Annotated in this window: 61 protein-coding genes; 15 read left to right on the top strand and 46 right to left on the bottom strand. The window is 52.0% G+C overall.

Going from position 1 to position 51,910, the window contains the following annotated elements:
- The 8 genes from tolA to AC3DKE_RS01645 all read left to right on the top strand — a co-directional run.
- The coding region (tolA, locus tag AC3DKE_RS01680) for a cell envelope integrity protein TolA (RefSeq protein ID WP_487989871.1) at positions 1-601 on the top strand (601 nt) is incomplete at its 5' end.
- 3 nt (positions 602-604) lie between these two features.
- Positions 605-1,891 (top strand): Tol-Pal system beta propeller repeat protein TolB, encoded by a 1,287-nt coding sequence (gene tolB / locus AC3DKE_RS01675; protein ID WP_487989870.1) that lies wholly within the window; start codon positions 605-607, stop codon positions 1,889-1,891.
- A gap of 137 nt (positions 1,892-2,028) precedes the next feature.
- Positions 2,029-2,664, top strand: a complete 636-nt coding sequence (pal, locus tag AC3DKE_RS01670; protein WP_340674619.1) for a peptidoglycan-associated lipoprotein Pal — start codon at positions 2,029-2,031, stop codon at positions 2,662-2,664.
- Between the two features lie 188 nt (positions 2,665-2,852).
- On the top strand, positions 2,853-3,626 hold the full coding sequence (locus AC3DKE_RS01665) for a YbgF trimerization domain-containing protein (protein ID WP_411730233.1): 774 nt from the start codon (positions 2,853-2,855) through the stop codon (positions 3,624-3,626).
- A 1-nt stretch (position 3,627) separates the two neighbouring features.
- Positions 3,628-4,269: a 7-carboxy-7-deazaguanine synthase QueE gene (gene queE / locus AC3DKE_RS01660; protein WP_340674617.1), complete on the top strand. Its 642-nt coding sequence runs from the start codon at positions 3,628-3,630 to the stop codon at positions 4,267-4,269.
- 3 nt (positions 4,270-4,272) lie between these two features.
- On the top strand, positions 4,273-4,944 hold the full coding sequence (gene queC, locus AC3DKE_RS01655) for a 7-cyano-7-deazaguanine synthase QueC (protein ID WP_487989867.1): 672 nt from the start codon (positions 4,273-4,275) through the stop codon (positions 4,942-4,944).
- Positions 4,945-4,969: 25 nt separating this feature from the next.
- Positions 4,970-5,512 carry a glycine cleavage system transcriptional repressor gene (locus AC3DKE_RS01650; RefSeq protein ID WP_340674615.1) on the top strand — a complete coding sequence of 181 codons (543 nt, stop codon included), beginning with the start codon at positions 4,970-4,972 and terminating at the stop codon, positions 5,510-5,512.
- 56 nt (positions 5,513-5,568) lie between these two features.
- A complete protein-coding gene (locus AC3DKE_RS01645; protein WP_340674614.1) occupies positions 5,569-6,033 on the top strand; it encodes a peroxiredoxin in 465 nt (154 codons plus the stop codon).
- Here the strand turns inward: AC3DKE_RS01645 and AC3DKE_RS01640 are convergent, their stop codons facing one another.
- Complete coding sequence (locus AC3DKE_RS01640; protein WP_340674613.1) at positions 6,034-6,267, bottom strand: sulfurtransferase TusA family protein; 234 nt, start codon at positions 6,265-6,267, stop codon at positions 6,034-6,036.
- A 141-nt stretch (positions 6,268-6,408) separates the two neighbouring features.
- Between AC3DKE_RS01640 and AC3DKE_RS01635 the strand changes: the two genes are divergently transcribed.
- Positions 6,409-7,836: a M48 family metalloprotease gene (locus AC3DKE_RS01635; protein WP_487989865.1), complete on the top strand. Its 1,428-nt coding sequence runs from the start codon at positions 6,409-6,411 to the stop codon at positions 7,834-7,836.
- A 60-nt stretch (positions 7,837-7,896) separates the two neighbouring features.
- Here the strand turns inward: AC3DKE_RS01635 and nadA are convergent, their stop codons facing one another.
- The 28 genes from nadA to flgB form a co-directional block, all read right to left on the bottom strand.
- On the bottom strand, positions 7,897-8,970 hold the full coding sequence (gene nadA, locus AC3DKE_RS01630; RefSeq protein ID WP_340674611.1) for a quinolinate synthase NadA: 1,074 nt from the start codon (positions 8,968-8,970) through the stop codon (positions 7,897-7,899).
- Between the two features lie 61 nt (positions 8,971-9,031).
- Positions 9,032-9,958 (bottom strand): sterol desaturase family protein, encoded by a 927-nt coding sequence (locus tag AC3DKE_RS01625; protein ID WP_487989863.1) that lies wholly within the window; start codon positions 9,956-9,958, stop codon positions 9,032-9,034.
- Between the two features lie 10 nt (positions 9,959-9,968).
- A complete protein-coding gene (locus tag AC3DKE_RS01620; protein WP_340674609.1) occupies positions 9,969-10,667 on the bottom strand; it encodes an NAD(P)H-dependent oxidoreductase in 699 nt (232 codons plus the stop codon).
- A gap of 101 nt (positions 10,668-10,768) precedes the next feature.
- The gene (locus AC3DKE_RS01615) at positions 10,769-12,118 is read right to left on the bottom strand and encodes a flagellar hook-length control protein FliK (protein WP_411730236.1); all 1,350 of its coding nucleotides are present in this window, start codon (positions 12,116-12,118) and stop codon (positions 10,769-10,771) included.
- Positions 12,119-12,139: 21 nt separating this feature from the next.
- Complete coding sequence (gene fliJ, locus AC3DKE_RS01610; RefSeq protein ID WP_340674607.1) at positions 12,140-12,595, bottom strand: flagellar export protein FliJ; 456 nt, start codon at positions 12,593-12,595, stop codon at positions 12,140-12,142.
- A complete protein-coding gene (gene fliI / locus AC3DKE_RS01605; protein WP_340674606.1) occupies positions 12,592-13,947 on the bottom strand; it encodes a flagellar protein export ATPase FliI in 1,356 nt (451 codons plus the stop codon). Before fliI ends, fliJ begins: the two co-directional genes overlap by 4 nt.
- Positions 13,944-14,573, bottom strand: a complete 630-nt coding sequence (locus AC3DKE_RS01600; RefSeq protein ID WP_487989861.1) for a FliH/SctL family protein — start codon at positions 14,571-14,573, stop codon at positions 13,944-13,946. The genes fliI and AC3DKE_RS01600 overlap by 4 nt, the downstream gene beginning before the upstream one ends.
- Positions 14,563-15,558: a flagellar motor switch protein FliG gene (gene fliG / locus AC3DKE_RS01595; protein WP_340674604.1), complete on the bottom strand. Its 996-nt coding sequence runs from the start codon at positions 15,556-15,558 to the stop codon at positions 14,563-14,565. The genes AC3DKE_RS01600 and fliG overlap by 11 nt, the downstream gene beginning before the upstream one ends.
- Before the next feature lie 17 nt (positions 15,559-15,575).
- On the bottom strand, positions 15,576-17,204 hold the full coding sequence (gene fliF / locus AC3DKE_RS01590) for a flagellar basal-body MS-ring/collar protein FliF (protein WP_340674603.1): 1,629 nt from the start codon (positions 17,202-17,204) through the stop codon (positions 15,576-15,578).
- The gene (gene fliE, locus AC3DKE_RS01585) at positions 17,201-17,554 is read right to left on the bottom strand and encodes a flagellar hook-basal body complex protein FliE (RefSeq protein ID WP_340674602.1); all 354 of its coding nucleotides are present in this window, start codon (positions 17,552-17,554) and stop codon (positions 17,201-17,203) included. The genes fliF and fliE overlap by 4 nt, the downstream gene beginning before the upstream one ends.
- A gap of 82 nt (positions 17,555-17,636) precedes the next feature.
- A complete protein-coding gene (locus AC3DKE_RS01580; RefSeq protein ID WP_411730237.1) occupies positions 17,637-18,830 on the bottom strand; it encodes a sigma-54 interaction domain-containing protein in 1,194 nt (397 codons plus the stop codon).
- Positions 18,831-18,943: 113 nt separating this feature from the next.
- Complete coding sequence (locus tag AC3DKE_RS01575) at positions 18,944-19,501, bottom strand: PilZ domain-containing protein (protein ID WP_340674600.1); 558 nt, start codon at positions 19,499-19,501, stop codon at positions 18,944-18,946.
- Positions 19,502-19,515: 14 nt separating this feature from the next.
- Positions 19,516-19,863: a flagellar protein FliT gene (locus AC3DKE_RS01570; RefSeq protein WP_487989858.1), complete on the bottom strand. Its 348-nt coding sequence runs from the start codon at positions 19,861-19,863 to the stop codon at positions 19,516-19,518.
- A 2-nt stretch (positions 19,864-19,865) separates the two neighbouring features.
- Positions 19,866-20,315, bottom strand: a complete 450-nt coding sequence (fliS, locus tag AC3DKE_RS01565; RefSeq protein WP_379069245.1) for a flagellar export chaperone FliS — start codon at positions 20,313-20,315, stop codon at positions 19,866-19,868.
- 92 nt (positions 20,316-20,407) lie between these two features.
- Complete coding sequence (gene fliD, locus AC3DKE_RS01560) at positions 20,408-21,826, bottom strand: flagellar filament capping protein FliD (protein WP_379069242.1); 1,419 nt, start codon at positions 21,824-21,826, stop codon at positions 20,408-20,410.
- A 110-nt stretch (positions 21,827-21,936) separates the two neighbouring features.
- Positions 21,937-22,296 (bottom strand): flagellar protein FlaG, encoded by a 360-nt coding sequence (locus AC3DKE_RS01555; RefSeq protein WP_484216658.1) that lies wholly within the window; start codon positions 22,294-22,296, stop codon positions 21,937-21,939.
- Between the two features lie 117 nt (positions 22,297-22,413).
- Positions 22,414-23,562, bottom strand: a complete 1,149-nt coding sequence (locus tag AC3DKE_RS01550; protein ID WP_487989855.1) for a flagellin — start codon at positions 23,560-23,562, stop codon at positions 22,414-22,416.
- Positions 23,563-23,699: 137 nt separating this feature from the next.
- Positions 23,700-24,719, bottom strand: a complete 1,020-nt coding sequence (gene flgL, locus AC3DKE_RS01545; RefSeq protein ID WP_487989854.1) for a flagellar hook-associated protein FlgL — start codon at positions 24,717-24,719, stop codon at positions 23,700-23,702.
- Positions 24,720-24,741: 22 nt separating this feature from the next.
- Positions 24,742-26,376, bottom strand: a complete 1,635-nt coding sequence (gene flgK, locus AC3DKE_RS01540) for a flagellar hook-associated protein FlgK (protein ID WP_411730240.1) — start codon at positions 26,374-26,376, stop codon at positions 24,742-24,744.
- Positions 26,373-26,744, bottom strand: a complete 372-nt coding sequence (locus tag AC3DKE_RS01535; protein WP_340674592.1) for a rod-binding protein — start codon at positions 26,742-26,744, stop codon at positions 26,373-26,375. Before AC3DKE_RS01535 ends, flgK begins: the two co-directional genes overlap by 4 nt.
- Positions 26,745-26,771: 27 nt before the next feature.
- Complete coding sequence (locus AC3DKE_RS01530; protein WP_340674591.1) at positions 26,772-27,875, bottom strand: flagellar basal body P-ring protein FlgI; 1,104 nt, start codon at positions 27,873-27,875, stop codon at positions 26,772-26,774.
- Between the two features lie 10 nt (positions 27,876-27,885).
- Complete coding sequence (flgH, locus tag AC3DKE_RS01525) at positions 27,886-28,569, bottom strand: flagellar basal body L-ring protein FlgH (protein ID WP_379069225.1); 684 nt, start codon at positions 28,567-28,569, stop codon at positions 27,886-27,888.
- A gap of 20 nt (positions 28,570-28,589) precedes the next feature.
- The gene (gene flgG / locus AC3DKE_RS01520) at positions 28,590-29,375 is read right to left on the bottom strand and encodes a flagellar basal-body rod protein FlgG (protein WP_340674589.1); all 786 of its coding nucleotides are present in this window, start codon (positions 29,373-29,375) and stop codon (positions 28,590-28,592) included.
- A 24-nt stretch (positions 29,376-29,399) separates the two neighbouring features.
- Entirely contained in the window at positions 29,400-30,143 is a 744-nt protein-coding gene (locus AC3DKE_RS01515; protein WP_487989851.1) for a flagellar basal body rod protein FlgF, read from the bottom strand.
- A gap of 25 nt (positions 30,144-30,168) precedes the next feature.
- Positions 30,169-31,398, bottom strand: a complete 1,230-nt coding sequence (gene flgE, locus AC3DKE_RS01510) for a flagellar hook protein FlgE (protein WP_487989850.1) — start codon at positions 31,396-31,398, stop codon at positions 30,169-30,171.
- A gap of 29 nt (positions 31,399-31,427) precedes the next feature.
- Positions 31,428-32,111: a flagellar hook assembly protein FlgD gene (locus AC3DKE_RS01505; protein WP_340674586.1), complete on the bottom strand. Its 684-nt coding sequence runs from the start codon at positions 32,109-32,111 to the stop codon at positions 31,428-31,430.
- 14 nt (positions 32,112-32,125) lie between these two features.
- On the bottom strand, positions 32,126-32,548 hold the full coding sequence (gene flgC / locus AC3DKE_RS01500; protein ID WP_487989847.1) for a flagellar basal body rod protein FlgC: 423 nt from the start codon (positions 32,546-32,548) through the stop codon (positions 32,126-32,128).
- A 2-nt stretch (positions 32,549-32,550) separates the two neighbouring features.
- The gene (gene flgB, locus AC3DKE_RS01495; protein WP_340674584.1) at positions 32,551-33,030 is read right to left on the bottom strand and encodes a flagellar basal body rod protein FlgB; all 480 of its coding nucleotides are present in this window, start codon (positions 33,028-33,030) and stop codon (positions 32,551-32,553) included.
- A 166-nt stretch (positions 33,031-33,196) separates the two neighbouring features.
- Between flgB and AC3DKE_RS01490 the strand changes: the two genes are divergently transcribed.
- The 6 genes from AC3DKE_RS01490 (at position 33,197) to AC3DKE_RS01465 (ending at position 37,186) form a co-directional block, all read left to right on the top strand.
- Positions 33,197-33,931 (top strand): sulfite exporter TauE/SafE family protein, encoded by a 735-nt coding sequence (locus tag AC3DKE_RS01490; RefSeq protein WP_487989845.1) that lies wholly within the window; start codon positions 33,197-33,199, stop codon positions 33,929-33,931.
- A 116-nt stretch (positions 33,932-34,047) separates the two neighbouring features.
- Positions 34,048-34,770 carry a flagellar basal body P-ring formation chaperone FlgA gene (flgA, locus tag AC3DKE_RS01485; protein WP_487989843.1) on the top strand — a complete coding sequence of 241 codons (723 nt, stop codon included), beginning with the start codon at positions 34,048-34,050 and terminating at the stop codon, positions 34,768-34,770.
- An 85-nt stretch (positions 34,771-34,855) separates the two neighbouring features.
- Complete coding sequence (flgM, locus tag AC3DKE_RS01480; RefSeq protein ID WP_487989841.1) at positions 34,856-35,200, top strand: flagellar biosynthesis anti-sigma factor FlgM; 345 nt, start codon at positions 34,856-34,858, stop codon at positions 35,198-35,200.
- Between the two features lie 26 nt (positions 35,201-35,226).
- Positions 35,227-35,700 carry a flagella synthesis protein FlgN gene (locus tag AC3DKE_RS01475; RefSeq protein ID WP_487989840.1) on the top strand — a complete coding sequence of 158 codons (474 nt, stop codon included), beginning with the start codon at positions 35,227-35,229 and terminating at the stop codon, positions 35,698-35,700.
- A 23-nt stretch (positions 35,701-35,723) separates the two neighbouring features.
- Positions 35,724-36,875: a flagellar hook-length control protein FliK gene (gene fliK, locus AC3DKE_RS01470; RefSeq protein WP_487989838.1), complete on the top strand. Its 1,152-nt coding sequence runs from the start codon at positions 35,724-35,726 to the stop codon at positions 36,873-36,875.
- Positions 36,872-37,186: an EscU/YscU/HrcU family type III secretion system export apparatus switch protein gene (locus AC3DKE_RS01465; RefSeq protein ID WP_379069202.1), complete on the top strand. Its 315-nt coding sequence runs from the start codon at positions 36,872-36,874 to the stop codon at positions 37,184-37,186. The genes fliK and AC3DKE_RS01465 overlap by 4 nt, the downstream gene beginning before the upstream one ends.
- A gap of 7 nt (positions 37,187-37,193) precedes the next feature.
- On the opposite strand, the gene motD is transcribed toward AC3DKE_RS01465, so the two are convergent.
- The 17 genes from motD to AC3DKE_RS01380 all read right to left on the bottom strand — a co-directional run.
- Positions 37,194-38,048: a flagellar motor protein MotD gene (gene motD / locus AC3DKE_RS01460; protein WP_379069200.1), complete on the bottom strand. Its 855-nt coding sequence runs from the start codon at positions 38,046-38,048 to the stop codon at positions 37,194-37,196.
- Positions 38,032-38,817, bottom strand: coding sequence for a flagellar motor protein (locus tag AC3DKE_RS01455; protein WP_340674576.1), 786 nt, complete (start codon positions 38,815-38,817; stop codon positions 38,032-38,034). The genes motD and AC3DKE_RS01455 overlap by 17 nt, the downstream gene beginning before the upstream one ends.
- A gap of 27 nt (positions 38,818-38,844) precedes the next feature.
- Positions 38,845-39,576: an RNA polymerase sigma factor FliA gene (locus AC3DKE_RS01450; RefSeq protein ID WP_340674575.1), complete on the bottom strand. Its 732-nt coding sequence runs from the start codon at positions 39,574-39,576 to the stop codon at positions 38,845-38,847.
- Entirely contained in the window at positions 39,576-40,400 is an 825-nt protein-coding gene (locus AC3DKE_RS01445) for a MinD/ParA family protein (RefSeq protein ID WP_340674574.1), read from the bottom strand. Before AC3DKE_RS01445 ends, AC3DKE_RS01450 begins: the two co-directional genes overlap by 1 nt.
- A 64-nt stretch (positions 40,401-40,464) precedes the next feature.
- Positions 40,465-41,991, bottom strand: a complete 1,527-nt coding sequence (locus tag AC3DKE_RS01440) for a flagellar biosynthesis protein FlhF (RefSeq protein WP_487989835.1) — start codon at positions 41,989-41,991, stop codon at positions 40,465-40,467.
- 67 nt (positions 41,992-42,058) lie between these two features.
- Positions 42,059-44,164, bottom strand: a complete 2,106-nt coding sequence (flhA, locus tag AC3DKE_RS01435; protein WP_379069195.1) for a flagellar biosynthesis protein FlhA — start codon at positions 44,162-44,164, stop codon at positions 42,059-42,061.
- Positions 44,127-45,287, bottom strand: a complete 1,161-nt coding sequence (flhB, locus tag AC3DKE_RS01430) for a flagellar biosynthesis protein FlhB (RefSeq protein ID WP_340674571.1) — start codon at positions 45,285-45,287, stop codon at positions 44,127-44,129. Before flhB ends, flhA begins: the two co-directional genes overlap by 38 nt.
- Entirely contained in the window at positions 45,277-46,083 is an 807-nt protein-coding gene (fliR, locus tag AC3DKE_RS01425; protein WP_340674570.1) for a flagellar biosynthetic protein FliR, read from the bottom strand. Before fliR ends, flhB begins: the two co-directional genes overlap by 11 nt.
- 4 nt (positions 46,084-46,087) lie before the next feature.
- Positions 46,088-46,357 (bottom strand): flagellar biosynthesis protein FliQ, encoded by a 270-nt coding sequence (gene fliQ, locus AC3DKE_RS01420; protein WP_340674569.1) that lies wholly within the window; start codon positions 46,355-46,357, stop codon positions 46,088-46,090.
- The gene (gene fliP, locus AC3DKE_RS01415) at positions 46,354-47,133 is read right to left on the bottom strand and encodes a flagellar type III secretion system pore protein FliP (RefSeq protein WP_340674568.1); all 780 of its coding nucleotides are present in this window, start codon (positions 47,131-47,133) and stop codon (positions 46,354-46,356) included. The genes fliQ and fliP overlap by 4 nt, the downstream gene beginning before the upstream one ends.
- On the bottom strand, positions 47,130-47,597 hold the full coding sequence (gene fliO / locus AC3DKE_RS01410) for a flagellar biosynthetic protein FliO (RefSeq protein WP_340674567.1): 468 nt from the start codon (positions 47,595-47,597) through the stop codon (positions 47,130-47,132). The genes fliP and fliO overlap by 4 nt, the downstream gene beginning before the upstream one ends.
- A gap of 20 nt (positions 47,598-47,617) precedes the next feature.
- Positions 47,618-47,971, bottom strand: a complete 354-nt coding sequence (gene fliN, locus AC3DKE_RS01405; protein WP_340674566.1) for a flagellar motor switch protein FliN — start codon at positions 47,969-47,971, stop codon at positions 47,618-47,620.
- Positions 47,972-47,996: 25 nt separating this feature from the next.
- Entirely contained in the window at positions 47,997-48,971 is a 975-nt protein-coding gene (locus tag AC3DKE_RS01400) for a flagellar motor switch protein FliM (protein ID WP_340674565.1), read from the bottom strand.
- 10 nt (positions 48,972-48,981) lie between these two features.
- Positions 48,982-49,440: a flagellar basal body-associated FliL family protein gene (locus tag AC3DKE_RS01395; RefSeq protein WP_340674564.1), complete on the bottom strand. Its 459-nt coding sequence runs from the start codon at positions 49,438-49,440 to the stop codon at positions 48,982-48,984.
- 152 nt (positions 49,441-49,592) lie between these two features.
- Entirely contained in the window at positions 49,593-50,684 is a 1,092-nt protein-coding gene (locus AC3DKE_RS01390; RefSeq protein WP_487989832.1) for a protein-glutamate methylesterase/protein-glutamine glutaminase, read from the bottom strand.
- 10 nt (positions 50,685-50,694) lie between these two features.
- Complete coding sequence (gene cheD, locus AC3DKE_RS01385; RefSeq protein ID WP_487989830.1) at positions 50,695-51,300, bottom strand: chemoreceptor glutamine deamidase CheD; 606 nt, start codon at positions 51,298-51,300, stop codon at positions 50,695-50,697.
- A gap of 6 nt (positions 51,301-51,306) precedes the next feature.
- On the bottom strand, positions 51,307-51,910 hold a 604-nt coding region (locus AC3DKE_RS01380), incomplete at its 5' end, for a CheR family methyltransferase (protein ID WP_487989828.1).

Raw genomic sequence — 51,910 nt, 5'->3', positions numbered from 1 at the left:
AGAGCCTAAAAAAGAGCCTGTGCCTGAGCCAAAGACTGAAACTAAACCTGCGCAGAAGCCAGACGCAACGCCAAAAGCTAAAACTGATCCAGAGCCTAAGCCCGCGCCTGATAAAAAGCTTGAGAAAAGTCCAGACCCCGCCGCTGAAACAAAACGCGTCATGGATGAGGCCAAACGAATTGCCGATGCCGCGCAAGCCAAGCAAGAGGCAGACATACGTCGTAAGCAGCAGGAAGTGCTTGCCCAGCAAATGCAGTCCGAAATTGATGACCTAGCCAACTCAGCGACCAATGCCGCCCTAGCTAAACAACAAGCGGCGCAGTTGCGAGAGTTCACACTAGCCATTAACCGTAAAATTAAAAGTCAGTGGCGCCGCCCACCGCAAGTAAGCGGACAGCTCAGCACACTGATGCGCATCACGCTAATTCCGGGCGGCGAAGTCACGTCGGTTATCGTCACCAAAAGCAGCGGCAATGAAGCCTTCGACGCCAGCGTTAAAGATGCTGTTTTACGCGCCAGTCCGCTTCCGGTTCCTGCCGATGCAGCTGTGTTTCGTGATAACTTCCGTATATTCTCGCTGAACTATACTACTGAGGAGTAACTTATGGTGTTGCGTCACACTTGGCTCGGTCTATGCTTGCTGCTGGTCTCAAGCTTAGTCCAAGCGGCTCTGACCATTGAAATCACTCAGCGCTTAGATGACGCATTGCCCATCGCCGTCGTACCTTTTGGCGGCATATCCGCAGGCGATAACACCGGAAACATCATTCGAGCCGACTTAGATCGTAGCGGTCGTTTTCGCTCGCTCGACACCGCGGCCCTGCCCGATCGGCCCAGTAGCAGCGCTGAAATGCTACCTGGCGTTTGGCAAAATGTGGCAGCCGACTTAGTTGTTATTGGTCAAGCCAGTAAAACCGCCGATGGCCGCTACTCATTCCGCTATGAGCTATTGAAAAAAGGTGGCCTTGAGCGCGTTTTAGGCGAAACCTTTACTGTTGATGCCAGCCGCTGGCGTGATGCCGCGCACTACATTAGCGATCGCATTTATAAGCAAGTTACCGGTGAGCCGGGCGTATTTTCGACAAAAATTCTTTATGTGAACCAATACAAGCGTGACGGCAAGCGCCGCTATCGTCTTGAGCTTTCTGATATCGACGGCGAGCGTCAAATCACCTTGCTCGACTCTGTTGAGCCGATTTTGTCGCCAACATGGTCGCCAAGCGCTCGCCAAGTTGCCTATGTCTCTTTCGAAAGCCGTAAGCCGGCCATTTTTGTGCAAAACCTAGCCACTCGTCAGCGCACTAAGCTCACCGACTTTGCTGGCCTTAATGGCGCCCCAGCATGGTCGCCCGATGGTAAATCGATGGCACTGACATTATCTCGTGATGGCAATCCAGAAATTTACCTAATGGATCTCACCACCAACGCACTGAAGCGCTTAACGAATAACCCCGCCATCGACACTGAGCCACGCTGGAGCAATGACGGAAAATCACTCATTTTCACTTCTGATCGCAGTGGCGGCCCACAAATTTATCGTCTCAATATCGCCAATGGTGAAACCAAACGCCTCACCTTTAGCGGCAACTTCAATGCCCGCGGCGACATCAGCCCTAATGGCCGCTACCTGTCCGTCGTCCACCAAACTGGCGGCAGCACTTACGCTATCGGCATTCAAGATCTTAATAACGGCGTATTCAGCATCCTCACCGATACACCTTTGGATGAGTCACCAAGTTTCTCACCCAATAGTCAGATGGTCGTTTATGCGACCCGAAAAGGCAGTTTAGGTGTGCTTGGCATTATGTCTTTGGATGGCCGTTTTAAGATGCGATTACCCGCGGTCGATGGCGAAGTTCGTGAACCTGTATGGTCTCCCTATTTACGCTAATGCCGATGTAAGTTAATGTTGCGCCATGTATACAGCAGCCTGAATATTTTTTGAGCTACTGCGACTCGTGGATGACAACGAATACGTTAAAACCATGAAAAAAATCGTTGTTCATTTTTGAAACTAAGGAGCACATCTTGAAACTTGCCAAGTCCGTTAAGCTGGCCACCGTTGGTGCAATCATCGTAAGTCTTTCGGCTTGCTCGATTTTCCAAGGCCCTCGCCCTATCGACCCCAATGACGATTCGCAGTTTGAGAATTTACCACCGGCGCCAGCCATTGAAGCAGTCACACCGATTGCCGAAAACATTGACTCAATGCCTGAGACTGGCTCTGCTAACCTCGGTAACCCCATCGAAGGCAATGTGATTGCCGATAGCTCGTCTCAAGTTATCTCTACCGATAGCTTGTCTAGCTCTACCGACCTGTTGCGCATTCGTGTGTACTACTTCGGCACCAACGTTAGCGACATCACCGCAATTGCTTATGGTGGTCTCAATGCTCACGCGCAATACTTAATCAACCATTCCAGCGCACGCCTGCAGCTATCGGGTCATACCGATGAACGCGGCACACGTGAATACAACTTGGCTCTTGGCGAGCGCCGTGCCAACGCTGTGGCTCGTTACTTAGTCAGCGCCGGTGTCAACGCGAACCAACTGACCGTCGTCTCTTACGGCAAAGAAAAGCCTGTTGCTGATGGCAGCTATGAAGATGCATGGTCTAAAAACCGCCGTGTTGAGCTAGATTACGTGTCGGGTAGCCCCAACTAATCACACAATCGATACGCAATAATAAACGGGCTACGGCCCGTTTATTATTTACACTACCGCTGCTTGCTACACTTTACTGGTCACCTTGAGGAAACATCGCTATGTCACGGTTTGCTATCTGTCCGTCTGCAAGACTCGCCACTGTCGTTTTTGTTGTGAGCTCACTGTCATTAACAGGCTGTCAATCCGTGTCAGCTGAGCAGCGCAGTAACGGCTTACGCACCATGGCGCCAGTAGAGAATATTGATCAACGTAAAGCCCCTGCTGCCGCATCAGCCACTCCTAAAGCGAACCCTGCAGCGGCTGTAGCAGCGACACCCGCCGTCGCCAACCCTGCTTGGGATATGTTTCAGCAGCTTGAAGGTTTGCGCACAACAGTAGCTAGCTTACATGGCCGCGTTGAAGAACAGCAGCAAGTTATTGATCGTTTAAAGGAAGATAGTCGTGCTCGCTACACCGACCTCGATCAGCGCATTGGGCTGCTAGAACAAAGCATGGGACCTGCGCCGATCAATCCTGGCGCAGCAGCAGCCACACCCGCTGCCGCAGCAACATTGGCCGATATTGAAACGCAGAAGCAAGCCTATTTAGCCGCGTACCAAAGCTTTCGTAGCGATGGTCCAGCAGCTGCTATTGGCTCAATGAATGCATTTATTTCGCAATATCCCGATAGCGTGTTTGTCGCTAACGCTTACTACTGGCTCGGTGAATTCCATTTAGCCGAAACACCCGCTAATTTAGATGCCGCGAGCGCGCAATTTAATCGCGTCATTAAAGAATACGAAGGCAGCCCAAAAGTGGCATCGTCTTACTACAAGCTAGGCACCATTGCTGACTTACGCAATCAGCGCAACGAGGCTCGCCAGCTCATGCAAACCGTGGTCAATCGCTTCTCAGATAGTGCCGAGGCCGGTCTTGCTAAAAGCTATCTCGATCAGAACCCGGCTGAAGTGACACGCTAAAGTGAGCCTTCGCATCACGGAAATTTTTTACTCGCTGCAAGGCGAAGCACGAACCGTTGGGAGACCAACGGTTTTTGTGCGTTTAACTGGCTGCCCGCTGCGCTGCACCTGGTGTGACAGCGCCTATGCCTTTCAAGGCGGCACTATTTGGTCTGAAGATAAGGTCTTAGCCGAAGTTGCAAGCTTTGGGCCTCAGTACGTCACCGTGACCGGTGGCGAGCCTTTGGCGCAGCCTGAGTGCATCAGCCTCTTAGAGAAACTCTGCGACGCTGGCTATGAAGTGTCTTTAGAAACTAGTGGCGCTCTGGCTATAGATGCTGTCGATGCGCGCGTGGTCAAAGTCATGGACTTGAAAGCCCCAGGTTCAGGCGAAGTACATCGTAACCGCGTTGAAAATATCGCCTGCCTTAGCCCAAATGACCAAGTTAAATTCGTCTTAAGCACCCGCGAAGACTATGACTGGGCAAAAATGCAATGCGACCTACACGGACTCTATGAGCGCGTTAGCGATGTGTTGTTTTCGCCCACACATGAGCTGCTTGAGCCACGCACATTAGCCGAATGGATACTCGCTGACCGCCTGCCGGTACGCCTGCAATTGCAGCTTCATAAATACCTTTGGAACAACGCCCCAGGACACTGAGTTATGCCGCATGCCGTGGTCTTACTTTCAGGCGGACTCGATTCGGTCACCTGCCTCGCCCTCGCCCAATCACAAGGTTTTAGCGTTACTGCGCTGAGCTTCGACTATGGCCAACGCCATAATGCCGAGCTCACTGCCGCCCGAAATATCGCTAAGCATTACGGTGTCACAGACCATCGCGTCGCGCATATCGACCTCGGTGCTATGGGTGGTTCAGCACTCACTGATGCTGCCTTAGCCGTGCCAGAAACTGAAAGTGAAGGCATCCCCATCACTTATGTGCCTGCTCGCAACACGGTATTTCTCGCCTTCGCCTTGGGTGTCGCTGAAGTCACGCAAGCAGAGGCTATTTATATCGGCGTTAATGCCGTGGATTACTCGGGCTATCCTGATTGCCGGCCGGCATTTATCGAGGCCTTTCAGGCACTCGCAAACCTAGCCACGAAAGTCGGCGTTGAAGGTGCTAGTGTGCGCATTGAAACGCCGCTAATCGCCATGCCCAAGTCTGAGATTATTCACACTGGGCTTAAGCTTGGCGTAGATTACGGCTTAACCGTGTCATGCTACCAAGCTGATGCTCAAGGCCATGCCTGCGGGCGCTGCGATGCCTGTCGCCTACGCCGTGATGGCTTTTTGGCTGCAGGTGTAAGTGACCCTACACGCTATCAAGCCTAAATTTTATTTTAACGAAGGAAACGTTATGCGCCCTGATGCCGAACATTATTTAGTTATTTCCGCCATGGGCACCGATCGCACTGGCATCGTTGAAGCACTCGCGCGCGCCGCTAGCGAATGTCGCTGCAATATCGCCGACTCGCGTATGGCCGTCATGGGTCGCGAATTCACCATTATTTGGATGGTGTCTGGCACGTGGGATGCCATCGCCAAACTCGAAGCGCAGCTGCCAGCGGTCGCCAAACGTTTATCGCTAGAGATGATTTGCAAGCGCACCGAGCTTCGCATGCAAGCGGTGCCAGCCATGCCCTATACCGTGCATGTAATTTCGCTGGATAACCCCGGCATTGTCTCCGATATTGCTAATTTCTTTGCCAGCCAAGACATCAATATCGAGGCTATGGAAACCAATACCTACGCAGCGCCACACACCGGCTCGCCGATGTTTGCGCTGGCGATGACGGTGAACATTCCCGGCCAAATCCACATCGCTTTATTGCGTGAAAACTTCATGGTGTTTTGTGATGACCGCAACCTCGACGCGATTATCGAACCGTATAAGCCTTAACGGCATATTTCGCTGAAACGCACTTCTCGTCTCATCGTTCACATAGGAGCCACTCCATGACTGTCAGTATTGGTCAAGCCGTCGCCGAATTTTCGCTAGCCGCTACCGCCGACAAAACGATTAGCCTGTCATCGCTGCAAGGCAAACGCGTTGTACTGTATTTTTATCCGAAAGATGCCACACCGGGCTGCACACTAGAAAGTCAGCAGTTTCGTGATCTGCACGCTGAATTCGTGGCTGCTAACACAGTCATCTTGGGTGTCTCTCGCGATAGCGTGAAGTCGCACGACAAATTTCAAGCCGCGCAAGAACTACCCTTTGATTTGCTCAGCGATGCCGATGAAGCCTTATGCACTAGCTTCGATGTCATCAAGCTAAAAAACATGTATGGCAAACAAGTGCGTGGCATCGAACGCAGCACTTTTTTAATCGATGAGACCGGCGTGCTGCGTCAGGAATGGCGCAAGCTGAAGGCAGATGGCCATGCCAGTGCTGTTTTAGAGGCTGTGAAAGCGCTGTAATTAGCCTTGAGCATCAATAACAAACTGCGCCGAACCATCAGGGCTTGTGTCTAATGACACCAGCTGATGGCTGGTGTGACGTAAAAATGCCGGAATGTCACGTTGCGCTCCGCTATCAGTCGTGAGCACAATCAAACGCCTGCCCGCCTCGGTCTTATGCAGAGCTTGTTTCAGCTTTAGTAATGGCATCGGGCAGCGTAGGCCACGTAAATCAAGTGTGGTTGCGTCGGTCATTGCAGTCATCGGCTAGCGTAGTATCGGCGTTCATTCTACCATGAGCCTCCGGCACTACTGCCGGCCCAGGAGTATGGTGTGTCCTCTTGTTATCGTCTGCAATCTTTCTCACGACATCTTCGTTGCGGCGTTTTGGCACTCATGCCTCTTTTGTCCTTAAGCACCTTCACCAGCAATGCCGCTCATGCTGGTATGTTTGATGACCCCAATGCCCTGCCCACACTTGGCCAACCAGCCGATCTCATTGCCGATGGCCCAACTGAGCAGCGCCTAGGCCAAGCTTGGCTGCGGCAACTACGCGGCAGCGCGCCTTTATGGCCAGATCCATTAGTCCGCGACTATATTGAAAGCCTGCTCTATAAGCTGTCACTGCACACCCCGCTGCAACAACCTGACTTTTCGGTCGTCGTTGTCGATGACACTCAGGTCAACGCCTTCGCTGTGCCTGGTGGCGTAGTCGGGGTCAATACCGGACTGATTTTAAGCTCCGATAGCGAAGATGAATTGGCCAGCGTGCTTTCTCATGAGCTCGGCCATTTAAGCCAACGCCATTTCGCGCGCTCGCAAGAAGCCAATCAGTACAATCAATGGCTAGCCCTAGCAGGGCTATTAGCGAGCATTGCTGGCGCGGCAGCGGGTGCAGGTGGCGACTTAGGCGTGGCGGTAGGTGCTTCGGCACAGGCACTCGCGGTGCAAAACCAACTTCGCTACAGCCGTGCTTACGAACAGGAAGCTGATCGCCTAGGCCTGCAAACCTTAGCCGAGGCTGGTTATGACCCGCATGCCATGCCAGCGTTCTTTCTAAAGCTCGATCGTAATACTCGTAGACTGGGCTATATGCCGGAGTTTTTGCTGACTCACCCCTTATCAACCACACGTTTATCGGATCTTGCTCGCCGTGTCGCTGATACTCCGCGTGTGCCATTAGCCAATCATCCTGAATTTCGCTTTGTGCAGATGCGCTTGCAAGTGGCCTATAGCACACAGCTCGACGACCTAATTGGCGCCCTCTCAAACTCACTCAATGGCAGTAGCAATTCAGAGGCCAGCCGTTTTGGCCTGAGTTTGGCGCAGTTTCGCAAAGGTGATGTCGATGCCGCACGCGAAACGCTGGCACCGCTGCTGAAGAGCGACCCAAATCGCTTGGACTTTCGCATCAGCGACATAGATTTGGATTTAGCGGCAAGAAACTATGCTAGCGCTTATGAGAAATCTCGACGCAGCCTAAGTCTTTTTCCAAATCAACCGAGCTTGCTGCTACGCCTAACTCAGGCTGCCCTGCCTTTGGGCAAAGCCGATAGTATTCGCGCGGACTTAGACAGAGCTGTGGCAATCCGCCCAAATGATAATGGCCTATGGCGCTTGATCGCTGACTGCGCTCTCAAGCAGCAAGACACCTTGGGCGTGTTTCGTGCCAGAGCGGAGTATTTATTTCTAGAAGGCCGTTTGAGGGCCGCAGAAGATCAATTGAGCAATGCGCTGCGCGTGGCTGGTGAAAACTATTCATTGAGTGCGCAAATTCAGCGACGACTTGCGGTAATGCGTAAGCTTGATCAAGAGTTTCGCTAAGGCTTTTGGCTGACTGATCGCATAGATTACTAGGCGATCAGTCTTGCCTCATTCGGCGTCTTAGCCACCACGGCTACGCTTAAGCTCGGCGGAAAAATCCAACATGCGCTGCAAAGGTTGCATTGCCAGCACACGCGTAGGCTCATCGACAAAAATCTCCTGATCACCATTACGCAGCACCTGCGCTAGGTTCTCTAATGCGTTCATTGCCATCCATGGGCAATGTGCGCAAGAGCGACAGGTCGCGCCAGTGCCAGCAGTTGGTGCTGCCATAAAGGTTTTATTGGGAGCTGCCTGCTGCATCTTGTAGAAAATGCCACGGTCGGTCGCAACAATAAATTGCTGATGCGGCAGATCTCTAGCTGCTGCAATGAGCTGCGATGTCGAGCCCACGGCATCAGCCACGGCCACCACAGACTCAGGTGACTCGGGATGCACCAATACGCCAGCATCAGGATATTGCAGCTTCAAATCTAAGATGCCGCGCGCCTTAAACTCTTCATGCACGATGCAGGAGCCATCCCAGAGCAGCATGTCGGCGCCGGTGGTTTTTTGCACATAGGCGCCTAGGTATTTATCCGGCGCCCATAAAACTTTTTCACCAAGTCCGGCAAGATGATCAACTACATCAACGGCAATGCTAGAAGTCACCACCCAGTCGGCGCGGGCTTTGACCGCTGCCGAGGTATTGGCGTAAACCACAACGGTATGGTCTGGATGCGCATCGCAAAAAGCACTGAACTCATCGATTGGACAGCCAAGATCCAAGGAGCACGTTGCCTCGAGCGTGGGCATCAATACGCGCTTTTCAGGATTGAGAATCTTCGCCGTCTCGCCCATAAACTTAACGCCGGCGACGACCAGTGTTGTCGCTGAATGCGCATTGCCAAATCTCGCCATCTCTAGCGAGTCGGAGACGCAACCACCGGTTTCTTCGGCTAGCGACTGGAGCTCGGGGTCGGTGTAGTAATGCGCAACGAGCACGGCATCTTTGGCCTTTAGCAGCGCTTTAATTTCTTCGCGCAAGACGAGGCGTTGATCAGGGCTGAGGTTGTCAGTATCGCTAGGTGGCAGATGTAAGCCATCAAGGTGATGTTGTACGAGGCGCTGAGCCGCCGTTTCAGAAGAGGTCATGGCAAAGTCAAAATCAAATAAAGAGGGATATTAGCGCAGCCAAGGCCACGCGGGTACAGGCTCAGGGCTCGATCGGCTGCTTTCTAGGCTCACGCTCCCATTCAGGAGGCGCCCAAATATGCTTTAAGCGCTGGGCTATTGGCCCAGGCTTGGCAATATCTCGCAGCATGTCGATGAACTCATGAAGGTTCAGCGTGAGAATATTATTGCTGTGGACTTGGCGCACAATGCCGTACTCCACTTTCTCCTCTTCCGCCTCAAACGTACCAAAGATGCGATCGAAAATAATCAACATACCACCGTAGTTTTTATCGATGTATTGCTCATTACGGCCGTGATGAACACGGTGATGTGATGGCGTCACGAAAATATATTCGTACCAAGCCGGCAGTTTCCGCACTGATTCGGTATGCACAAAATATTGATACGCCAGATCGACGGCATACATGGCTAAGGTGATTTCTGGTGAAACCCCAAGGAGCATTAAGGGCGTGAAAAATAGCCAATAACCCGTTAATGAATACAGCATGCTTTGGCGCATAGCTGTGCTCAGATTCATGTGCTCACCGCTGTGATGCACAACATGGGCACACCAAAACCAGCGAATGCGGTGACTGCTACGATGGAAAACGTAGTAGCAAAACTCAAGCAAAATAAACAGCGGCACGATGGTCCAGATATTCACCGGCACATTGAAAAAACGTTGGTCATAAACCCAATGCATTGCTGCCATGAAAAATAGAGCATGCACGATCAACTCAAATACTTGGTAAATGCCGCCCAAGTTTAAGTTGGTCAATATGTCTTTGCCGACAAACTGTGTGGTTTGACCGCGGCGGCGCATCACCCACCATTCGACGAGAAATGTGCCGATAAATATCGGCGCCAAACCGATCAAAATAATCTGCTTCCAGTCGACCGGCCCGCCGAGCCAGCCCTCAAGTGTGGGTATGGCTTCTTGGATTATTGTTTGCGCAGTATCTAGCATGATCGTGGTCTCAGAGCGGTTTCATTTCGGCATCAAAATTAGCCAACGATGGCATCACTAAAGTCTCTCGCTTCTCAATGTCGCGAAGCTGAGTGCGGAAATCATCGAGCACGGCCTCACGAGCTTCTTGGCTAATATACGGCACGTGATAGCCATAAAATGGTGCTAGTACGGTCATACCGGCATAGCCCAATGTGCCCTGTAATACTGGCTTTAGCGTTTCAGTTAGGTCGCCATGAATACCACCAGCACTGAGCATATGATCGCGCCCGCCTGTGGTGGCAATGACCATTGCGCGCTTACCTGATAAGCCACCTTGATCGTAAATGCGACGGCCGCCATAGACGATGCCAGAGACGAAAACACGGTCTATCCAACCCTTTAAGATGGCTGGCATGGAAAACCAATAGAGTGGAAAGCTCAACAATACTAAGTCGGCAGCTTTAATTTTTGCCAATTCAGCCGCGATGTCTGGCGCAAGGCTATTGGCCTTAACGTTATGCCGCTGTTCTAGTGCGTAGTTCAGGTAATCCTCGCTACCGCGCGAGCCGAAATCGGCCGCACTGGCGACGGGATTAAAGTTCATTGCGTACAGATCAGATACCACTACCTCGTGGCCGGCAGCTGTTAATTCAGCAACAGCTGCGTCCTTTAATGCATTAGTAAACGACTGCGGCTCAGGATGGGCGTGGACGATCAATACATTCATAACAAACTCATGTTGGCTTTTTACAGATGCAGAAGCATAGCCGCTTGAACAGCTCGCGACTAGCGGCTAGCTCAGGCAGCTAAAAGCTAACACTGCGTATATCAGGCATAGGCATCTAACTGGCTATTGCTCGAGCTTGTTGTTAACGCAGTCGGTTCAGCGGATGAGCCGGATACGCCTCCAACAACATCATCCGACACATTCGCTGAGCCGGCGCGTTGCTCGGATGATCCAGAGCCAACTTGAGCTTGTTGCTGAGCAGCAGCCTCATGGCCATTTTGCTGATCATTGAAATCCATTTGCGCTGCCTGTGAAGCGCCGGATTGCACACGAACATCATCGAGTCGTATGCCCTGAGCTTCAAATGCCGCCGTAAGTTTTGGCAACATGCGCTCGATCAAACCTTGGGTATCGTGATGATCCGCGCTAAAAGAAACTTTAGCGCCGTCTTCACCCATTTGAATGCGAACATGAATCGGCCCAAGGTCATCTGGAGTGATGTGCAAAGAGGCGCTAGTCATGCCATTTTGGCCGAGCCAGGTGAGACGATCAGCCATTGCCGATGACCATGCGCTGTTATCCAACAAGGCGTGGCCTGGCACCGTCCATTGACTGGCAGTAGGTGCGGCAGTTGCTGTCGTACTTGCGGCCAATACATTCGCTGATGGCGCACTTTGACCTTGAGCCGACAAGTTAATTAATTGGTCAGCTTGATCGCCGCTAACTCCGGCTTGCTGCATGGCTTCTTTCATCACGCTAAGCGCGGGTGAAATAGGAGCGCTGTCTTTGGCGGCGGCGAGCGTGTCTGCTGTGCTATTGAGCGTGACTGCAAAGTTTGTGCTTGATGTTGGCTTGGCCAGCGACTCAGCGACATCATCAGGTGTAGTAGTTAAGGCGCTATCGCTTGCTGCGTTATTGCTACGGGCGGACATACCACCTGCCGCAACGAGCACGGCATCATCGGCAGTGCTTGCTGTGCTGCTAACACCAGCTATCACGCCAAGATCTTGACGCAAGACCATAGGAGCTTGCAGAGGCGTCAATAATTGGTCGCCAGCGACGGTGCCGGCCAGTAATGCATCATCAGCACTGAGTTCGCTATCTACGGTTTCACTGGTAGGCGCTTTAGTACCGGTTAGCGATGACTTTAGCTGACCTAAGGCCTGCGCAACATCCGCTAAGGCGGCGGCGATATCATCCGGTAGATCCGCCAAAGCATCGCCCGAAAGCAGATCAACACTAGAGGTTGTGACATAGCTAACCGAGCCATCTGCAGTTACAGGCAGCGCAACAGCAGCGTTAGCGCCTCCATTAGGCCCCATAAGACCACTGAGCAGAGCCACAAAGGGGTTCGATGAAGCATTGGCCGCGTTAGCGCTCGCGTTCGATGACGCGCTAGCAGTTGCCGCTGTAGCGGAGCTGGTATCACTAAAAATGCTGACTATACTCATAATCATTCTCTGCTTTAAGGCTTAGCCAACTTGAGCGCTCAAGCGCCATGCCATGCGCTGCCCAGCCATTTCATCCTGCTGCTTTTGCTCGCGCTTATCGCTCATTTGACGCTCTTGCGCCTGATAGCCCAGCACTAAGTCATTAATACTTTTTTGGTGGCGTTTCGCGCCTAGCCATAGGCCTCGAGCTTGATTCACCAGGCCATCGATACGACGAATTTCAGCCTCTTGCATGCCAATCGCCTCGCTCAAGCGCTGCAAAAACGCGCGGGCACCTTGCAGACGCGCTAAGTCGATTGGACGACCAGGCGCTTGCTCGGCCATGGCGGCGTAATCCAGACGGTAAAGCACCAACTGTTGCAGCTTCTCTTGCGCTAATTGATGCTGCCGCAATTGAGCGGTGTAAGCCTGCGCTAGCTGCGACTCTTCGCGCTCAGCTAAATCTATTACCGGTTTTAAACGCTTCGATCTGGTCATACGACCTCCTCGCCTGCCATTACTTGCCTTAAGCGCTGCCCTGCTTGCACATAGCTCACCGCCTCATGCGTATCCTGTTGCAAGAACTTTGCCATGCTTGGCTGCAGGCGGATGGCCTCATCAATTCGGGCATCTGAACCACGCTGATACGCACCAATAGCGATCAAGTCTTTATTTTGCTGATAGGTCGACCACACCTGCCGAAAGCGGCGAATGTCTTGCTTATGCTCAGGAGTGATGATGTCGTTCATCGCGCGACTGACCGAGTGCTCAATGTCGATAGCGGGAAAATGCCCAGCCTCGGCAAGTTGCCGAGACAACACAATGTGGCCATCGAGAATGGCTCGAGCGGAGTCAACAATCGGGTCTTGCTGATCATCGCCTTCGGCTAGCACGGTGTAGAACGCGGTAATCGAACCGCCGCCCTCATCGCCATTACCAGCGCGCTCGACCAATGCTGGCAGACGCGCAAACACCGTGGGTGGATAACCTTTGGTGGCGGGCGGCTCGCCAACGGCGAGTGAGATTTCACGCTGTGCTTGAGCAAATCGCGTCAATGAGTCCATCAGCAATAAAACGTGTTTACCTTGGTCGCGAAAATACTCAGCTATTGCGGTTGCCTGCCACGCTGCACGCAGACGCATCAATGGCGAATGGTCGGCTGGTGTGGCAACGACTACGGCACGGCGCATATCTTCAGGGCCGAGAATATGATCAACGAACTCTTTGACCTCACGGCCACGCTCACCAATGAGCGCAACGACAATCACTTCGGCTTCGGTGTGGCGAGTCATCATGCCCAAGAGCACGGACTTGCCAACACCACTGCCAGCAAAAAGACCAATACGCTGGCCACGGCCGACGCTGAGTAAGCTATTGATCGCACCAATACCAACATCGAGTGGCTCGCGAATAGGTTTGCGTAGTAAGGGATTGATGGGTGCTGATTGCAGCGAGCGTGTGCTGCTACAGTTCAATGAGCCCTTGCCATCGAGTGGGTTGCCAGCGGCGTCAATAACGCGTCCAAGCAGGCCATTTCCAACTGGCACATTGGCGCTACGCGTTTGCGGAATCACTCGTGCATCGGGCATAACACCGCGCATATCGCCGGTAGGCATTAATAAAATACGATCGCCAGAGAAGCCGACGACTTCGGTTTCCAGCCAATCGTGATCAGCGGTTTGCACCATGCAATAACCGCCGATGGGCACTTGGCAGCCAACGGCTTCAAGCATTAAACCAACCACACGCTTGAGCTTGCCCTCAACGACTGGCGTCGCAGGCTCATCGCCTAGTTGGCGGCGGCGCTCACTCAGCCATTGCGCCCAGCGCTCGCTGGAGGAGCTGCTCATGTCGCTGACTCACTGTGGTGATCTTCGTGAGCTTGGCCAATAAGGCGCTCAAACGTGCGCGCTAAGCGAGTTTCAAAACGCTCATCGATGTGAGTATTTTCAGTACTAACTTCAACGCCGCCACGGCGCATACTCGGGCTTTCAAGCAACTGCCACTGCGCCTCATCAGAAGTCAGCTGGCCTTGCACAAAGCGCAGATCATCTGGATGTAAATGCACACGAACACGACCGCTGGCGGAAGGTAATAAATCAATCGCCTCACGCACAACCGTTAAGACATGGTCTGGGTGTAGCGAAATTTCATGCTGCGCAAGCTGGGCGGCAAGCGCCATGCTTAGATCGAGCAGCTGAGTTTGCACGCTGGTATCAACCGCTGCTAGCGGCTCAGCAAGCTGATCAAGCAAACCCTGCCAGCGTTGCATTTGAGCATCTAGCTCTTGCTTAGCGGCGGCACGGCCTTCGTTTAAGCCCTGCTCCCAACCTTCGCGGCGGGCAACATCGTGCAGCTCGGCTAATTTGACCTCAGACATCATCGAGGGCTCTTCGGCAAGCTCCGCGCTAGCCGCCAAGTGATCCACCACAGGCATCTCCCAGCGAGCCCAAGCGGCGCTATCTTTACTGGACATAATCATCGCCGTTGCTGCCAAGCGAAATCGCGCCTTCTTCAGCCATACGACGCGCAATTATAAGAATCTCTTTCTGTGCAGTTTCAACTTCGCTGAGTTTTACCGGGCCGCGTGCCTCCATGTCCTCAAGCAGCATTTCACCGGCGCGTTTGGACATATTTTTGAAGATTTTATCGCGGACTTTTTCATCCGCGCCTTTCAAGGCAATCGTGAGTAAATCAGTCGAGACCTCACGCAGTAATAACTGCATGCCTTTGTCGGAGACCTGCACCAAATTTGCAAAAACAAACATCAGGTCTTTGAGTCGTTCTGTTAGTTTTTCATCTGTTTTTTCTAGCGAGCTAATGATGCGCTTGCCGGCATCGCCACCAAGGCTATTGATGATGCCAGCAGCAGTGCTAGCGCCATCGATGGCTTTAGATTTGAAATTGCCTGAAAGCTGAAGCTTGTTTTGCAGAATATCTTGCAGCTCGCGCATAGCGGCTTGAGGCACTTTCTCTAGGGTGGCAATGCGCAGCACAACATCATCTTGTAAGGCCGATGGAAGCTGCTTAATGATGTACGCGGCTTGATCTTGCGGCATATGCGCCAAAGTAATGGCTACTATTTGCGGATGTTCATCGCGAAGCATGTGCACGATGGTGTCGCGGTCCATCCAGCGCAGAGAGTCAATCTCCATAGCCTCGTCTTCGCCTAAAACACGATCGGCCAAGGTTTTGCCGCGATCCTCACCAAGTGAGGACACCAGCATTTGCCGAACATAGCCGGAAACCCCAACACCAAAAGACGTTTGCGCTTCCATGGTTTCTTGGAAGCGACTCACCACAGCATTAGCTTGCTCGTGATTAACCTCATTAATCGACGCCATCGCCATACCGATCTTTTCTACTGAATCGGGATCGATGTGGCGTAGCACTTCGGCGGCTTGCTCCTCGCCCATCATCAGCAGAAGCATGGCAGCTTGATGACTATTATTAGGACTCATGGCAGCTGGACTCGGCATTAGTTATTCACCCAATTTTTCACAACCTGTGCAACCCGCTTTGGATCTTCAGCGGTGACGGTGCGAACGAAACTAACTTTTTTATCGAAATCGTGACCTAATTGCAGCGGCGCACTGGAGTGACTAAGAGACGCTACGCTGGATTGATGCTGGCCAATGTACTCACCATTAACGCCGCTTATACCTTCTTCATTATTGCCAGCCTGACCAGTAACGTTATTGCTCACTAGTAGATTTTTGATGGCGGGACGTAACACTAAGAGCACTAGCAGCAGCACTCCCAAACCGGTTAAACCTTGGCGCATAAGCTGAGCAAACCATGCTTCTTGCCAGAACCCTGGCGCATCGGCCTCATCTGCCACTAAATCGGGAATAAAGTCGGCGCTTAGCACGGTGACTTTGTCGCCACGCTCAGCCTCATAGCCCACTGCGTTTTGTACCAGCATAGTCAGGCGCTCAAGCTCAGCGGCATTAGGTGCGGCTTTAACGATTTTGCCTTCAGCATTTTTTTGCGGACGGCCATCTACAACTACGGCAACCGATAAGCGTTTAATGGTGCCAGCAGGCGTGTCGCTATGATTTAGCGTGCGCTCGATTTCATAGTTACGTGTAATCGACTTACTACCCTCAGTAGTGCCCGCTGCATCTGCGCCTTCTGCTTCGCCTGTGTTGTTAGATACCGGTTGGTTCGATAGCGCGCCTGGAATGCCTGCGGCTTTCGCATTTGCGTTGCCACCACGGCTATCACTATTAATCTGCTCGCTGCGCACAACTTGGCTTTCAGGATTCCAGCTTTCGCGGCTGACTTGCGAGCTAGCAAAATCAATATCTGCTGCAACCTGCACACGCACTTTACCCGAGGCCACGATGGGCGAAATCAGTTGCTCAATGCGCGACTCGTAGGTTTTCTCAACGCGCTGGCGGTAATCAAACTGGCGTGAACCCTGTGCCAAAGCATCGTTTTCCTTGTCGGATAGTAGGTTGCCCTGCTGATCAACCACGGTGACTTGGTCGGCGGTGAGGTCAGGAATGCTCGATGCCACTAAATTGACAATGGCTTTAACGTTTTGCTTCTCAAGCACACTGCCGGGAAACACATCGAGGAAGATTGATGCTGTGGCAGTTTTACGCTCACGGACAAATACGCTTTGCTTAGGAATCGCTAAATGCACGCGTGCTCGGCGAACTTGATGCAGGCTTTCAATGGTGCGAGATAGCTCGGTCTCAATGGCGTGCTGATACTTCTTAGTTTCCATGAACTCGCTAACGCCGAAGCCTTTTTCATCTTTCATCATTTCCAGGCCGCTACCGTCGCCAGTCGCTAAACCACTGCCAGCAAGTTTCAGACGTGCGTCATGAAGGCGATCATTGGGGACTAAAATAGAGCCAGTCGCATTTTCAATTTTGTAAGGAATATTGAGAGTATTGAGTGTGTCGACCACTGCCGATGCGCGATCTGGCGCTAAGCTACCGTAAAGCACTTTATAGTCTGGGCCTTGCGACCACATCACCGAGCCAATGCCTACTGCGACACTAGCCGCGATGCCAACCAAAATCAGTAGCTGGCGCAGCCATGGTGCCTGCGCAAGGGTTGATAAGTTTGCATTCATGGCATTGAACTGGCTCATACCGACATCCGCATAACTTCGTGATAGGCATCAATCATTTTATTGCGCACCTCAACGGCGGCCTTAAATGAAACATCTGATTTTTGCAGCGACACCATGACTTGAGTCAGGCTCATTTCGCTGTCGCCGCGCTCGTAGGATGCGGTATTGCTTGCAGAGGTTTGTTGAAGATTATTAACGCTCTCAATGCCCTGCTTGAGCATGTCGCCAAACCCGGCGGGCTGAACGCCGCCTTGGCTGGGATTAACACTGCCAACACCTGGCGCCGGCACTGAACCAATGCCGGGCGTATTTTGGCGCATGGCTCGAATTTGGCTGAGTATGTTGTCGACTCCGCTGACACTGGTCATGCCCATACCCCTTACTTATTAGCTATGTGAGTTAAAACAATTACTCACTTGCCTAGATACAAAGCAAACACTGTGCCAATTTTTAGCTAAACGCTTGCAGGCCTAGCTTTTTCATTTTCTCGACTAATGTTGTGCGTTGTAGGCAGAGCAAACGGGCAGCGCGCGAAACCACACCATCGACACGGGCCAAAGCCTCTGTGATGTAGTGAATCTCTAGGTCTTGCAAGGTTTGCTTTAGATCTAAGCCGGCCTCTGGAAGGTCAAGCACCGCAGTGCTCGCGCTGTCATTTGGCTGCGATTGCATATCAAATAGCATCGCTTGCTCAGCTTCGCGCTGGGCTGGCGAATCAATACTGGCAGCCATAGGTGGCATTTTATTGACGCTTGGAGTGGCCTGTAGCTGAGTTGCTTGCTGCTCTGCCAGTAATTGACGAGCTGCTTTCCGAACGGCCTCAAGCTCTATTTCTGTTTCTAATAAATCCAATGGGTAATAACGTGCGGGCAAATCCGTCGTGCATAAAGTTTTGCCAGCGTGTGTGATCGACAGGCGCTCAACTAAGTTTTCAAGCTCACGAATATTGCCCGGCCAAGCATAGGTCGATAAAGCATCGATCACTTCTTGATTAAAAATGGGTGGAGTCGTGTCGCGCTCGGTTTGGCGATTACAAAAATGGCGAATCAGCATCGGTAAGTCATCGAGGCGCTCGCGCAAGGCTGGCACCATGATTGGAAACACGTTTAGGCGGAAATACAGATCTTGGCGAAAGCTGCCTAGATCGACCATGGTTTCAAGGTCACGGTGCGTAGCAGCTATGATGCGCACATTGGACTTAATGGTTTGGTTACTGCCCACGCGCTCAAAACAACGCTCCTGCAGTACGCGCAATAGCTTCACTTGCATCGGCAGGCTCATATCGCCGATTTCATCTAAAAATAGCGTGCCGCCTTCAGCCATTTCGAAGCGGCCTTTACGCGTGCTGATTGCACCAGTAAAAGCGCCCTTCTCATGACCAAAAAGCTCACTCTCAAGCAAGTCCGCAGGTATGGCACCGCAGTTAACTGGCACAAACGGTTTATTTTGGCGCGAGGAGGCATCATGCAAGGCCCGTGCAACAACCTCTTTACCACTACCAGACTCCCCTTGAATCAACACCACCGTAGCGTGCGGCGCTACTTGCCTGATGAGTTCGCGCACAGTCTCAATAGCCGAAGATCGACCTAATGGGCTACGTGTGCGAATAGGAGTGCATGTATCTAGTGCGATAGAAGTTGCCATGGCCGAATATCCGCGTCAGAACTTTGATGTCCTATTTGTCGGTTATTTGACGCTTGGCTTCAGTCCGATTTTGTAGCGAGAAGTGTTGTAGCTCTGTGAGCTGTGTAACTCAACTAGGCATCGCTGCGGGCCTGTCGGCTCACGGCAATAGCACGCCGATGCTGGCGAAAGAGGAATTTGTCCAATGCATTTTGTGTTAACGACGATAAGCCGTAAAGCTCACCGCGTTCTGAATTAATGGCACGTAATGGCAGCCTTAGAGGCATTGCCACTGCATTGTGCACATGTAAGTCGACCACGAGATAGTCACCGACTGACGCTTTAATGGCACCACTCTGCCAATTTAACGCCATCGCGCTCAAGCTCACTGTGCTTGGCTGTGGTAGCTCATTTTGCTGGCTCAATAATTGGTTCATCAGGCTCAATAATAAGTCGACCTTTGCTTCAAGCCGCAATAGCTCAACTTGCACACCATCATCAGAGTCAGCATCTGAGATATAACGTTGAACCTCAGCTACCTCAATCGCGTTAAGCAGCATTAAATTGCGCTCATTGAGGTTGAGTAACTCAGCTTCGCTTAAGGCCTGAGAATACGTGCTGTAGCTCAACGGCAACTGGCCACTTAAGCTAATGGCTTCGTGCAGCGCTTCGTCATTCATGGTGTCGGTCATTATTGTCTCGCGAGTTAGCTTGAATAACTCAAGTAGGCACCGGCAGCATTATGCTGTTGGCGGACACTGCGAGCCTCACTCATCAGTGTTTGCCGGCTGTGCTGAAGATGACCTGTAAGCTCAGTATCAAACTGCAAAATGGCTCGGATCGTGGTGGCAATATCTAATTTTGACAACGTTGGTGGCAGGTCAGCAAAGAACAGCTCTAAGGCATCTCTGCGCTGCAATTGTAGATTTAACGCACCATCCCAATCACCAAGCTTAGCTAGCGCCAACATGTCATGCGTCATATCCAGCAAGGACTGCAACGTCGGGCGACGCTGAACAGGCGTTGGAAATGGCAACACATTGGACATTGCCATGATTACGCTCCCATCAATTGCGCTTGTTGTGTGCCGTCGAGTACCTCTGGCGCACCACGATGAAAGTCGCTTGGAATGCTATCCCATGCAACTTTTAACTCACTCAGCAAATCACCAACCTCGTCTAATAGCGCAGTGTCATTGGTGCTGCTGGCTAGCAATAAGCGACGGCCCATATATTCGTATAGGTTTTCTAAATTATCCGCTAAAGGATGGCCGTGGCGCTTATCAAGGCTGGCTCGCAGGCTATCGATGATATCGATAGCACGGCTTAAGCACTGCCCTTTTTCGGCGTAGTCTTTACGCTGCATATGGCCGCGTGCGCGCGAGATACGATCAATCGCACCGGCGTACAGCAGCTGAATTAAACGGTGCGGGCTGGCTGCCTCAACACTGGTTTGAGCACCAATATTGGCGTAAGCCTTTGATGCACGAGCCATGGCATAAGTCATTATCGTCTCCTAAAAACGGCGCGAGAGAACTGCGCTAGCTACGACTATTAACGACCAATTTGGCCAAATCTTTAGGCTTTAACACTCTAAAATTACAGCAAACTAGACAATTGAGCCGATAAAAATGAGCTCGTACCATTTAGTGATGTGAGCAAGGTGTCGAGCGCGTTAAATTGCTTGGAATAGCGCGCCTCAATGCCTTCCATACGGAAATCTAAGGCATCTCTCTGCACTGATAAGCCCTTCAATTGCGTCCGCAAACCCTCACTACGTGCTGCCAGCAAACCGTCTTTATCGGCAAATCCTTTTAACGCCGTATCAACACGTGCAGCAAAGCCATCATCACCGCTAAAAAATTTCGCCATTGCGTCAGGCTGGCTCACTAGCAAAGCATCTAAACGCTCGTTATCGATGCTTAATGCACCAGTTTTGGCATCAGTGGTAATACCTAATTCCGAGAGCGTATCGGCATTCTCACTCGCGCCGCCAACTGCTGTGTTGAGCTCATTCCTAATCACTGATGCCAAGCGTAATGTAGTGGCATCGCCCTGTAATTGGCCTGCTTGCTTACTGGTAGCGTTATAGCTGGTCAGTGAACGAAGTGAGTTTTGCAGCGTGTTGTAGGCGGCAACAAAGCTTTCAACCAGTTTTTTACCACTGCTCGAGTCTTCAGTCACACTGACCGTAAAAGGATTGCCAGCATCGGCTTTTATTGCTGTAAAACTGACGCCTTCAACGATATCAGTGAAGCTATTAGTGCTGGAGCTACGTGAAAAGCCATCGACAATAATTTGAGCGTCTTGAGCTGCCTGCTTTTCAGTCGCGCCATTAGTGCTGCTGCCAGCGCTAAAACTAAAAGATGCAAGTGTTGCAGGATCTCCAGGTAGTAACCCGCCAATAGGTAGCGCTGGTAAAGGATTGCCGCTAGCATCCGAAGCAGTAACACTCAACTCGCCCGCAACACCACTTTGCAAGCTTGTCATGACTAAGTGATCGCCATCGTCAGCACGAACAATTGATGCACGTACAGTGGTATTACCTGATGCTGAATTGATCGCATCGCGCAGGCCTGCCAGTGTGTTATTGCTACTATCGATGGTGACGGCAAAGCTCGCATTATCATTACTAAAGGTTAGCTTCCCCTCTCCGACAGCAGCGCCAGTACCAGCAAATCCAGCACTAGCAACCTGATGGGTTTGCGCCAAGCTTTCTACTGAAACACGATAGCTGCCTGCGGCTGCTTTTGTTGATGCTGTTACCGCGACTTGATCAGGCTTACCTACGCTAGTGCTACGTGCATTAAGCGTTTCATTGTTATTCAACTTGTCCAATGCTTGGCGAAACGTGTCGACACTCGACTGTAGCGAACCAAAAGCAGAGAGCTTGGTCTGAGCCTTCGACTCATTACTTGAAATTCGAGCCGCCGGCGCAGCGCGCTCAGCTGCAACCAACTGTGATACCAAGCTATTTACATCTATTCCGTTGGCACCGCTACTGGTAATGGTTGGCATGGCTTACTCCTTCTCAAATTCGCTGCATCTAGTGTTGGCACTTAACCAAAGCTTAATAAAGAACAGTTACGCAAGCCTCTGTAAGGCAAAGCAAATGTCATGCCAGAAACTTAAGCTTCTTCGGCAAATAAGCCGCCTTTACCGCTCTTCGCTACACTAGATAGCTTCAAAACTTCCTCACTGGGAAACTGCCGAATCACATCGCCAGAGTCACTATCAATGACCTTTACAACATTGCGGCCACTATCTTCATCAATAGAGAACTCTAGTTTTCTCTGAGTCAGCAGCTGGTCTTGCCATTCTTTTAACTGCTCAGGCTGTATCAGCTCAGAATTGGATCTCACTGCTGGCTCTACAACCACTGAGTTATTCACCGCACCAGCAACAATTTGACTTTCATCAGTTACGACTCGAGCAGTAGTTGAATCAACGGCTCGGGTATACGCATTTGCTACACTAGAAATTGTCATGGCACGTCTCCATGTCGACGCTAGTTAAACGACAAAGAGGCAGCCGACCACATGGCCAGCTGCCTTATTGCTTGGTCAATCTGCCAAACCGTCAAGGCTCGGCAGTGACGCTCAACCTTAACGAAGTAGGCTGAGAACAGTTTGTGGCAGCTGGTTAGCTTGCGACAGCATGGCCACACCGGCTTGTTGCAAGATCTGACCTTTCGACAGATTGGCTGTTTCGGCAGCGAAGTCTGTGTCTTGGATGCGGCCGCGTGAGGCCGACAGGTTTTCAGATGTGGTCTGCAAGTTAGCAATGGTTGAGCTGAAGCGGTTTTGGATCGCACCTAGGCTGCCGCGTGAAGTGTTCACTTCTGCGATTGCTTTGTCTAAGTGAGCCAACGATTGTTGTGAGTTAGTGAAGCTCGACAGGCTCAATGAGCCAATACCTGTTGTAGTCGTTGCTGAACCAACGGCACCTGCAGCGAAGCCAGCAATTGGTACTGTGCCACTAGCGCCAGCAATGGTGATCGCAGCTGCACTAGTCAAAGTCAAATCACCAGTGGTTTTGTCGTACGACGCACCAACACCAGTTTGTGACGATACACGGTTGATCGCTTCAGCCATTTGTCCTGCACGTTCTTGAGCATTACCTGCAGCCGCAACAGCGCCAATATCGACACCGTTAACGGTGAGACCGCCAGCAGGAATTGCCGTAGCGAAGCTTGTTAGAGCAGTGGCGTTAACATTTGCTGAGGTGCGAGTTAGCGAACCACCAAGAGCCGAGGTTTGCACGTTGGCAATCGAGGTTATGCCGATTGTTTCACCAGCATTGGCGCCAACTTGGAATTGAACACCTGCAAATGAGCCATCCAACAACTTAGTTCCGTTGAAGCTTGTTTGCTCACCTACACGCTGAATTTCTGATTGCAGCTGAACGAACTCAGCATTCAACGCATCTCGGTCAACTTGTGAGTTAGTACCGTTAGATGACTGCACAGCCAATTCACGCATACGCTGTAAGTTGTTGCCAACTTCACTCAATGCGCCTTCAGCAGTTTGAGCTAGCGAAATGCCATCGTTGGCGTTACGCACAGCAACGTTCAAACCACGGATTTGCGAAGTCATACGCTCGGAGATGGCCAGGCCAGCTGAGTCATCTTTAGCGCTATTGATACGCATACCGGTGGATAATTTCTGCAGCGATTCAGACATTTTGGATTGTGAAGTGCTCAGGTTACGTTGAGCGTTCAGGGATGCCACGTTGGTGTTAATGGACAAGGCCATGATGATTCTCCGTTTTACCGTTGGTAACTAAGCGACCTCTGCCTAAATGGCTTTGTATCGCGGACACACTAGATATCGAACTGTTTGCTGGAGACTTGAGGGCTTTTTACACTTCCACCACAAATGCCAGCATAGACTTACAAATAGTTGAAAAGTGACAGCCCTTGAACTTGCACATAAGCTTTCTGTGCAGCCTGTAAGCCACTGAGTTGCAAAGATAATTTGCTATAGGCTTCAGCAATATCTATATCTTCGTTATCAGACTTCAGAGCTGTGAGCTGCAAGCTGCTACTGGCGTTAGTTTCAGTTTGCTGCTCGATTTGATTCAGTCGCACACCTATTCCAGTGCGGACATCACTCAAATGACCAAGGCCACGATCTAAGACCACTAAAGCTTTAGATAGCACGCCGTTCAAGCCATCTACTGTGGTGGTGCTATCGCTCAAGTCATATGGGGCTGTGGGGTCAGCAGGCACAATAGGTGGCAAAACCGGCTCTTGACCTCCAGTACGCGGAGTCTCCAAAGCAGCAGCAATCTGACTCAGCGCCTTGAATAAATCGATATTGCCGGCGGCAGGGTCTGTGGCACTAGCCGGTACCTGCTGAAAAACAGCCGCGCCGGTATCACCATCGGCAACTTGGCGGCCTGGACCAATCGTGACTAAACGCTGGCCAGCATGAGTATTGGTTTGCACTTGCTGCGTGGCTGCATCAAAGCTATACGGCACCTTATCGTCTTGATAACCACCGAATAGGTAGTGGCCATTACCATCTTGGCTATTGGCCAGTTGCATCAAAGACTTTACTTGCTCGCGAATTTCAGCGGCCGTGGCGGCACGACTTTCGTTGCTTTGCGTGCCGTTATTGGCAGCAACAACTAGCTCTCGTACACGCTGCAATATGTCTACGCTGCTAGTCACCGCGTTTTCTTCTTCACGCAAACGGCCATCGACCAATACCGCCTGTTTGTCGAATTGCGCTAAGCGATCGAGGCTACGCTGCATAGTCAGACTTTGCTGAGCAGCTATTGGGTCTTCCGACGCCGTTTGAAAACGTTTGCCCGTAGAAACCTGCTGCTGAGTTTTTGTAAGTTCTAGCTGCTGATTCATCATGCCGCTAATGGACTGACGGTAAATTTGCTGAGTTGAAATACGCATCTTAAGCCTCCACGCTCACGCCTTAGCGAAAGGCATTAATCATGGTTTGAAATAGTGAGTTAGCTACGCTGGCGACTTGTGCTGATGCTTGGTAGGCCTGTTGAAAACGCAGCAAGTTGGCGGCCTCCTCATCTAAGTTGACGCCGCTGACTTCATCACGCCTTGCCGTAGCTTGCGCTAGCAGTGTTCCTTGCGACGCAGCACCAACTTGAGCACTACGAGTAGTAGCAGCCACCTTACCCAGCATGGCCTGCACACCATCGCTGAGTGTTGCACTGCCATTAGTGAGTATTTTTCTACTTTCTAAACCAGCCATGGCAAGCATATTGCGGTTGTCACCTGGGCCTGCGCTGGCGTCATTGCCGGCAGCAGCAATTTTTGCCGGATCAGTAATGGCGACCGCAACAGATCTCGCTGACAGACCAGTTGGTGTAATAAGGAACTCATCATTCGTAGCAGCATTGCCACTCACCACCATAGAGAAGCCTTGCGCACTCAGTGGATTAGCGGCGCTACCATCACCCGTCAAACTAATGACTTGGTTATTGACGTCGTTGCGAAGTTGCCAGCCGGTGTCAGTTTGGCGCAAGACATAGGCATCGCCTGTTAAAGCAAAAGAGTCCGACACGGTGACTGCTAGCGTGGCATTACCCGTGTTGTTACGTGATACCTGCGGCTCAATAGCGGCAATACTGAAAAAGTCACCACCAACATCACCACGTAAGTCAGTGCCTTGGGCATGCTGCTCATTAAAAGCAGACGCCATTTGATTGGCGAGTAAGCCAAGCTGATTGCGTGCCGGCGTCAGAACATCGTCACGAAAGGCCATGGCACCACCGAGCGAACCACCCTCTATGGAGCCACTGATCTCACCTTGACCAGCGAAACTTATTTCTGCTCGTGTAGGGTCAAAGCGATTAGTAGTGACTTGCAGTGTATTTGGCTTTGAGCCGAGCACTAAGGGTTGGCCATTGCCAACAAAGACACTCATCGAGCCGTCTTTTTGCTCCAATGTGCTCACACGCACGATTTGATTAAGCTCTAGCAGTGCAGCGTCACGCTGATCGAGTAAGTCATTGGGTTGGCCACCCTGTCCTACCGTGCGGCTAATGGTCATGTTTAAGTCAGCGATGCGCTTGCTGAGACCATTCACTTCATTGACCGATGCCGAAATACGATTGTTGATTTCTGCATTGATGCCGGCAAACTCGTTGTCTATGCCTTGGAACCTAGCGGCTAAAGTTGAACCATTCGCCAGTAGTTCACGGCGCGCCGCTAGTGATGATGGATCGGTACTGGCCGCTTGAATACTGTCATAAAACTTCGATAGCGCTGGCGACAAACCTTGCTCGCTATCGGAGAGTAAATTGTCCATACGGCTCGATAACGCATGCAGTGTTTGCTGCTGGTTATAGCTGGCCGTTGTAGAGCGCTGCTGCGTCACTGCATATTGATCATAGGCGCGCTGCACACTAGAGAGCTGTACGCCTGAGCCTAATGTGAGTGAGCCGAGCTGCTCTGGCGTGCGCGACGACAGCGACACCGTTTGCCGGCTATAGCCATCCGTATTCGCGTTAGCAATATTGTGGCTGGTGGTAGCCAAGGCGCGTTGATAGGCGGTTAAACCTGATAATGCACTACCTAGCATGTCGCTCATGATTCATCCCTTGGAGCCTTAACGGCTGCCGCTGCTTGCGCGGACTGGCTATGAAGGCGGCCTTGTAAGGCGCTGCCCTCTGGTGCCAGCTGCTTCGCAATAGAATCTGCAAGACCTATGCCACCCTGCTGCGAAAGACTTAGAGCGAGCTGGTTATCGAACATGCCCTGATAGGTTTTCATGCTTTCGTTATCGAATAGGCCACCCTCGCCCACGGTTTCGCGCATGCTCTTCAACATCATTTGTAAAAACACAGATTCAAACTGGCGCGCCACCGGCATGATGGCGTCTTGTGGTGACTCGGCCGCTTCTTTTTTCAGAGCGGCAAGGTCGCTGTAACCGTGGTAGTTGCTAACTGGTCCCGTCATGGCGTATCTCCGGCTCGTTGCCTGCCGTTAGATAACAATGAGCTCGGCGCGCAAGGCACCGGCTTGGCTCAAGGCTTCTAAAATGGCTACCAGATCGGCGGGCGATGCACCAACCGCATTGATCGACTTAACGATGTCATCGAGCGTGACACCAAGATCCAAAGCAAACATACGCGGTTTGTTTTGATCAACGGCAATGCCGGAGTTAGGCGTTACCACTGTCTGGCCTTGCGAGAATGGTGCTGGCTGGCTGACTTGCGGCTTCTCATTAATCGTCACCGTTAAAGAGCCATGAGTTACCGCTGCGGGCAAGGCACGAACATTGCCACCGATGACAATGGTGCCTGTGCGAGAGTTAATCACCACACGAGCCGATGGCGCGCCCGGTGTGACTTCAAGATTTTCCAGCAAGGAGATAAAGCTGACTTGTTGGTTACTTTCCATCGGGCCAACAATCTGCACACTCACCGAATCCAATGCGCGCGCGGTATCGGCGCCAAATTGGCCATTAATTGTTTCAGCAACATGCTTGGCGGTGGTGAAGTCTGGGCTACGTAAATTGAGCTGAATGATGCCGTTATTCGCAAAGCTGCTAGGTGCAGCACGCTCCACTGTCGCGCCATTAGGGATACGGCCTACGCTAGGTACGTTAATGGTGACTTTTGAGCCATCGGCACCGGACACGCCTAAGCCACCGACCAGTAAGCTACCTTGTGCCATGGCATAGACTTGGTTATCGGCACCGAGCAATGGCGTCATTAATAAGCTGCCACCGCGCAAGCTACCGGCATTACCAATCGATGACACGGTGATGTCTAGAGTTTGGCCAGGTTTTGAAAATGCTGGCAAGCTGGCATGTACCGTTACCGCCGCCACGTTTTTCAGCTGCGGATTAACACTATCAGGCACCTGAATACCGAAGCGGCTGAGCATATTGCGAATGCTTTGCACGGTGAATGGTGTTTGACTGGTTTGATCACCAGTGCCATTTAAGCCAACGACTAAGCCATAACCCACGAGCTGGTTTTCACGCACACCGGCAACTGATGCCAAATCTTTGACACGATCAGCCTGAGCAACTAGCGGCAGTGTCAGTAATGTGGCGATAAAAGCGGCTTTTAGCAGGTTCATGGCAAATTCCTCACAGGGGTGACAGTACTGATTGGAATAATCGTGCCAACCAGCCCATCGAGTTAGCTTCATCAATCACGCCAGTGCCGCTATAGGTAATGCGCGCATCGGCGAGCTTGTAGGAAGGTACTGAGTTATCTGGTGCTAAATCGACTGGGCGAATGGTGCCGGAGACGCGAATAAATTCTTGGCCCTGGTTCAGCGTTAGCCATTTCTCGCCACGAACGCGTAAGTTGCCATTGGCCAACACTTCGTAGACGGTGACTGTGATATTGCCGCTGAGGCGGTTGCTTTGGCTGCTTTTGCCCTGCCCTGCGAAATCAGAACTGGCACTGATATCAGTAGAAAGAATTTGGCGTCCATTAATCGTGACTGGGCCACCGAGAATGCTCGGCGGCAACATCTCAATATTGGTACTGCGATCGGTATCTGTACTGGCTTGTTTACTCGCCTCAGTACGCTCAACGAGAGCAATAGTCAGCGTGTCGCCGACTTGGCGAGCACGATGATCAAGGAATAGATTTAAGTTGTGGTTGGCTTGGAAAATCGCACCGGCAGTTGCCGCAGCTGGCTGTGCCGGCGTTGGACTTGCTGGCGCCCACTCGGTTTCGCCGGGCTTAGCCAAAAAGTTTTGGCTACAGCCCGTGCTAACAACGGCCATTAGCAACGCGCTTACAGCGATTAAGATTTTCACAAGCACACTCCTACGCCAACTTAGACGTTGTTGTTCAGGTACTGCATCATCTGATCGCTGGCGGAAATGGCTTTTGAGTTCATTTCATAGCCACGCTGGGTTTCGATCATATTCACCAGCTCTTCGACAACGTTGACGTTAGAGCCCTCTAGCGCACCCTGCTCTAGCGTGCCTAAGCCACTAAGGCCTGCCGTGCCGGTTTGTGGCGAACCACTGGCGGCAGATTCGACATAGAGGTTTTCACCACGAGGCTGCAGGCCAGATGGATTGATAAAGTCTGTCAGCTGCAAAGTGCCTAATTGCTGTGGCGTGGTTTCGCCGGCAACTAAAGCCGAAACGGTGCCATCGCTACCGATAGTCACGGATTGCGCACTGTTAGGCACAGTAATGCCAGGCGAAATGATGTTGCCTGACGATGTCACCAGCTGGCTTTGCTCGTTGAGCTTGAATGAGCCATCGCGGGTATAGCCAACCGAGCCATCGGGCAGTTGCACCTGAAAAAAGCCACGGCCGCTAATGGCAACGTCTAGCTGATTGCTGGTTTGGTTAATGCCACCTTGCGAGTGCAGTTTTTCCGTAGCCACAACACGCACACCCGTACCAACATGCATGCCAGTTGGCGCTCGTGTTTGCTGGGAAGTCTGACCACCAACTTGGCGAATGTTTTGATAAAGCAAGTCTTCAAACACCGCACGGTCTTTTTTGAAGCCGGTGGTATTAGCGTTGGCCAAGTTGTTACTGACCACCTGCATGCGAGTTTGCTGTGCATCTAGGCCAGTTTTGGCCACCCATAATGAACCATTCATCATCGTCTCCTGAGGCGCTTAGGCCTATTCCATGCGGATCATGCGGGTACCGCTATCAGACATGTCCTTGGCGGTTTGCATCATGCGCACTTGCATTTCGTATTGGCGCGATAGGTCAATCATCGCCACCAAGGACTCCACAGCACTTACGTTGGATGACTCCAAGTTGCCCGACTGCAAGCGTGAAGTTGTGGTCGGTTCACCTGGAGCGCCATTTTTCTGGCGCATCAAACCATCTTCACTTTTCACTACTTGCGACTCATCAAGCGTTACTAACTTGATGCGCCCCAGAGTGACCGTTGTTTCAGGCCCTGAGCCCAATGGCACAATAGAAATCGTGCCATCGTTGGCTAGGCTTAAGCTCTGGTATGGCGGCAGCGTAATCGGGCCACCATCACCCATAATTGGCTGCCCAGCGCCATTAGTCAGTAGACCTTCAGCACTGATTTGCAAGTCGCCGCGGCGGCTATAACCTTCTTCGCCGCTGGCGCCCTGCACTGCCAACCAGCCATCGCCATTAATCGCGACGTCTAGCTCTCTACCTGTAGCAACCATCGTGCCATGTGCCATGGAACTGGCTCTATCAGCGCCCATACTGTTGACGCGGGAGTTGAACTGGCCACCACCTTCAATTTCCTTGCTAAGCAGAGTCTGAAAGTCGCCACGAAAACCTGGCGTATTGGCGTTAGCCAAATTGTTGACAGTCACGGTCTGCGCCATTTGCGTGTGTTTCGCGCCGGTCATCCCGATATAAAGCATTCTGTCCATTTCAGACTCCTAGTATTTCAGCTACTTAGCGCATGTTTATGATGGTTTGCGTTACCTGGTCAGAGGTCGAAATCATCTGTGCGTTGGCTTGGAAGTTACGTTGCGCGGTGATCATTTCCACTAACTGAGCGGTCAAATCAACATTGGAGCTCTCTAACGCACCGGCCTGTAGTAAACCGAAGTTTGAGGTGCCGGCCTCACCCAAGCGTGGACCGCCTGAGGTGTAGGTTTCAGCCCATGAGGTATCGCCTAATTGCTGCAAACCATTGGGGTTGTTGAAGATAGCCACAGCAATTTTGCCGAGCTGTTGCAGCTGCCCGTTGGTGAAACGTGCTGACACAACGCCTTTGGCATCGACATCAATGCCGGTCATACGGCCGGTGGTGTAGCCATCGTTATATAAATTGTTCACACCGAACTCATTGCCGTATTGCGTACTGGCGATAAAGTTCAAATCGAGACTGATAGGCGTGCTACCAGTGCCAGCATCAAAATCATCGTAGGAAACATTCGCGGTTAGTGGATCTAAAATCCCGTTACCGTTGAATGAAAGTGTCGAAAACGGATCGCCGCCATTTACCGTAACTGGCTGATTATCGACATACAGTCGCTGTTCCCATTGGTTGGGTGTAGCTGTGCGCGAGAAATACATGGTGGCCTGATGCGGCGTACCCAGCGAGTCAAAGACTGTCATCGAGGTCGCGTGGTTATAGCTGTCAGGCTGATCCGAATTGAATGGCGTTACCGCAGGTGGAGACACATTTGCTGGTAAGTTAACGCCAATATCGCCTTTTTCGCTGGCTTTTGGCGGGCTCTCAGTGGTTTGCAGCTTTAGATCAGATAGCGAACCAGTCGCGAAATTACCGCCAGCAGTAACCGGGAAGACTTGCAGCTTCTGCAAGTCACCATTGACCACGTTGCCTTCACGATCGACGCTGAATGCGCCAGCGCGTGAATACACCAAACCTTCGCGGCCTGACATGACGAAGAAGCCTTCGCCACTAACAGCCATATCTAGGTTGTTATTGGTGAAGTCGATATTGCCCTGCGAGAACTGCTGAGAAATGCTCGCAGTGCGAACACCAGCACCACTCGCCGTTGCAGAAAGGTCATTACTTGAGGTCGCAAAAACATCACTGAACAGCGCACGCGATGACTTGAAGCCAGCGGTATTGACGTTGGCAATGTTATGCGCGGTGACATCTAAGTGGGTTGAGGCAGCGTTGAGGCCGCTAAGTGCAATTCGAAAGCTCATGAGATAACTCCAGGGTCTTTGGTGTCGGCTTAGCCGACGGCTTTAACATCGGAAAGTTTGACGCTGCCCATCGGGCCTAAATCGAGTTGCGTGCCACCATTAGCTGGCAGGCTCACGCTTTGCACAGTGGCTTGCACTGCTGGCGCCAATGCCTCACTGGTGCTGCCACGTGTGGCCGTGACTTGAATGGTGTAATTGCCGTTGGGAGCAGCGACGTTGTCGTTATTCTTGCCATCCCACTGAAAATTGACGCTACCGGCGGCTTGTGGACCGAGGTTTATCTGACGCACTAACGCGCCTTTATCCGTCAAAATATCGACGCGAACGTTCTGCGCTGAGGCCTCTAAGTCGACTTGTCCATTAATTGGCGTACCTTGGTTTAAACCCACGGTATCGCCTGGCACGAGCACGGTTTTACCGATTAAACCCGAGGCATTAAGCCACTGTGTTGAGGACATGGAGTTGGCTAGGTCACTAATCGACGTCTTCATGTCGTTAATGCCAGCAACACTGGAGAGCTGCGCCATCTGCGCTAAAAACGCCGTATTATCGGTGGGCTTTAGCGGATCTTGGCTTTGCATCTGCGCCAACATCAGCTTCATAAAATCGGCTTGATCGAGATCGCTCAAGGTTTTACGGCTATCGCCAACGGCCGCAGTACCACTAGCAGCGCTACCTTTGTTGACCAAGCTATTAACTTGACTGAAGTCCATGACTTACTCCGTGCTTACTGTTGGCCGAGCTGCAAAGTGCGCAGCATCAGGGTTTTGGCGGTGGCAAAAATCTCGGCATTACTTTGGTAAGCACGCGAGGCGGAAATCATATTGGCCATCTCTTCCACGGCATTAACGTTGCTGCCGAAGATGTAGCCGTCTTTGTCGGCCATGGGGTGGCCGGGTAAATAGCGTTTGGGCACTTCAGCCTGACTGGTCTCAATGCCATCGACTTGAACGCCAACTTGAGTGGCGTTATTGATGCCGGCACCGGCACTGGAGTTGGCCATCATCGCGGCGAACACAGGTTGGCGGGCGCGATACGCACCTTCGGCCGTAGTGCTAACGGTGTCGACGTTGGCCATATTGCTGGCGGTGGTGTTGAGCCGCAGCATTTGCGCATTCATGCCTGAACTGGCGATATCAAAAATGCTCATGATTAACGACCTCCGGTGATGGCGGTTTTCATTGATGAAAATTTGCCGCCGAGAAATTGCAGCGTGGCTTGATAGCGCACGGTGTTGTCGGCAAAGGCAGCTTGCTCACGCTCGGCTTCGACGGTGTTGCCGTCGATAGACGATTGCAGTGGGATGCGGTATTTCAGGCTCTCGGCCGATGAACTAGAGCTAGCGCTAACGTTAGCGCCAGCTTGATTGATGCTGGTGCCGGAGCTAGAGACGCTAAGGCCTAGGTTATTAGTGTTTTGGCTGACGTTGCCTACGCTCATGCGTGAGTTATTGGCGTTGGCTGCGCTTTCGCCCATGGCACCAGCTAGCGCTGCTTTAAAATCAAAGTCGCGGGCTTGATAGCCTGGTGTGTCGGCATTCGCTATGTTGGAGGCGAGCACTTCGCTACGCATCGCGCGCAAATGCAGTGCCTTCTCATGCACGCCCAATACCGAATCAAAACTAATGCCCATCTTCCACCTCCGAACGCAATTCACGTCTGCTCAGAGATGAATTAGCAAACGCCGTGCCAATGTCTATTTAGATTTATTTTTCATGGACTTAGATACATTGACTAATGGCCTTAGCACGATCAGCAAGCTACCATCGGCAACATAGTCAGCATCTTGGCACTCATCCATGAACGAATATTTACTGCTCAGCCTCGCGGCATTTTTCGCTGGCGCATTGAATGCGGTCGCTGGCGGCGGCAGCTTTTTGACCTTGCCGGCGCTGATCTATTGCGGCGTACCACCGGTCATCGCCAACGCAACCGGCACGGTGGCGCTACTGCCAGGCTATGCCGCCAGCACGTGGGGCTTTCGCCAAGAACTCAAGCAACTGCAAGGCCTACACCTGCCACGCCTGCTAATGCTGAGCTTGTTCGGCGGCAGTCTCGGTGCCGGACTCTTACTGATCACCGATAACAACACCTTTAATCAGCTCATTCCGTGGCTGCTATTAGTCGCCACTCTGCTCTTTGCTTTCGCACCCAAACTCATGGCTGGTCGCACGCAAGCCTCACCTCTTGTCGCCCTGTCGGCACTTTTTCTGGTGGCGATATACGGTGGCTACTTCAACGGCGGCTTGGGCATTTTGCTGTTGGCGGCACTAAGCCTGCTTGGGCATAGCAATCTCGATGCCATGAATGGCGTCAAAAATTTGGTGTCGACCGTGCTCACGGCGATTGCTGTGATGATTTACGCCGCCGGAGATGTTGTTGCTTGGCCGCAAGCCTTAGTCATGATGCTCGCTGCAACCGCCGGTGGTTATTGGGGCGCCAAAATTGCCAAACGCTTGCCGGCGCTAGCCTTACGCCGCGGCATCATTGTTATTGGCGCAGTCATGACGGTGCTATTTTTCATTACGCTTTAAAGCCACTCGCCTCAACTGGCACGCATTTTGTAAGCCCATACAATAGAAGGATGCTAATCAGGCATCTAAGTGGCTGCAGTTTCCCTGCACCACCTGCTGTATTGAGGCTAAAGCCAATGAAGCTACTTCCTATATTTTCGCTAAACAGCCAGATACCCATTGCGCTAGCTTTGGTGATGCTACTGCTGCCCATCAACTCAGTGGCAGCACCCGCTCAGCGACTAGAGGCTATTGGTGAAGCCGCAGTCGACTTTGTCCGTAGCAATCATTCTTGGCAGGGTTTAAACGTCAGTTTTGAACAACCAACGCTAGATGAGCGTTTGAGCTTGAGCCCCTGCGAAGCGCCATTACAAGCCAGCATGCCTATCGGTGGCCGCATCGCTAAGCGCACCAGTATTGCCGTGAAGTGCCCAACTGCCGCGGGTTGGACCATCCATGTATCCGTGATAGCCAACGCCGAAGCCTCGGTTTTAGTGGCACGTCGCGCCATTAGCCGACACGAACAGATTCATGCTAATGACGTCATGGAAGCCAGTCGCGACATTACCAGCCTGCCCTATGGCTACTTAAGCGAGCTACCGGTTGGTGATGCTCTGCAGGCTAAAACCGGGATTGCCCAAGGCGCGGTTATCACGCCAGGAATGACTCAGGCCGCAAATGTCATCAAGCGCGGAGATATTGTCGCCATCGAATTAAGCGATACGCGCATGGCGATCAGCATGCGAGGTGTAGCACTGGCTGATGCCGCTGCTGGTGAATTAGTCGCGGTGAAAAACTCACAATCTGGGCGCACCGTGCAGGGCCAAGCCATGGCCAGCGGCAGAGTCAGAATCCAATAATCAGAAACAGATGAAATAGTTGTTAAAGTTTTACGGCGGACAGTCGATATGAAGGCAGACCACCAATTTTGGAGGATCTGCCATCATGGTAGACAAAATTAATTCAGCACCGGCACACCGGCCTGATCTCGTCCGCAACGACGCGAACAAACGTACTGAAGCTGCGAGCGAAAGCCGTGCCACATCAGGCACTTCCGCCGCTCAAGCAAATGCTGAGGCAGCGCCAACAGTAAAGGCTACAGGGAGCCAAAACACCTCTGTTACCTCACTGATTGAACGCGCCAAAGCAGCCGCTGAGCATGTGCCAGAGGTGGATCGTCAAAAGGTTGACGACATCAAACAGGCTATTGCACGCGGTGAGTTTCAAGTAAACCCGAAAGCGGTGGCACAAGCCTTCGTCTCGATGACGTTGAACGCCACACGCATGTGACTTAACTAACGCATGAGGAAATCGCCATGTCTATCCGAGAACCAGCACTGTGGCTCAATGAGCTAAGCGAACTATCGGGTCGCTTCAAAGAGCTTTTGGAGCGTGAACTGGCGCATTTATCAAGCTGGCCAGTGCTTAACTTGCCAGACTTTGCTCAGGCGAAAATACAGCTCAGTCGCAAGCTCGAACAACTTGAAAACGAACGTGTGCAATGGCTATCTAGCCAAGGCCAGCATGAGCGCGGGCGCTTAGCCATGCGCGAAGCTCTACACAAGCAGCCCAATGGCAGCCAGCTTCTCAAGCTTTGGGAACATGCCATGGGCATCTTGCAAGCCTGCCAACCGCTAAATCAGCAAGCCGGCCTAAGCATTAACTTGCTCGGTCAGCAAACACGCCGCAGCCTCGACATCCTCACCGGCAATGCTGCCCTTCCTGCCACCTATGGCAAACAAGGTCAGCAATCGGGTGGTTATTTACGAGGCAGCCTCGGGCAGGCCTAAGCCCGCTTGAGGCCTAGCTCTGCGTGCGCATTGCGCCGAACCAAGCAGCTGTCGTTCTGCCTCCAGCCGCGCAGGCATCCGTTGTCACACCCGCTCAAGCCATTGGCGCGGTGCTTCGCGTTGAGGTTTTAGCGCAACTCGATTTGCTACGTTATAAATTAAGAACGCCAACCGGTGAGCGTATTGCGGAAAGCCGCACGCCATTGAATGTGGGCGACAAACTGGCTCTGCAAGTTGTCGGCGGCGATGATAAGCGCTTGCTCGTCGACAAAATGCCGACGCCCGCTCAGCAAGCTAATACACAATTAAAAACCTTTTTACCGAAACAGCTCGACGCCAGTCGATTGATGGCTTTGCTGCCAGCACTAGCCGCAAAAGCTGAAGCGCCTGAGGGCGTGGCTAAGCTGCTTGAGCACTTGCCGAAACCCAGTCAGCTCATGCAGGCAGACACTCTGCAGCAGGCCATTAAAAATAGCGGTTTGTTTTATGAGCGCGGTTTAGCGCAAGGCATTTTGCCGCCGCCTGAAGACTTAAAACGCCAGATCCTTCAACTTCGCGATGAACTCAAACAAAAGCTTGGCCTCGATGCTAGCAACCAAACTACGACCGCTGGCGCTTCACATGCTGCCGGCAAAGTTGAGGCGCTTCAGCGCGCCACACTGCCCAATGCCCTGCTAGAGATTTTGGCGCAGTCGTTACCAAACTCGATGCTTCAATTGCTAGGCCAAGAGCTCGATGGTGTCTTGGCGCGTATGGTCAGCCATCAATTACTCCATGCTGGCGATGAGAAAAAGCAGCATCAGCAATGGCTTATGGAACTTCCTGTACAGGATCGTGACGGCATCGATTTGCTGCAGATTCATATCAGTAAAGATCGGCGTCAGGCCTCGCAACAACAGCCAGGTTTTGCCTTATGGAAAGTGTCCTTGAGTTTGTCATTACCAGATAAAGGCGCAGTGATTGCCACGCTATCTCAGCAAGATGAACGTGTGCATGTGCAGTTTCATGCCGAACAAGCCGACACGCATGCGTGGATAAATCAGCACTGCCCTGCGCTACGCCAACGCCTAATCGATTGCGGCCTTCAAGTCGGCCATGTGCAGGCACAACGTGGCCTGCCGCACGACGATACATTGCCCAAAGGTGCTAGCGGCTTATTGCAGGAGCGCGCATGAACAAGAAGCCAGCACAGGCCATCGCCCTGCATTACGATGGCCAGCGTGCGCCTCGCGTTACCGCTAAAGGTGAGGCTGAGGTTGCCGAGCGTATTGTCGCCCTGGCACGAGAACATGATGTGCCTATCCACGAGGACATCGAGCTTACCTCGCTACTTGCACGCGTGGATTTAGATGATGAAATCCCGCTATCACTATTTGTCGCAATTGCCGAAGTTTTGGCGTTTACCTATCGCCTAAAAGGCAAAACGCCAGCCACTCAACGTAGTGTGAGTAGCCGGCGTATTTTCGAACAAAATAACGATGAATAATTGACGCCTATTTTGGTGTAGGCACGTCGTCTATCGTTGGTGTAGATAAAGAGGCATTCGCCGCATCATTTGCCGCTTTCGAATCTGTTCGCAAAGATGGAATCACGATGACTACGCGGCGATTACGATTTCGCCCCGCTTCGGTGGCGTTATCAGCCACAGGACGATACTCACCAACACCGATAACCGCTAAGCGAGTTGGCTCTATGCCCTTCTCCATCAACAAATGCACAACACTGGCTGAGCGCGCTGCCGACAGCTCCCAATTCGATGGAAACACCGTGGTGTGAATCGGCATATTGTCGGTATGGCCCTCAACACGCACAGGGTTAGGGAAATTTGTCAGCACAACCGCTAGGCGCTGCATGATGTGAATGGCCTGAGGCGAAAGCACTGCGGTACCGCTAGCAAAGAGAATATCGGTTTGAATTTCAACCTCAATGCCCTGCGGCGTAGTGCGCACCACAATGACATTTTTATCAATCAAATCGGCCATTGCGGCTTTCACGGCGGAGGCCATCTCTTCGACCTGCTTCGCTGTCGAGTTCAGTCCAGCACCTTGGCCACCATCGAGCAATGATCCACCAGGCCCCATGGCTTGCGGCTTACTAAGTGATGGCGCCGTGGTCAATAACTTGGCCATGGCCGCAACTTCACCCACTTGCACAGGCGCTAAAGATTTAGGTGGGCCATTAAAGGCCTCTGCCATTGAGGCAGCAGCAACTCGATACTTACCTTCATTGACCGATGAGATCGCGTACATAACCACAAAAAATGCGAGCAATAAGATGATCAAGTCACCAAATGGAATGGCCCAGGCTTCATGGTTTACGTGATCTTCGTGCTTATGTTTTCTTGCCATCGTCTTTGCCTTTGCCTTTGGGTGCGCCGTGAACGACATAGCCTTGCAGACGGCTTTCGATATGACGTGGGTTTTCGCCCTGAGCAATCGAAGATAGGCCTTCGATAAACATCATGCGCATCTTCGCCTGCTCTTTGACGTGGTATTTGAGCTTATTGCCGAAGGGTAAGAAAAATAAGTTGGCTGATGCGATACCGTAAATGGTCGCAGTGAATGCGGCGGCGATGCCTGTGCCAAGCTTGCTAGGATCGGCCAAGTTGCCCATCACTGCCATCAGACCCAAAACCGCACCAACGATGCCTAGGGTCGGGGCGTAAATGCCCATCGATTCCCAGACTTTAGCGGCGGCGGTATCGAATTCTTCGCTGGACTCGAGTTCAACTTCTAAAATGCCGCGAATGCTTTCTGGCTCACCGCCATCGACCAGCAACTGCAAACCTTTGCGGATGAACTCATCGGTTTCGCCATCGACTTGCGATTCCAACCCCATTAAACCGTCTTTGCGGGCAATGCGACTCCACTCGACAATTTTGACAATAAGAGCTTCTAAATCAGTCGCTGGTGGCTTAAACAACCAACCAAATATCTTCATGCCACGCTTAAATACTGGCGCTGGAGTTTGGATCATGACGGCGGCCATGGTGCCGACCAATACGATCATCGCCGCGGCGCCACCGAGCAAGCCTTTAAGTCCAGCGCCTTTCAAAATAGCGCCAACAAGCAAGGCAGTAAACGCCATGACAATGCCAACTAGGGTCATGATATCCATGAATGTGCTTCCTCTTCTGCTGCGCCCTTAGGCCGCGACTTCAGTCCATTCGCCTAAGCGACTGCGCAGACGCAACACCGCCTGGCTGTGAATTTGACTGACACGAGACTCGCTAACCTCGAGCACCTCGCCAATCTCTTTTAAGTTCAAACCACGCTCGTAATACAGCGCTAAAACCATTTTTTCACGCTCAGGAAGACTGTCTATTTGCGTTGCCAAGGCCTCTGTAAAGCCGGCTTCTAGCAAAGCGCCCAATGGCTTATCGGTGCTGTCATCGGACTCTGGTGCATCGAAGCCATCTTCGCTGAGCTGATCTAAGCTAAACACTTTCAAGCTGCCGGCATCGCGCAATAACTCGTGATACTCAACAAGGCCAATACCCATCTCGCTCGCCACTTCAGCACCACTGGCCTCGCGGCCTTTGCGATGCTCAACACGGCGCATGGCCTGACTCATGTCGCGCACGCGTTTAGTGAGCGTGCGTGGTGCCCAACCTTCGCGGCGGACTTGATCGAGCATGGCACCGCGTATGCGAATGCTGGCAAAGGTCTCAAAACTCGCGCCTTTGTCATTCTCAAAATGGCTTGCGGCCTCAAGCAGGCCCATCATGCCGGCTTGAATTAAGTCATCTGCCTCAACGCTGGCTGGCATGCGCCCCGCCATGTGATAGGCGATTTTTTTGACCAGGCCAGCGTGACGCATCACTAGCTCATCACGACTGCCCATGGCCACCGATTGATAGGTGACATGCGCATTCATTAGGCAACTCCTGCTAGATTCGGTACCCCAAGCAAGCGCTCAACAAAAAACTCGATATGCCCACGAGCCGTGGTTGGTGGCGCCCATTGATCAACAACTGCTGCCAAGCGTTTGAACGCCGCTGTGGCATCGGTGGCAGGATAAAGTTCACTAACGGCTTTTTGACGACTAACGGCTTTCTTCAAGAATTCGTCGCGTGGCACTGCACCGGCATAACGTAGATTTACGTCGAGGAAGCGCTGAGCGACTTCATTGAGGCGGTTAAATACAGCGCGACCAGAGCGATCGCCGCTAACCATATTGCTCAAGACATTAAAATTGCTGATACCGGCATCGCGCTTTAAGACTTTGATCAAGCCGTAGGCATCGGCCAGTGAGGTAGGCTCTTCGGTTAGCACCACCAAAACATGCGTGCTGGCACGGGTAAAGGTAACCACAGAGTCTGAAACGCCGGCTGCAGTATCGACAATCATCACGTCAAAATCGTCGCCTAGATCGGCAAATCCCTGCACGATGCGCGCATGTTCGCTAGGTTGCATCTCTGCCATGCGCTTAATGCCGGAAGCTGCTGGCACAATGCGAATGCCGCAAGGGCCTTCAATCAAGATGTCGCGCAAATGCACACGGCCGGCAATGACATCTGCCAAGGTTTTTGTTGGCCGCAGACCAAGCAAAATATCAATATTACCCAAGCCTAAGTCGGCATCCATGAGTAAAACGCGGCGACCGAGTTTGGCGAGCTGGCAGGCTAAATTAACGGACACATTTGATTTGCCCACTCCGCCTTTTCCGCTCGTAACTGCAATGACGTTTACCGGTTTCATAGCCTACTTCCTTTTGTCATGTTCTTTTGATGCTAGGCATCGTGTTCGTATAAATGCTGGCTTATTAGGCCGATTGCGCTTGCTTAGGCGCCGTGCCAGCGCTGTGATTAATAAGCTCATCGGCTTGCACCATGGCTGCAGCCAGCAGCACTTCTATATCTTTGTTTGCAGTTTCTATGCCATCTGTCATGCGAGGGCTCTGATTAATCGCCGATAGCGTTAAGCCATAATCACTGAGCAGTGACAGCACGGGCGCCAAGGCATAGCTCATGTCGACGCGGGTTAGCGCCACAGAAGCAAGCGGTAGGCCAGCGCAACGGCTCATCAGGGCACGCAAGCTGCGAGGATCAGCGTCACTTGGTAGCGCTAAAATCACCTCAGCATGTGGTGCGCAGGCGAGCTGCATCATTAGGGCTTTCAGCGAAGCATCGTTACGCGCTTGCAAGCCCGCGGTATCAATAATCACTAAGCGCTCTTGGCTTAAACGCGCCAAGGTATCGCGCAGGTCATCCGGTGTGAATGCGCTGTGCACAGGCACGTCAAGCACTCGGCCGGCGGCACGCAGCTGCTCTTGCGCGCCTAGGCGATTGCCATCGGTGGTGACTAGTGTCAAACCACCGTGACCATGGCGACGGATATCTGACATGACCAATTTATTGACCAATGTGGTTTTACCGGCGCCTGCAGGGCCGATGATGAACACCACGCCGCGCTCTGGTAGCGCACTGGCATGAACTCCCTGCGCCAATGATTTGGCGATGGCTTCAGGTGCTGGCATGCCGGCTTTGATGGCATCCAGTAGCGCTGGCTTGGCCAGTAACCATTGATTACCTAAACCTAGAGCATCGGCCCACTGCGTCAATTCGTCTGGCAAATCAGAATGGCTAGAGACACTGGCTTGGCGTAAATGATTTTCTAGCCAATGACGAATCGAGCCCAACTCTTGCTTGAGCGCCAAAATATCGGCTTGGGCCTTGTCGGAGTCTTCCGCTGGCACGATAGGTTTTTTGACTAGTGTTGGTTTGACTACAGCTGGCTTGGCGGCGGGCTTAGCAATGTTAGCGGTAGGTGTAGCCGCTGCTGGCGATGGAGATACTGCTTTCACGCGATTGCCTGCCAAAGCATTGGCGGCCTTTTTACTGGCCTCAATGGCATGATTTGACGCTTCTTTGACAGAGGCGACAAATGAGGATGTGGTTGCTGATGCTGTTTGGCGGGTATTACGCATTAAAACATCGGCGCTGCTGCCTGCGCTGGAAATAGTAGCCGAGACGCCATCGCCAGCAATTCGCTGACCTGAGCCTGCGCCGCCGTCAACAGCCATGCCTAAATGACGAAGGTTTTCTTGGCGGCGGGCAATTTGATCAGCAGGCGTGATGGCCGAGGCAATTTCGGCGGCGCGATTAGCGCTGGCATCGATTGGCTGGCCTTTCGAGTTAACGATGGCACTTAGGTCATCGGCCGTGGCAATTAGCTCAACGCCACCGGCAACTTCGTAGCACGCCAAAATGCTGGCATCGTCGCCCAAAGCATCACGAATCATGCGCATACCAAGGTGGCTATTTGCGGCTTTGAATTTACGAATTTTCATCTCTTGCCCCTGTGCTAACTCGATGCGCTGTCAAAAACGTCGCGCTATATACCGGTTAATGCACAACTCATGCCAACCCAACGCGGCCGTTATGACCCATGGTCGACACTAGGCGTACTTCCTTGCTATCAGGCACTTCGTTATAGGACAAGACATTGAGGCCAGGCACGCTGCGACGAATAAATCGCGACAACCAAGAGCGAATCGCCGGTGACACAAGCAGCACCGCAGGACGCCCAGAAAGCTCTTGCGACTGGGTAAAATCGGCCAAGCCGTTTTGCAGTTTCTCCGCCAAGCTTGGCTCAATGCCAACACCGCCATTGCCACCCTTCAGTGTGTTTAGCAGCAGTTGCTCTAAGTCAGCATCTAGCGCCATTACTGGCAGTTCAGTTTCTAAGCCATTGATTTCTTGAACGATCATCCGACCCAAGGCCATGCGCACACCTTCGAGTAAGTCATCGGGGTTTTTCGTGCGCGGCGCTTGCTCGGCTAGCGACTCAGCGATCAAACGCAGGCTGCGAATAGACACACCCTCTTTCAATAAGTTCTGCAGTACACGCACTACCACGCTCAATGGCAGCTGCTTAGGCACCAAGCTTTCCACCAATTTCGAATCGCTTTTCGCCAAGCCATCGAGCAGTTGCTGAACCTCTTCGTGACCGAGCAATTCGTGTGCGTGTTGTTTAATAATTTGGCTTAAATGCGTGGCCATCACCGTGCCGTTATCGACCACGGTATAGCCCAAGGTCTGTGCTTGATCGCGTAAAAGCGGATCTATCCATACCGCTTCCATGCCGAAAGCTGGGTCACGGGTGGCGGTGCCGCGAATCTGGCCATGAACTTGGCCGGAGTTAATCGCTAACTCACAACCCATGATGATTTCGCCTTGAGCCACGGTGTCGCCGAGCAAAGTAATGCGGTAAGCACCAGGTGCCAAATCAAGATTGTCGCGGATGTGTACGGACTGCACCAAAAAGCCCAACTCCTTAGATAGCTTTTTACGCACGCCAGTAATGCGACCAATAAGCTCACCGCCCTGCGCACGATCGACCAATGGAATCAGGCGATAACCAACTTCTAGGCCAATGACATCGGTATTGGTGACATCTTCCCATTGCAGCTCAGTCGGCTCGATAGGCTTCACTGTGCCTGGAGCACCGGCATTGGCCATGCTGCCGCCTTCAACCACCTCAGGCTCTAGCGCTTTTTTCTGCATTAACCAGCCGCCGCCGGCACAGGTTGCTGCTAAGAGTAAAAACACCAAGTTTGGCATGCCGGGGATAATGCCAATCACACCCATAACCGTAGCGGCTAAATACAGCACGCGCGGGCTAGCCAGCACTTGTTTAACAACTTGCGTGCTCATGTCTTGGCTGCTGGAGATGCGCGTGACGATAACCGCCACGCCAATCGACAACAGCAGAGCTGGAATCTGTGCCACTAGGCCATCGCCAATGGCGAGTAGAACGTAGTTATTAGCAGCCTGATCGAATGACAAACCGTGCTGCAACATGCCGATGGCCAGACCACCGATGATATTGATGAATAGAATCAAGATGCCGGCGATGGCATCGCCACGAACGAATTTACTGGCACCGTCCATCGAACCGTAAAAGTCGGCCTCGGTGCGCACATCTTCACGGCGTTGGCGAGCTTGGTCCTGTGTCAAAACTCCGGCGTTTAAATCGGCATCAATAGCCATCTGCTTACCGGGCAATGAGTCCAAGGTGAAACGCGCGGTGACTTCCGAGACGCGACCTGCACCTTTGGTCACAACCATAAAGTTGATGATCACCAGAATGGCAAAGACCACGATACCGACAGCAAAATCACCACCAATAACGAAAGCACCAAATGACTCAATAACGTGACCTGCAGCGCCAGGGCCGTTATGGCCATCCATCAGCACAACGCGTGTGGAAGCGACGTTGAGACCTAGGCGCATCAAGGTGGCGAGCAGCAAAATGGTGGGGAAAGAGTTGAAGTCCATCGGCCGTTTCACATAGATCACGGCAAAGATGATGATCAGCGACAGCGCGATATTGAAGGTGAAAAATAAGTCCAACAAGATCGGTGGAATGGGCACAACCAGCATCGCCAGCAGCGCCAGGATCAGCAATAAGATGCCAAGGCCGTTACGGGTTAGGGTCTGAAAAGTCTCGCTGAGGTTCATCGTTAAATCCTGTCAGATAGCTGTCGTCGACCACTGGAGCAGGGGCTTCTGGGTATTCGCCACCCAAATCTTCCCACTGCCTAAGCTGGTATACGTAAGTCAGTATCTGAGCTACTGCAAGATAGAGGCCAGATGGGATCTCTTTATCTAAATCAGTGCTAGCGAACAGGGCTCGAGCTAGTCGAGGTGATGCCACTAAAGGCACTTGATTGGCTTTTCCTAAGGCACGAATGCGCGCTGCGACTTCATCCGCGCCTTTTGCTACGACTATTGGGGCGCCGCCGCCAGACTCGCGATAGCTCAAGGCAACGGCAAAGTGCGTGGGGTTGGTGATAATGACATCGGCCTTAGGTACATGATCCATCATGCGTCGACGTGCTGCCGCCTGCTGCATTTCGCGGATTTTCCCCTTCACTTCTGGGCGCCCGTTTGCCTCTTTATTCTCATCCGTAATTTCTTGATGAGACATCTTTAACTGCTTGTTAAAACTGAATATTTGCCACGGCACATCGATCAGCGCAATAACTAATAATGGCAGGCTCACGATGAGAAAAAACCAGAGCAGCATGCCGCCACTTTGGCGCATAGCCTGCTCTGGCGAGTGTCGGCTAAGATCTAAAATAGAGGGTGTGAGATAGCTCAATAAGCCATACGCAGCAGCGCCGATAAACACGACCTTGAGCATGGATTTGCCCAGCTCCACTAGGCTTTTAGCGGAAAAAACCTTACCTAAGCCAGTAATGGGATTGAGCTGATCGAGCTTGAGACTGAGCTTAAAAGTCCAGCCTCCAAGAGCAACAGAGGATACTAAGGCGGCAGCAAAACATAGCGCCATCAGCGGCCACATCAGCAATAGCCCTTCCACAAGCAGGCCATAGAATAAACTGGGCATGAGTTCGGGGTCAGGGTTAGCTAAAACCGCCGGAGAAAGCGCTACCGTCAATAAATTGGCAAGGTCGCGACCGATTTGCGGCCCCCAAGCAAATAGACCAACTGCAGCGGCGATCGTGACCATGGCCGTTGATAGTTCTTTAGAACGCGGAACCTGCCCTTTCTTTCGGGAGTCTTCGCGCTTTTTCGGGGTCGCCTCTTCGGTCTTTTCCTGGCCGTCATCACCGGACATTGGCGGCCTCCATTAATACGCCACCCTGTGCCAGAGCGGCGTTTAAAAGGCCTTCAAGCGCTGGCGCTATCGAAGGTAAAACCTGCCAAACGACAATAAAGCCGACCATCATGGTGAGCGGAAAACCGACGGCAAATAAGTTCATCGAAGGTGATGAGCGACTGATCACACCCATGGCGATTTGCACGACGAGCAAGGCCAACACGGCCGGCATGGCAATACGCATGGCCGCGCCGAACATGCTGCTAATGCCTTTTAACAATTGCTGAGCTGCATCTGGCGTGATTGATAATGTGCCTGGCGGCCAGCTAATAAAGCTTTTCATCAAGAGCTCAAGAAAGGCCAAATGGCCATCGAGAGCCATAAACAGCAGCAGCGTAATCAGCATCAAAAACTGCCCCAACACCGGCACTGGCGTGCCTTGCTGCTGATCGATCAATGTTGCGAAACCTAGACCCATGCCGGTAGCAATTAAAGAGCCAGCGAGCATGACGGCCTCAAAGGTGAGCTGAACTAAAAAACCCAGGCAAATGCCAATTAGCAGCTCATTGGCAGCCATTAATATGCCGCTGGCAGAGAAGGGATTAAAGTCGTTTACGGGAGTGCCCGCCTGCGTCAACACCATGGGAGCGATCAGCGCGCTTAAAACAACGGCAATGAAGATGCGAAACTGCCCAGGCACGCCTTTTCCGCTGAATAGCGGTGCCGACAAAATAGCACCACTGATGCGGCAAAAAGGCAGCCAAAAGGCTGCCAGCCAGCTCAGAAGTTGCGCTTCATTGACGGCGAAATTCATCGCCCTAGCCCACTAAGTCAGGGATCATTTGAATCAATTCGCGCGTGTAATCAACCAGCGTTCGTAGCATCCAAGGCCCAGTAAGGCCAAGCACCACAATCAAGACAATGAGCTTGGGAATAAAGCTTAGTGTCATGTCCTGAATCTGCGTTGCGGCCTGAAACATACCGATAATCAAACCCGCCGCCAGCGCAGCCAATAGTAATGGAGCTGCCAACAACACCGTCACCATAATGGCTTGTCGGCCGATCTCAATGACGGTATCTGGTGTCATGGCGTGGCTCCCATATGAAAGCTTGCCGCCAGCGAGCCCATGATCAGACTCCAGCCATCGACCAGTACAAACAGCATGATTTTGAATGGCAGCGAAATCATCATCGGCGACAACATCATCATGCCCATAGACATCAAGACGCTGGCAACCACAAGGTCAATAACCACGAAGGGAATGAATAATAGAAAGCCAATTTGAAACGCCGTTTTCAACTCGCTGGTGAGAAACGAGGCCATGAGAATGGTAAATGGCACATCATCTGGACTTGCCATCGGGCCAACACCGGCGATTTCAGCGAACATCGCGATGTCATCTTCGCGAGTCTGCTTCAGCATAAAACTGCGAAATGGCACAAAGCCCTTTTCCACAGCCGGCACAAAGGTCAGCTCATCATTCATATAGGGCACAACCGCTTCGGTATATGCCTGATTCAACACTGGGCTCATGATAAACAGCGTCAAAAACAAAGCTGCGCTAAGCAGCACTTGGTTTGATGGTGCCTGCCCCGTGCCCAAGGCTTGGCGCAAAATACCGAGAACAATGATGATGCGTGTGAACGCGGTCATGCCCAGCAAAATAGCCGGCAGCAACGTTAGCGCAGTCATGATCGCTAGTAGTTGTAGCGACACCGAATAATCGCCAGCGCTTGATGTGCTAACGCCTGGAATGCCAGTCGGCGCGGCCATCGCAAGCGAAGGCAGTAGCATCAATAGCGCTGTGAAAATTTGGTTTTTCTTAGTCAGCACCGAAGGCGACAAAAAGCGCCGCAAGCTCATGACGATGCTCCAGGACGGCGCAGGCCTTGAGTAGCCAAAACGCTGCGTAAATGCGTCATAAAGTCAGGAGATGTTGGCAGCGATGAGTCGCCCTCACTACCCTGCACTGGGCTCGGCCCCTGCCATGTGTGTAGCGGGCGGATGCTACCTGGCGTGCAACCAATCAGCACGTTTTCATCGCCGACTCTGAGTAAAATCACACGCTCTTTTAAACCTAATGATAGTTGCGCCGTGACCTGCAAAGCACCTTCGCGTGGGGCTTGGATTTTTTGAAAACGACGGATCATCCATGCCGCGCCTAATAGCAGCGCCACCACAAAGGTTAGGCCCAGAAATACCGACAGCAGATTGCCCGCCGATAAAGGATCTTTCGGCAAATTAGCCGCTGGAGCAGCTTGCGCCACCAAGGGTAAGGCAAGCCATGCACCAATGAGCGAATAAAAAAGCGAGTGGCGCACTATCATAGAAAATCCTTATTAAACGCTTAGTGAAGGCGGCGTATGCGCTCTTCTGGGCTCACGACTTCAGTCAGCATGATGCCGAACTTGTCTTTTACAACGACAATTTCACCACGCGCAACTAGCGTGCCATTAACTAATACATCGAGCGGCTCGCCTGCCATGCGGTCAAGCTCAATAATCGCGCCTTGGCTGAGCTTGAGCAGATCACTAATGCTCATGCGAGCGCGACCGACCTCAATCGACACTGTCACACTGACATCTAAAATCATGTCTAAATTAACGTTGGGCGCACTGCTGGCAGCAGCTGCAGGCTGGCTTTGTAGCTCACCAAAGGCGGCGGCTTGAATATCGTCTGCTTGGAAATCGTTGTCACTCATGGCTATAGCTCCACTGGTTAAAGGCTTAGTCGCGGCGGCGTATGGCCGGATAAATATGTTTAATTTTGGCCGACAGCTGGCCGTGATGCGTACCAAAGCTTGCCGTCATCAAAGGCTGACCTTCGAGCTGAATCGTGACTTGCGAGGGATTATCGATAGGTAAAATATCGCCCACCTGTAAGTTACAAACGCGCTTCAAGCTCACTTTGCTATCACCGAGTTTGGCGACTAAAGACAGCTGGCTTTCAACTAAGCCAGACATCAAACGCGTGCGCCATTGCTCGTCATGCTCCTGCCTAGTGGTTCGAACAACACCACCCAAGCTATCGCGAATTGGGTCAATGGCCGCCCATGGCACCACCGACAATAACTCTGCTTCATGTGTGCCAATTTGCACGGTGAAGCGCGTCACCATTAATGTGTCGGACTGCTGTAGTTCATCGACAAAACGAAAATCGTGGTAGTGCTCATCAATGACTGGATTGATGTCGACAGCGGTATGCCAAGCAGCTGTTATCGCAGGAATCAAGCTTTCGGTTAGTCGCTCCATAAAGCGCGATTCTGATGGCGAAAAATCCTGGGCACGCACATGTTGCGAACGGCCGCGACCACCATAGAAATGATCAACCAGCGTGAACACCAGCTCAGCTTCGAAGGCTAAGTAAATCGGCGAGCCTAATGGCTCAGCACGCATGCTAACGATATATGCCGGAGCGGCTGTGCTGCGCATAACCTCGGCAAACTTCATCACGGCAATACGATCAGCACGGATATTATCTACGCTGGGCACCCATTGGCGCATTTGCTGCTTAATGCCTTCAGCTAAGCTCGATTGCACTTGTGACAAAGCCGGAATAAGTCGCGACACCGCATATTCTTGGCTAGCAAAATCGTACTTCTCGCCGCCGCCACGAATATCGTCAGTGCTATCTGTGATCAGGCCTTCGGCACCCTCGCCGATTAGCGCATCAAGCTCTTCTTGTTCCAGAATATCGCCCATGACGTGCTCCTTATTGCACCACAAGTTTGGTGAAATAGACGGCTTCAATACCGCCAGAGCCTGTATCGGCAGTTAGCACTTCATTGATTTTATTGAGTAAGGCGGCTTGCAGAGCCAAACGGCCTTCCGGTGTGCCGATCGACTCGCGATTTTGCGCACTCAGTAGCAGCAGCACGTCATTACGAATATGTGGCATGGCTTTGGTGGCGCGATCGACTACCGATGAGTCGCGATACATCAGATTAATTTCAACTTGCAGAAAGCGTGTCGCGAAACCGTCTTCGATGTTGACGGTAAAGGCAGGATCCATCGGTAGGTAGGCAGCAGCCGCTTTTACAGGGACAGGTGCAGCTTCCGTTGCGCTAGCAGCTGCATGGCCACCAAAAGCGCCGGTGACGAATAAGGTGCCGCCAACAGCAGCCGCCAGTAGTACTGCGACGCCTACACCTATCATGACCATTTTTTTCATTTGCCAATTCCTACTGAGTGCTCGCCTTGGGGGCGCGAATACTAGTGAATAAGCAAATGCTGTGCCATGTTACTTAAATCATTTATTTCAAGTACTTATGGATATATCTCAGCAGATAATAGCGGCGTCAAATAATTGGCAAAGCAATAGCGTCAGGCTTTTGACCCTTGCGCCTCAGCCAGCGCCACTAGGCGATCTAGCACGCGCACGGTCAAACGTTCTGGCGAGCCCTGCTCATCGACAACACCTAGCTCAAATGCCGCTCGTGGCATGCCATAGACAACTGAGCTGGCCTCATCTTGGGCAAAACAATAAGCGCCCGCAGCCTTCATTGCGGCCATGCCTTGCGCGCCATCGCGGCCCATGCCGGTGAGCAACACTGAGGTCGCATTTTTCCCTAAAACTTTGGCAGCACTATCAAATAAAACATCTACCGAAGGCCGATGTCTATTTACCTCGGGACCTTCAGAAAGCACGATTTTGTAGCTGCCACCGGTCACACGCTCGAGCAAAATATGCGCATGCCCCGGTGCTATATAAACACAGCCCGGGCGTATCACATCTCCCGCTGCGGCCTCTTTGATATGCACTTCACATTCATTATTTAAGCGCGTGGCAAAACGCTGTGTAAAACCCTCAGGCATGTGCTGAACAATCAAAACCGGTGGCGTGTTGATGGGTAAGCCCATAACAAAGCGTTTGATCGCTTCGGTGCCTCCTGTGGAAGCGCCAAGGCAAATGATGTGGTTAAGAGGATACTTTCGCTTTGGATCAACAGTTGGTCTTGCACTGGAAAGCGTTGGCTCCACTCGCTTGAACTGATGCCCTGCTTCCGCTGCTTGGCGAATTTTCTGCGTAATTTCTGTCGCCATTTGGTTTAGATCGGCACGGCCTTTGAGCTGGCGCTTACTGATGAAATCCATCGCACCCAAGTCTAGCGCATGCAAAGCCAGATCAGAGTCGACATCGCCAGCACTCGAAATCATCAACACCGGCAATGGATTTAAGCGCATCAGGCGCTCTAGAAAGCTAATGCCATCCATGCCCGGCATTTCCACATCGAGCGTCACGACATCGGGCTGTAATTCACGAATTAGCTGGCGTGCAGTAGCCGTTTCTGGCGCAGTCGCAATCACTCGCATATCGGGCTGACGATTAATGATTTCCGACAATAACAAACGCATCGCCGATGAATCATCAACGACCAAGACACGAATAGGCTGTAGCGAAGCAGATGTAGCCATATGCGATACCTTAATGTCTTAAATTGGCCCGATACGCCTGCTCAATTCGAGCGACTTTAGGGTTGTAGTCGGTTTTCATTTTTCGCATCATCACGCGGCCGCTATCGGGGAAAAAATACAACTTCCGAGGATAAACATCGCCGAGATTACATGCCCTGATAGGAATGCCAAGCTCTTCTAAATACTGCAGCACAAAGGCAGCGTTATCGTCACCAATATCGCTAGCATTAAAACCACGTAGCACTCGTCCACCGCCAAATACTTTTGCTTCTAATGACTGCTTCATCGCGCCATGAGCGAGCACACGCTCAATCAAAGTATCCATGGCAAATTGGCCATAGCGCATGCAATCAGCCTCTTCACCATTTTCATCAGCGCTTGCAGCCAACATAAAGTGATTCATGCCACCAATACGGGTAACCGGATCCCAAATAACTGCTGACACACAAGAGCCTAAAACGGTGGCTATGATCACCTCACCACTGGCGACAAAAAATTGCCCCGGCATGATCTTGATGATCTCGCGCTTAAACTGATGATCAAAAAATCTCGAGGTTGCTAGAAACTCCTCACCGACTGCAGCGTCATATCGCGGGCGGCGCCGCTGCGAGGCCATGGCAAATCACCCCGCCGACGAGCGCGATAGCTGGCGCTCGTATACTGTCTTGCCACGTAAGCGGAAAAGATCGTTTAAATGTAGCAAGGACTCAGAATGCCCAACAAATAACTGAGCGTTAGCATTCATATAAGGCGTGAACTTCTCTAATACCTTGCGCTGCGTATCTTTATCGAAATAGATCAGTACATTACGGCAAAAAAGTGCGTCGAAAACACCCTGGATAGGCCATTGATTATCGAGCAAGTTGAGCTGCTTAAAAGTCACTAAATCGCGTACTTCGGGGCGTACACGCACCATGCCTTCATTGCTGCCTTTGCCACGCATAAAGTAGCGCAAATACTTAGGGTCAAGCTTCTCAATACGATCTGCTCGATACACGCCGGTGTCTGCCTTCGCCAGCACACTGGTGTCAATATCGGTAGCGATGACTTCCACTGGAGGTTTTTTACCGAAGACCTCTAAAGCCGTCATTGCTAATGAGTAAGGCTCTTCGCCGGTCGACGCTGCACTGCACCAAATACGAAATGGTCGGCTTTTATCTGTGTGCGAGCGCATCAAGGACTCAAGGATGGGAAAGTGATAATCCTCACGGAAAAACGCCGTTAAG

The sequence above is a fragment of the Paraperlucidibaca sp. genome (genome assembly GCF_982810325.1).
Note: the sequence above shows the minus strand (reverse complement) of the source record. Positions and strands in the feature narration are given on the sequence as shown.

What these genes read in the sequence shown, in the direction of transcription:
- AC3DKE_RS01635 (WP_487989865.1), top strand. Translation starts at nt 6,409, where the DNA reads ATGCCTCTTTTGTCCTTAAGCACCTTCACCAGCAATGCCGCTCATGCT.
- AC3DKE_RS01550 (WP_487989855.1), bottom strand. Translation starts at nt 23,562, where the DNA reads ATGGCCTTGTCCATTAACACCAACGTGGCATCCCTGAACGCTCAACGT.
- flgM (WP_487989841.1), top strand. Translation starts at nt 34,856, where the DNA reads ATGGTAGACAAAATTAATTCAGCACCGGCACACCGGCCTGATCTCGTC.
- AC3DKE_RS01555 (WP_484216658.1), bottom strand. Translation starts at nt 22,296, where the DNA reads ATGACAATTTCTAGTGTAGCAAATGCGTATACCCGAGCCGTTGATTCA.
- AC3DKE_RS01580 (WP_411730237.1), bottom strand. Translation starts at nt 18,830, where the DNA reads ATGGCAACTTCTATCGCACTAGATACATGCACTCCTATTCGCACACGT.
- AC3DKE_RS01395 (WP_340674564.1), bottom strand. Translation starts at nt 49,440, where the DNA reads ATGAAAAAAATGGTCATGATAGGTGTAGGCGTCGCAGTACTACTGGCG.
- AC3DKE_RS01615 (WP_411730236.1), bottom strand. Translation starts at nt 12,118, where the DNA reads ATGAGTATAGTCAGCATTTTTAGTGATACCAGCTCCGCTACAGCGGCA.
- fliD (WP_379069242.1), bottom strand. Translation starts at nt 21,826, where the DNA reads ATGCCAACCATTACCAGTAGCGGTGCCAACGGAATAGATGTAAATAGC.
- AC3DKE_RS01530 (WP_340674591.1), bottom strand. Translation starts at nt 27,875, where the DNA reads ATGAACCTGCTAAAAGCCGCTTTTATCGCCACATTACTGACACTGCCG.
- flgG (WP_340674589.1), bottom strand. Translation starts at nt 29,375, where the DNA reads ATGAATGGTTCATTATGGGTGGCCAAAACTGGCCTAGATGCACAGCAA.
- flgL (WP_487989854.1), bottom strand. Translation starts at nt 24,719, where the DNA reads ATGCGTATTTCAACTCAGCAAATTTACCGTCAGTCCATTAGCGGCATG.
- cheD (WP_487989830.1), bottom strand. Translation starts at nt 51,300, where the DNA reads ATGGCCTCGCAGCGGCGCCGCCCGCGATATGACGCTGCAGTCGGTGAG.
- flgK (WP_411730240.1), bottom strand. Translation starts at nt 26,376, where the DNA reads ATGAGCGACATGCTAGGTAGTGCATTATCAGGTTTAACCGCCTATCAA.
- AC3DKE_RS01465 (WP_379069202.1), top strand. Translation starts at nt 36,872, where the DNA reads ATGAACAAGAAGCCAGCACAGGCCATCGCCCTGCATTACGATGGCCAG.
- fliR (WP_340674570.1), bottom strand. Translation starts at nt 46,083, where the DNA reads ATGAATTTCGCCGTCAATGAAGCGCAACTTCTGAGCTGGCTGGCAGCC.
- fliO (WP_340674567.1), bottom strand. Translation starts at nt 47,597, where the DNA reads ATGATAGTGCGCCACTCGCTTTTTTATTCGCTCATTGGTGCATGGCTT.
- AC3DKE_RS01490 (WP_487989845.1), top strand. Translation starts at nt 33,197, where the DNA reads ATGAACGAATATTTACTGCTCAGCCTCGCGGCATTTTTCGCTGGCGCA.
- fliF (WP_340674603.1), bottom strand. Translation starts at nt 17,204, where the DNA reads ATGAGCCAGTTCAATGCCATGAATGCAAACTTATCAACCCTTGCGCAG.
- AC3DKE_RS01620 (WP_340674609.1), bottom strand. Translation starts at nt 10,667, where the DNA reads ATGAATGTATTGATCGTCCACGCCCATCCTGAGCCGCAGTCGTTTACT.
- flgA (WP_487989843.1), top strand. Translation starts at nt 34,048, where the DNA reads ATGAAGCTACTTCCTATATTTTCGCTAAACAGCCAGATACCCATTGCG.
- AC3DKE_RS01650 (WP_340674615.1), top strand. Translation starts at nt 4,970, where the DNA reads ATGCGCCCTGATGCCGAACATTATTTAGTTATTTCCGCCATGGGCACC.
- AC3DKE_RS01505 (WP_340674586.1), bottom strand. Translation starts at nt 32,111, where the DNA reads ATGGACTTCAGTCAAGTTAATAGCTTGGTCAACAAAGGTAGCGCTGCT.
- AC3DKE_RS01570 (WP_487989858.1), bottom strand. Translation starts at nt 19,863, where the DNA reads ATGGCAATGTCCAATGTGTTGCCATTTCCAACGCCTGTTCAGCGTCGC.
- AC3DKE_RS01575 (WP_340674600.1), bottom strand. Translation starts at nt 19,501, where the DNA reads ATGACCGACACCATGAATGACGAAGCGCTGCACGAAGCCATTAGCTTA.
- AC3DKE_RS01400 (WP_340674565.1), bottom strand. Translation starts at nt 48,971, where the DNA reads ATGGGCGATATTCTGGAACAAGAAGAGCTTGATGCGCTAATCGGCGAG.
- AC3DKE_RS01515 (WP_487989851.1), bottom strand. Translation starts at nt 30,143, where the DNA reads ATGGACAGAATGCTTTATATCGGGATGACCGGCGCGAAACACACGCAA.
- fliN (WP_340674566.1), bottom strand. Translation starts at nt 47,971, where the DNA reads ATGAGTGACAACGATTTCCAAGCAGACGATATTCAAGCCGCCGCCTTT.
- fliQ (WP_340674569.1), bottom strand. Translation starts at nt 46,357, where the DNA reads ATGACACCAGATACCGTCATTGAGATCGGCCGACAAGCCATTATGGTG.
- flhA (WP_379069195.1), bottom strand. Translation starts at nt 44,164, where the DNA reads ATGAACCTCAGCGAGACTTTTCAGACCCTAACCCGTAACGGCCTTGGC.
- motD (WP_379069200.1), bottom strand. Translation starts at nt 38,048, where the DNA reads ATGGCAAGAAAACATAAGCACGAAGATCACGTAAACCATGAAGCCTGG.
- fliI (WP_340674606.1), bottom strand. Translation starts at nt 13,947, where the DNA reads ATGAGCAGCTCCTCCAGCGAGCGCTGGGCGCAATGGCTGAGTGAGCGC.
- AC3DKE_RS01600 (WP_487989861.1), bottom strand. Translation starts at nt 14,573, where the DNA reads ATGTCCAGTAAAGATAGCGCCGCTTGGGCTCGCTGGGAGATGCCTGTG.
- queC (WP_487989867.1), top strand. Translation starts at nt 4,273, where the DNA reads ATGCCGCATGCCGTGGTCTTACTTTCAGGCGGACTCGATTCGGTCACC.
- AC3DKE_RS01390 (WP_487989832.1), bottom strand. Translation starts at nt 50,684, where the DNA reads ATGGCTACATCTGCTTCGCTACAGCCTATTCGTGTCTTGGTCGTTGAT.
- nadA (WP_340674611.1), bottom strand. Translation starts at nt 8,970, where the DNA reads ATGACCTCTTCTGAAACGGCGGCTCAGCGCCTCGTACAACATCACCTT.
- flgE (WP_487989850.1), bottom strand. Translation starts at nt 31,398, where the DNA reads ATGAGCTTTCGAATTGCACTTAGCGGCCTCAACGCTGCCTCAACCCAC.
- AC3DKE_RS01445 (WP_340674574.1), bottom strand. Translation starts at nt 40,400, where the DNA reads ATGAAACCGGTAAACGTCATTGCAGTTACGAGCGGAAAAGGCGGAGTG.
- flhB (WP_340674571.1), bottom strand. Translation starts at nt 45,287, where the DNA reads ATGTCCGGTGATGACGGCCAGGAAAAGACCGAAGAGGCGACCCCGAAA.
- AC3DKE_RS01640 (WP_340674613.1), bottom strand. Translation starts at nt 6,267, where the DNA reads ATGACCGACGCAACCACACTTGATTTACGTGGCCTACGCTGCCCGATG.
- AC3DKE_RS01535 (WP_340674592.1), bottom strand. Translation starts at nt 26,744, where the DNA reads ATGACGGGACCAGTTAGCAACTACCACGGTTACAGCGACCTTGCCGCT.
- fliE (WP_340674602.1), bottom strand. Translation starts at nt 17,554, where the DNA reads ATGACCAGTGTCAGCGGAGTCGACAACATACTCAGCCAAATTCGAGCC.
- fliS (WP_379069245.1), bottom strand. Translation starts at nt 20,315, where the DNA reads ATGACTTATGCCATGGCTCGTGCATCAAAGGCTTACGCCAATATTGGT.
- AC3DKE_RS01440 (WP_487989835.1), bottom strand. Translation starts at nt 41,991, where the DNA reads ATGAAAATTCGTAAATTCAAAGCCGCAAATAGCCACCTTGGTATGCGC.
- AC3DKE_RS01455 (WP_340674576.1), bottom strand. Translation starts at nt 38,817, where the DNA reads ATGGATATCATGACCCTAGTTGGCATTGTCATGGCGTTTACTGCCTTG.
- flgB (WP_340674584.1), bottom strand. Translation starts at nt 33,030, where the DNA reads ATGGGCATTAGTTTTGATTCGGTATTGGGCGTGCATGAGAAGGCACTG.
- AC3DKE_RS01625 (WP_487989863.1), bottom strand. Translation starts at nt 9,958, where the DNA reads ATGCTAGATACTGCGCAAACAATAATCCAAGAAGCCATACCCACACTT.
- AC3DKE_RS01450 (WP_340674575.1), bottom strand. Translation starts at nt 39,576, where the DNA reads ATGAATGCGCATGTCACCTATCAATCGGTGGCCATGGGCAGTCGTGAT.
- fliP (WP_340674568.1), bottom strand. Translation starts at nt 47,133, where the DNA reads ATGAGCTTGCGGCGCTTTTTGTCGCCTTCGGTGCTGACTAAGAAAAAC.
- tolB (WP_487989870.1), top strand. Translation starts at nt 605, where the DNA reads ATGGTGTTGCGTCACACTTGGCTCGGTCTATGCTTGCTGCTGGTCTCA.
- AC3DKE_RS01645 (WP_340674614.1), top strand. Translation starts at nt 5,569, where the DNA reads ATGACTGTCAGTATTGGTCAAGCCGTCGCCGAATTTTCGCTAGCCGCT.
- fliJ (WP_340674607.1), bottom strand. Translation starts at nt 12,595, where the DNA reads ATGACCAGATCGAAGCGTTTAAAACCGGTAATAGATTTAGCTGAGCGC.
- flgC (WP_487989847.1), bottom strand. Translation starts at nt 32,548, where the DNA reads ATGAGCATTTTTGATATCGCCAGTTCAGGCATGAATGCGCAAATGCTG.
- fliG (WP_340674604.1), bottom strand. Translation starts at nt 15,558, where the DNA reads ATGAGTCCTAATAATAGTCATCAAGCTGCCATGCTTCTGCTGATGATG.
- AC3DKE_RS01475 (WP_487989840.1), top strand. Translation starts at nt 35,227, where the DNA reads ATGTCTATCCGAGAACCAGCACTGTGGCTCAATGAGCTAAGCGAACTA.